This is a genomic window from Agromyces sp. S2-1-8, from assembly GCF_021129215.1.
Lineage (GTDB): Bacteria > Actinomycetota > Actinomycetes > Actinomycetales > Microbacteriaceae > Agromyces > Agromyces chromiiresistens.
Genome location: NZ_JAJOLP010000001.1, coordinates 57,294 through 114,964, shown reverse-complemented (window position 1 = coordinate 114,964; position 57,671 = coordinate 57,294). Strand labels below are relative to the sequence as shown.

Here is a 57,671-nt window from a genome sequence, read left to right as displayed (position 1 = left end):
GTCCGTGCCGCACTGCTGAGCATGTCGCCCGGCCACACGTCGGGACCGCACGACCGCGACCCGATCCCGTTCTGGGCGGCATCGAGGTACAGGTGGGACGCGCTCGGCGCGGGCAACTCGTACGGATGCCGCACCTGTGCCAGTTCCTGCGCGGTATGACGTGTGAGCGTGAACCCGGGCCAGCGGCCCTGCAGGTCCGGAGGCGTGTCGAGTCGCACGCGAGGCACGCCGTTCGCGGTGAGCGTCAACTCGCGCAGCCCGGCACGGTGTCCGGTTTCCTGCGGTCGCGCGTAGGGAACGCTCAGCGCATCGATGTCCGCGGCGAAGCGTCCGACGCGCACCGCGTGGTCGGTGTCGGGGTAGGACTCGCCCGGGCCGGTGCCGAACCAGCGTGCGCCGTCCACCTCGCGCGGGAGATCGAGGCGGACGCCGAGCCGCGGCCAGATGTAGGGCCAGTCGGAGGTCGGCTCGAAGTCGAACCTCACCCAGAGTTCCCCCCGGTGCAGCTGCCACGTCTCGGTCAGCGTGACGGCGTGCCGCGAGTTGGGTGGCGCCCATCGGCTACGCGTCCGCAGGCCCTCTGCGAAGACCTCCACAGACTCGACGCGGCCGACGAGCAGGTGCAAGTAGTCCCGTGTCCAGACGTCGGCGTGCGGGGGATCGACGGTCGCGTGCCGGTAGTCGACCGGGAGCATCGGGTCGTATCGAGTGGAGTCGACGGCGCCCGCGCCGCGATCATTGTCGGTCGGCGCCCGGAACAGTTCGCAGCGCACAGGCCCGGTGGTCAGCCCGGCCAGCGAGGTCAGGCGGCCGCCGGCGAAGGACGCGGGCCCGAGGGTCGCCCGGTGCGCGCCGGATGCCGGCGAGGTCACAGCCGGGGGCGGCGGCGCCTCCGCTCGGGCGTGGTCGTGCACGCGCTGGCGGGTGAGGTCGAACTGCGTGACGGCGACGATGTGTCCGGCTCCGGCCCAGGGAAGATCGGCGTCGTAGCGCGCATCGATCGTCACCCAGATCTCCTGCTCGTCGGCGAGCTGCGGCAGCGTGATGCGCAGCGACCGGCACTCGCCCGCAGCGAGCGGCGACTCGGATCCCGTGTCCAGCACCGGAACCTCTTCCCCAGGCGCACCGTCGATCTCCACACGGCCGGTGAACTGCACGGGCGCGATGTCGACGCCTGCGTGCCCGCGCACCCCGACTGTGACGTGGTCGTCGTGCACCTCTGGCGTGCCGAATTCGACCGGGGCGACGACGGCAGCGAACTCGAGCAGCCCGGGGCTCGGCGTGCCGTCGGAGAACACCAGCCCGTCCAGCACGAAGTTGCCGTCGTGCACGCGTTCGCCGAAATCGCCGCCGTAGGCGAAGTACTCCTCGCCGTCGGGGGTCGTCTGCCGGATGCCGTGATCACGCCACTCCCAGATGAACCCGCCGTGCAATCGGGGGTACCTCCGGCTGCCGTCGGCGTTGCGCGCACGTACCAGTTCTTCGTAGCGCGCGAGGCCGCCGGGGCCGTTGCCCATCGCGTGGCCGTACTCGGCCATCAGGAAGGGGCGTTTTCGCACCCTCGCCGCTTCGGCGAAGTCGGTGGCCCACGGGGTTGATCCGTCTTCGTCGCTGCAGATGCTGCGCACGTCGGCGACGGACGTGTACATCCGGGAGTAGATGTCGGTGTAGCGGCCTTGATAGTCGCCCTCGTAGTGCACCGGCCGCTCCGGGTCGCGTGCGCGTACCCAGTTGGCCGCAGCGGCGAGGTTCTCGCCGGTGTGAGACTCGTTGCCGAGCGACCAGATGATCACGCTCGGATGGTTCTTGTCACGCTCGACCGTGCGGCGCATCCGATCGACGACGGCGTCGCGCCATTGCGGGTCGCCGCTCGGATTCCGTTCCCATTGGACGGGTTCCGCCTTGCCGAACGCATGCGATTCGTAATCGTTCTCGAGTACGACCCAGAATCCGACCTCGTCGATGAGGTCGAGCACCCGCGGATGCGGCGGATAGTGCGACGTGCGGATCGCGTTCACGTTGTGCCGCTTCATCTGGTGCAACTCTTCGCGCACCCAGGCCTCGTCGAACACCCTGCCGTGGTCGGGGTGCGTCTCATGCCGGTTCACGCCGTTGAAGATCACCTGGGTGCCGTTGACCCTGATCTCGCCGTCGACGATCTGCACGGTGCGGAATCCCACGCGCAGCGTGATCGTCTCGGTCGCGCTGGCCACGGATGCCTCGTACAAGCGGGGGATCTCGGCTGACCAGGGTGCGACCGCCGCGATGCGCACGGGCCGCACGTCGTCGGCCGTCGGCCAGCTCACGTCGACGTCGAGCTCGGGAACCCGCAGCCGGATCGGGTACGCCGCGTCGGCGGCGACGACCTCTGGCAGAATCTCGCCACTCCCCGTCGTCGGGTCGAACGCCGTCCGCAGCCACACGTCGTCGATGCCGCCGATGGGTCGCGCCTGCAGGCTCACGTCCCGGAAGATGCCGGGAAGGTACCACTGGTCCTGGTCCTCGACGAACGTCTGGGCCGACCACTTATGCACACGAACGGCGATGGTGTTGAGCCCGGGATGCAGTGCGGAGGACACGTCGAACTCCTGCGCGAGCCGGGAGCCGACCCCGACACCGATCTCGCGCCCGTTCACCCACACCCGGTAGATCGACTCCACGCCGTCGAACCGGAGCACCACTGCCTCGAACCGGAGCGGGTCGAGCCAGTCGGCCGGCACGTCGAAGGTTCGGCGGTGGTCCCCGGTCGGATTCTCGTCGGGCACGAAGGGCGGATCGATCGGGATGCTCAACTGGCTGTTCGTGTACTCGGGCCATCCGAATGCGCCGTCGGCTGCGAGCACCCAGTGGCAGGGCAGCTCGATCGTGGTCCAGTCGGAGTCGTCGAACGTCGGAGCGGCGAACCCGTCGACCGCCTCGCCCGCCGGCAGGGCGTCCGGTGCGCCGACGGAACCCGGAGCCCCCGGCAGCAGTCGGAAGCGCCACGGTCCGTCGAGTGACAGGAACGGCGCGTCAGAGCGCAGCCACGATCGCGCGGGCCGGCGTGCACCGGATCCAGGGCCGATCGCGGTGATGTATCCGGCAGTGTCGTTCATCCGGCCTTCTCGGCGGTGTTCGCATGGGCGAAGGGATTCGTGAACAGGTTCTCCTCGATCCTGTTCAGCGCGAGACGCACCGCGCCGATTGCGGCGGCGCTCTCGCCGAGCGGTGAGACGACCACGCGCGGCTCGAACATGCACACTCGGGAGAGGCGGGAGCGGATAGCTTCCGCCGCGATGTCGCCGGCGACCACGCCCCCGCCGCCGACGACGACGACCTCGGGATCGACGGTGATGACGAGCCCTTCGATGCCCTCGGCGAATTCGTCCGCGAAGTCCACGACGGCCTGTTGCGCGTCGGCCTCACCCCGCTGCGCTGCTTCGAAGACCGTCAACGGATCGATCCCGAGCACCCGATCATCCGGAAGCGCATCGACGTCGACCCCAGTGAAGCTCACGAGCTTGCGGTATGCATGGATCAGCCGGCGACCGGATTCCGGTGGGATCTCCCCAGCGGCACCGTGATGGCCCAACGGTGAGACACCATCGATGAGATACGCGGATCCGAGGCGTCGTCCCACGTGCAGGTAGACGGCGCTGTCGCACCCTGCGGCCGCACCGACCCAGTACTCGCCGAGGACGGCGGCGCGCATGTCGTTCGCCACGTGCACGGGGACTGGAAGGAACTGCCCGAGCATCTCGGCGATGTTCTGCCCCATCATTTCGGGGATCGTCGAGCGGACGACCTGGCCGTCGGCGCGCGCGATGCCGACCGTCGAGGCGGTCGCGGCGAGGATCTGGTCGGAGTCGCGGCCGGCAAGGCGGAGTGCCTCCGTGATCGCCGTGCGGGCGGCGGCGCCACGCTCCTCCGCGGTAGCCCCGTCGGCAACGGGATAGTCGGCCCGTCCGATCACCGTGCCGGCCAGATCGGAGATGAGCGCCCGTACCCAGTGCGGCGCGAGATCGATCCCGGCCACGCAGCCGGCTTGGGAATCGAACCGGATCGTCCGAGCGGGCCGACCGGCCTGACGTCGTCCACCACGCGGGTTCGGTGGCGCCTCGACCAGCCAGCCCTGCCCGATCAGCGCGTCCACCACGTCTTCGGCGGTCGGCCGCGAAATTCCCGCCGCTTGCGCGATCTCGGTGACGGTGTACCGGTCTGCACCATCGCCCTCGCCGCTGCGGAGACCGGGGTCCGCCTGCGCGGAGTAGAGGAGGCGCAGCACTGCGACGACGTTCATCCTGCGCAACGCGGAGGAGTCCCCCGCGTACGCAGTGCCCGAGCCGACATCGTTGACCGACATAGTGAATCTCATTTCTGAATCGTCAGAGTGCTCGCAATCCCCAAACGCTAGCAGAAATATAGGGTTGACAGCACCCCTGCCTCCTGCAAAACTACCCGAGCCGGAGAGAATACGAAAACTACTTTGGTAAACCTGCTTCATTGCGTCGCACCCCACATCGCGCCGCACACCCCACCCCGAGAAAAGAGACACTCGTGCGTATACAACGACGTAAGACGCGGTACCTGGCCCTGGGTGCCGTCGCCGCGGCCGCCATCGCGCTCACCGGCTGCACCGCCGGCGGGTCCGCTTCCTCCGGCTCTGACGACAACGTCACCCTGACCTTCCTCGTCTCCGAATCCCCGAACCTGACCCCGGAGTACTGGGATGCCGCGATCGCCCGCGCCTCGAAGGAGGTCCCAGGCGTGACGATCAAGAAGGTCGTCGGCGAGAACACCCCGGCCTACGCGCAGCAGCTGTTCGCGTCGGGCCAGGCACCCGACATCTTCGCCGCAGGCATCGCGAACGGCCTTGCCCAGAAGGGTGAGCTCGCGGAGTACAGCCGCGAGGAACTGGAGGCAGCGGGAATCACCGACTTCACCTCGGGTACCATCGACGGCAAGTTCTACGGCATCCCGACCGCCGCGCAGGCCATCCCGCTCGTCTACTACAACAAGGACCTTTTCGAGCAGGCCGGCATCAGCGCCCCGCCGAAGACGTACGACGAACTCATCGAGGACGCAGCCGCGCTGAAGGCGGCCGGCATCGCCCCGTTCGAGATCGGCGGCGGCGGCAAGGACACCTGGGCGACGGCCTTCGCGCTCAACGCCGCCGTCTCCGCCGACGTGCTCATCGACGACCCGGAATGGTTCCTCAAGCGTGAGAAGGACGAGGTCAAGTTCACCGACCCCGAGTTCGTCGGCGCAGCCGAGAAGGTGTCGTCGATCATGAAGGACGGCCTCGCGGACCCCGACGGTATGACCCGGACCTACGCCGACCTCGAGCAGGCATTCATCGACGGCAAGGCGGCCATGTACCCGATGGGGTCGTGGTTCACTGCCGCAGCCGACGGCAAGAAGCTGGACAACATCGGCGTCTTCGGGTGGCCGAGCGATGCGGGCAAGCCGGCCTTTCCGGTCGTCACCGGTGCCGGAATGAACGTGAACGCGAACTCGGAGCACGTCGACCTCGCCAAGGAATGGGCGCTCGCCTTCGCGACCGACAAGGAGAACCTCGACGCCTCCGCCATCGTCGACGGCGGAATCGTCACCGTGAAGGACTACACGATCCCCGACGGCGTCGGTGCGCTCTACACCGAGATGGTGGCCGCGTACGACCTCGCCACCTCCGCTGAGGCGACAGTGCCGGCCTGGGGCAACATCACCGGCGACGGTGCGCTTCCTCCTGGGTTCAACGACAAGATGATCGCGGCGAACGTCGATCTGCTCACGGGCAAGACCACGCCCGAGCAGTTCGCGAAGTACCTCGACGAGCAGTACGCCGCCGCGCAGAAGTAACCGCGTCCCGCAAGGGGAAGGGGACGGCCTCCGTCCTAGGCCGTTCCCCTTCCCGACGAGATGCTCGAGAAGCGAAGACGCCTCCATGAACACGCAGACCAAGCGCCGGAAGATCCTGCGCAACCCGCTCCATTTCCTCCTGTTCGCGCTGCCCGGCGCCGCCCTCTACGCGGTGTTCGTGCTCTGGCCGCTCCTGGTCGCGTTCGGGTCGAGCCTCACGAACGAAGACGCCTACCGTGTCGACACCTTGTTCGTCGGACTCGAGAACTACATCCACCTCTTCTCCGACCCGGCGTACCTGCAGACCCTGAGGAACACCGTCATCCTCACGATCATCGCCGTGATCGTGCCGAACGCCGTCGGCCTCGGCATCGCGATCCTCCTCGATCGGAGCGGCTGGGCGTTCAACGCAATGCGCGCCGTCTTCTTCGTGCCGGTCATCCTCTCATCGGTCGTCGTCGCAGTCGTCTGGCAATTGCTGCTGAAGGATGACGGCCTGATCAACGCCGCCCTCCGACCGTTCGTGCCGGAGCCGCCGGGCTGGCTCTCCGACCCCGACCTCGCCCTGTACAGCGTGGGCGCCATCGTTGCGTGGCAGTCCGTCGGCGTGTGCGTCGTGCTGTACCTCGCCGGCCTGCAGAGCATTCCCAAGGAACTCCTCGAGGCAGCAGCCATCGACGGCGCCGGACCTGTGCGCCGATTCTGGGCCGTGACGTGGCCCCTGCTCGCCCCCTCCGTCACGATCATGACGGTGCTGTCGATGATCGGCGGCTTCAAGATCTACGACCAGGTGAAGGTCATGACCAACGGCGGGCCGGGCGTCGGCACGACGTCGACCCTCGCGTTCGACGTCGTGCAGACGAGCCTCGATGCGGGGGCCGTGGGGTACGGCGCGGCCAAGGCCGCGGTGATGTTCATCATCATCGCGATGATCTCGTTGTTCTCGATCCGAATGATGCGCAAACGGGAGGTCGACCTGTGATCACCGCAGAAACGACGGTCGACGCAACGTCGATGACCGCCACGGAGGCGATCGTCACCGCCGATGCCCCACGGGGTCAGCGATCCCGGCGCCGCTGGCGCGGCCTCGAAGCAAGCGGCGCCGGACCGGTCCGTACGATCATCGCCCTGGTCGTCACCGCCGTCTTCATCTACCCGATCTACCTTGTGCTGCTGAACGCCTTCAAGACGCAGGAGGACATCTACAAATACCCCGGGCTCCCGGTGCTGCCTCTCACCGTGCAGAACTTCATCGACGTCTTCACTCGCCCCGACGGGCTGTTCTGGACGGGCTTGGTCAACAGCATCCAGATCACCGTCATCGGCACGCTGATCTCCACCGTCCTGGCAGCGATGATGGCGCACTATATGGTGCGCTCCACGAGCTGGTTCGCGAAGGCGCTGTGGATCGCCATCCCGCTCGGGCTCATGATCCCCGCAGCGACCACCCTGATGCCGCTGCTGCGCATGCTGAAGGACTTCGGCATGATCGGCTCGATCTTCGGACTGATCATCGTGTACGTCGCGGGCAACCTGCCGTTCGGCGTGCTGGTGTTCACCGGGTTCATGCGGACCATCCCGAAAGAGATCGAGGAGGCCGCCGCCATCGACGGCGCCGGGCCGATCCGGACGTTCTGGGCGATCGTGTTCCCCCTGCTGCGGCCCGCCGCAGCGAGCGTGATCATCTTCCTGGCGGTCGGGCTCTGGAACGACTTCATCACCCCCTTGATCATCCTCGGGCCGGCCAGCGGCAGCACGGTCACTGTCGGCATGTACCGCCAGATCAGCGAGCACGTGTCGAACTACGGCGCGGTGTTCGCGTTCATGGTGCTCGCGACGATCCCGATCGTGATCCTCTTCGTTTTCTTGCAGAAGTACTTCGTGAAGGGACTGCTCAGTGGTGCAGCAAAGGGATGACACCCGCCTCGGAAAGGAGCGAGTCGTACGCCTCGCTGTCGTGGGAGCCGGTATGCGCGGGTACGCGTATGCGGCGGAGGCAGCCGAGCTTCCGGGTGTTGAAGTCGTCGCCGTCGCAGAGCGGAACCCGACGACGCTGGCCCGTTTCACCGGCCTCTTCACTGACGCGAGGGCCTTCGACGACTGGCGCGACCTTGTCGCCCTGCCCCGTCTGGCCGATGCGGTCATCGTCGCGCTCCCAGACGAGTTTCACCGGGATGCGAGCGTGGCCTTCGCCCAGGCCGGCTACGACATCCTCCTGGAGAAGCCGATCGCGACCAGCCCAGAGGACTGCGACGACATCGAGGAAGCGGCGAGGGTCAACGGCGTCAGCATCACGGTGTGTCACGTACTGCGCTACACCACGTACACGCAGAAGTTGAGGGAGCTCCTCGATTCCGGGGCCATCGGCGAGATCATGCAGATCGAGCATCTCGAGCCGATCGGCCACCTCCACTTCGCGCACTCTTTCGTGCGCGGGAACTGGGCCCGTTCCGCCACCAGCCACAGCCTGCTGCTGGCAAAATCGTGCCACGACATCGACTGGCTCTTGCACATCATGGGGCGGCCTGTGCAGCGGGTGACCTCTTTCGGCTCGCTCGGGTACTTCCGACCCGAGTCGCAGCCCGCCGGTGCAACCGACCGATGCATCACGTGCCCCGTAGCGTCGGCCTGCGCGTTCGACGCCGTGCGGTTCTATCGCAGCGGTCTAAACAATCCGGGTTCCGCAGAGGAGTACAACGCGCTCGTGATGGCCGGCGAAGTGACCCCGGAGGCGATCGACCGAGCCCTGGAGACGGGCCCATGGGGCCGCTGCGCCTACCTCTGCGACAACGACGTGGTCGACCATCAGACGGTTCAGATGGAGTTCTCCGACGGGAGGCTCGCGAGCTTCACCCTCTCCGCGTTCACCGAGGGCGCCAACCGCAAGACGCGCCTGTTCGGCACGGCTGGGCAGATCACCGGCGACGGGCGGATCATCAGCGTCTACGATTTCCGCACCCTGGAGACGACGGTGTACGACACCGACGGGCTCGGATTCGACGCCGCGACGGGGCACGGTGGCGGCGACCGAGGACTCATGTCCGAATTCGTCGCGGCATTGCGGGATGCCTCGCCCGAGCACCTCTCATCCAGCATCTCCGCGAGCATGGCCAGCCATCGTGTGGTGTTCGCGGCAGAGGAAGCCCGCCGCACCGGGACCGTGGTCTCTCTCCCGCGCGAAGCGGCCTGACACGATCCGCGATTCCCTCTCGCGACGCCGTCGCGCCTGCAGCAGCTTGGAAACATCACGCATGACCACTGAACCCGATTTCGAATGGATCTTCGTGGAGTCGGCTGTCGCTGCTCCTCGCTGGGCGAGGCTCGAGCGCGAGCTCATGGCCCGCCTCGAGGAGGCTGCCGCCGAGTTCATCGCCCGCTACACGCGTGAGGATGGCACGCTCATCTGGCGTGACGAATGGCCCGGTATGGACGGATCGGATGATCCGTACGAGGCATTCATGTATCTCGCCCTGTTCTACAGTCTCGGCGGCAGTGAGGAGGTGTACGAGTCGGCCCGCAGGATGTGGGATGCGATCACCTGGCAGTGGACGCAGTACGGACAGATCGAGCGCGAGTTCGACGGCTACTACGACTGGATGCACCACGGCGAGGCGAACCTCTTCCATTATTTCTTCGGTCTGGGCAAGCCCTCGTCGCTGGTCGATCGACAGCGCGCCGAGAACTTCGCACGGATGTACAACGGAGAGGATCCGTTGGCGCCGAACTTCGACCGGGAACTCGGAATCATCCGGGCACCGCAGACCGGCAGTCGCGGGCCGCGCCATGTGGTGACGGAGGAGGACCTCGGTACCCACCGCGGCGTGCTGGTCGATTACCTCCCGCCGTTCGAGGACATGACGACGGCGCCGTTCGACGGCGGCGCAGGCCGAGCCGACTGGCTCGATGACGAGGTCTTCGCCGAGGTCATCGAGCTCATGAACCAGCGCATCACGCGGGGCGATGTGCCGCTCAACCTCAATGCCACGGGACAATTCACCCACGCATTCCTCTACTCGGGCGCCGAGAAGCACCGCCAGTGGGTGGTGAAGTACCTCTCGGCTTGGGCTGCGCGTGCCGAGGCGAACGAGGGCGGCATCATGCCCGACAACGTGGGTCTCTCCGGCCGTGTGGGCGAGTACCTCGACGGCAAGTGGTGGGGCGGCCACTACGGCTGGCGCTGGCCGCACGGCTTCCTCACCATCATCGAGCCGCTCGTGAACGCCGGCACAAACGCCTTCTTGCTCACGGGCGACGATTCGCACTTGGATGCAGCCAGGAAGCAGCTCGACCTCAACTTCGGGCTCGGGAGGCAGGAGGATGGCGTGTGGCTGGTGCCGTCCAAGCACTTCGACAGCGGCTGGGCCGATTACCGCCCGTCGAGCCCGTTCCATGCGATCCACGTCTGGGCTCGCACCCTCTCCGACGCCGACCTCGAACGGGTCGAACGTGTGCCCAGGTCCGCGGACTGGGCCGAGGTCCACGTACCGCGCGCGCCGTTCTCGGCGAAGCACTACAACGTCAACACGCTCGCGTGGTACGAGTACGCGCGGGGACGTAACCCCGGCTATCCGGAGCGGGCCCTGGAGGCGAACGGCGAGCTGCTGGACCAGCAGCTGGCTCGCTTGCGCTCCGACGACGGAGACCCGCGCGCATGGGAGACGATCACCCACCTCAAGGGGTACCCCGACACGGTCTCACTGCAGGTCGATGGCTACGCCATCCACGCCTGGATGGAGTTCAACCCGGTGTACTTCGAGTCCCTCGTGCAGCTCATGTGGGGTGCGCCAATGCACGTCCCCCACGGCGGACTGCAGCACGCAACGGTGCGGTACTTCGACGCGGAGGAGCGGCGCCCCGGCCTCCCGGGCGAGGTCGCCGCTCTCGTACGCGAGATCGCGGCCGACTCGGTGATCGTCGAGCTCGTGAATCTGGGGGTGCGGGAGCGCACCGTCGTCCTGCAGGCGGGCGGGTTCGGCGAGCACCGCTTTACCTCCGTGGAGCAGATGAGGGATGCTGCCGCCGGCGCCGCCCGTGCGGTCGACTCGACCTGGGTCGGCGTGCGTCTGGCCGCGAGGGCGGGCGCGAAGCTCCGACTCGGCATGCGACGCTTCGTCAACGAGCCCAGTTATCAGACCCCGTGGTCGCGCAGGGAGGACTGGGCCCCGCTCATCAAGGGCCGCACGAGTGGTGCAGCGACCGATACGCGGGCCTCGGGCGAGATCGTGGCTTCGGCACCCGAAGAAGCAGGAGATCTCGCATGACGTGTAACGTGCTCGTCGTCCGCGGCGGCTGGGAAGGCCATCATCCCGTCGAGACGACCGACCTGTTCCTTCCGTTCCTGCAAGGGCAAGGGTTCGAGGTCACGATCGAGGACGACCCCGAGGTCTACGCCGATGCCGAGCGCATGGCCGCCGTGGACCTCGTGCTGCAGTCGGTCACGATGTCGCACGCCTCGGGCGAAGCCGTGACCGGGCTCCGCGACGCGGTGGCCGCCGGCGCCGGGTTCGCCGGGTGGCACGGCGGCATCGCCGACTCGTTCCGCGCGAGCTCGGACTACCTCCAACTCGTCGGCGGGCAGTTCGTCGCCCATCCGTCCAAGCATCCCGACGCACGCCGCGACGACGGGCGGGACGGCTTCCTCGAGCACACCATCGACCTCACCGACCTCGGCCGCGCGCACGAGATCATGGTCGGTCTCGACGACTTCGCACTCGACACCGAGCAGTACTGGGTGCTGCACGACGACCTGAACGACGTGCTGGCGACCACGACCCACCCCGTCCAGTCGCACCAGCCGTGGCATCGGCCGCTCACTTGCCCCGCCGTCTGGACGCGCTATTGGGGGAACGGTCGAGTCTTCGTGGCGACCCCGGGGCACGACGTCGAAGCGCTCCAGGACGCGAACGTCAAGACGATCATTGAGAGAGGGATGCTGTGGGCAGCACGAACCGGGTAGGGATCATCGGGCTCGGAACAATCTCGGGGACGTACTTGGACACGCTCTCCGGGCTGGACGATGTGGTCATCACCGCTGTGGCCGATCTTGACGCGGCACGGGCTGAAGCGGTGGCGGCGACGTTGCCCGCCGCCCGCGCGCTCACCGTCGACGAGCTGCTCGCCGCGCCCGACGTTGATGTGGTGCTGAATCTGACTGTCCCGGCGGCGCACGCCGAGATCGCCGAGGCGGCCGTCCGGCACGGCAAGGACGTGTTCGGCGAGAAGCCGCTCACCGCACGTCTCGACGACGGCGTACGGCTCATCGCAGCAGCCGAGGCGGCCGGCGTGCGGGTAGGGTGCGCGCCGGACACCGTCCTCGGCACCGGCATCCAGACCGCTCGGAAGCTCATCGACGACGGCCGAATCGGCCGTCCGCTGGCGGCGACCGCGGTGATGGCGACGCCCGGACACGAGCACTGGCATCCTAACCCCGACTTCTACTACGCCGAGGGCGGCGGTCCGCTGTTAGACATGGGGCCCTATTACGTGACCTCGCTCGTGCACCTGCTGGGACCAGTGCGCAGCGTCATCGGCGCTGGAAGCAGAATGCGTGATGAGCGAGTCATCCTCAGCGGCCCGCGAGCCGGCGAGAGAGTCCCCGTAGAGGTCGACTCGCACGTCTCCGGCGTACTCACACACGAATCCGGTGCACTGTCGACCATCACGATGAGCTTCGACAGCATCGCGACGACCGCGGCCCCGATCGAGGTGCACGGCGAGGCAGGCAGCCTTCGGGTGCCGGACCCGAACGGGTTCGACGGCATCTGCGCCGTGCGGCCGCTCGGCGGAGCGGACTGGCTCGAGTCCGAGCCGCTCGCAGGCATCGCCGGTGCGACCCGCGGCGCCGGGCTGGTCGACATGCTGCGTGCGGGGCGCCGCTCGCATCGAGCTGACGGCAGGCTTGCCCTGCATGTGCTCGAGGTGATGACGGCGCTGCTGGAGTCAGCGGAGACCGGTTGCCGCGTCGACATCGTCACCGCGGCCGACAGGCCGGTGCCGATCGAGCTCTGCGATGGGTTCGACAAGTTGGAAATCGAGGTGTCTCCAATTGCCCGTTCCTGACCGCACGTACGTCTCGTCGTACGACCAGAGCCCTGCCGTGAACCTCCCAGCGGGTGAGCTGATCGCCCGGGGCCGCGAGCCTTGGAAGCGAATCGCCGATGCCGCTCAGTCGCGTGGCGCACTGCCGACGGTCGTGATCGACACCTATCCGGGTGCAGACCTCGACGCGCTCATCGCACAGGCGCAGGAGGGGCTTCCCGACTTCGATGTCATCAATTGCGAGTCCGCAGCGATCGGTGGGGCTGAACTGACGGCGTGGATGCAGGACAACCTCACCGATGACCGCGTGTTCGGCGTCCTCTCGCACGCGACCATCGACGCCTTCTACGATGACGCTGCCATCGCGGCCCTGCGCCGCGCCATTCGCGAGCGCGAGCGCGGCGTGGTGCTCATCGGGTGGGGTGCCGCGATGGTGCAACCCGCCGCCGATGTGCTCGTTCTCGGCGAACTCGCTCGATGGGAGATCCAGCTCCGGTATCGAGCAGGCATGGCGAACTGGCATGCGGCGAACGGCGACGAGGACACCCTCCGGAAGATCAAGCGCGGGTACTTCGTCGAATGGCGAGTCGCTGACCGGCATAAGCGACCACTGCTCGAGACGGCGGACTTCGTGCTCGATCTCAACCGCTCGAACGAGCCGGCACTGATCAGCGGACAGGGCTTGCGTGGTGCCCTGACTTCGGTGACCACCCGCCCATTCCGTGTCGTGCCCTACTTCGATCCGGGAGTGTGGGGCGGACAGTGGATGAAACGTGTCTGCGGCCTCCCCGACGGCACGCCGAACTACGCGTGGTCGTTCGACGGCGTGCCCGAGGAGAACAGCCTGCTGCTGACCGATGGCGCATCCACCTTCGAGATTCCCTCGATCGATCTGGTTTTCCTGCACCCGAAAGAACTGCTCGGCGAACGCACGCACGCACGATTCGGCGCCGAGTTCCCGATCCGATTCGACTTCCTCGACACGATGGAGGGCGGCAACCTCTCGCTGCAGGTGCACCCGCTCACCGACTACATCCGCGACAAGTTCGGCATGTCGTACACGCAGGACGAAAGCTACTATCTTCTGGACGCTTCCGACGACGCCGTCGTCTATCTCGGCTTGAAGACCGGAATCGATCGGGGACGGATGACCCAGGACCTGGTCGCAGCACAAGCCGGTGAAATCTCGTTCCCGGCCGATCGCTACGTGAACGAGTGGCCGGCCCGTAAGCACGATCATTTCGCGATCCCCGCCGGAACCGTGCATTGCTCAGGGAGCAACTCGATGGTGCTCGAGATCTCCGCCACCCCGTACATCTTCACATTCAAGATGTGGGACTGGGATCGAGTCGGGCTGGACGGCGTTCCTCGTCCGATTCACATCGAGCACGCCCTCGAGAACATCCAATGGGACCGCGACACCGAATGGACGAAGCGGAACCTCGTCGGGCAGGTTCAGCAGATCGCGTCCGGCACGGGGTGGGTCGAGGAACGCACCGGATTGCATGAGCTCGAGTTCATCGAGGTGCGTCGACACTGGTTCACGGGCACGACCCCGCACAACACGAACGGAACAGTGAACGTCCTGAATCTCGTCGAAGGGGTCGAAGCGATCGTCGAGTCGCCCGTCGGCGCATTCACGCCGTTCGTCGTGCACTACGCGGAGACGTTTATCGTGCCGGCCAGGGTAGGGGAGTACACGATCCGCCCCTTCGGCCGTGGCGAAGGAAAGCGCCATGGCACCGTCAAGGCATTCGTCCGAGGCACTGAGCGCAACCTCTGCACGCCGGGGCAATCCGAACCGGGGCCGAAGGCATGACGCTGCAGCCCGTCCTCGAGATCGGCGGCACTCATGTCACAGCGGCCGTGGTCGAAGGCGGCGTATGGGAGGTCCGCCGGCAACGCCGCTTTCCACTCGACTCGCACGCGCCTGCCACCGTGATCCTCGACACACTGGCCAACGCTGCACGCTCGGTGTACGAGGGAACCGCGGCGCACTGGGGGGTGGCGATTCCCGGACCCTTCGACAACACGATCGGGGTAGGGAGTTTCACCGGTGTGGGCAAGTTCGAATCGCTCGCGGGTCTGCATCTGGCAACGGAACTCGCATCGAGGATGCCGGAGGTCGCGGACGCGTTCGTCTTTGTGAACGACGCGGACGCGTTCGCGATGGGAGAGTGGATTCTCCTCGACCCAGCTGTCGACCGAGCGGTGTTCCTGACCCTCGGCACCGGCGTAGGATCGAGCTTTCTCGACCAGGGGAAGCCGGCCGCGGGCGCGGCGGGGATCCCGCCCCACGGGCACGTCCACCACTTGGAGTGGAACGGCCTGCCCATCGAGGAGACGGTCTCGCGTCGTGCGCTGATCCGTGGATTCGAGTCGGTGACCGGGATTCGCCTTGACGTACACGAAATCGCCAGTCGCGCGCGGGAAGGCGATCGCCCGTCGAAGGCCGTCTTCGATCGGGCGTTCACCGCACTCGGCGAATGCATCGCCCCCTCCGTGACAACGTTCGATGCCGACGTGATAATTGTGGGTGGGTCGATCGCCAGCTCCTGGGAGCTTGTGCACAACCCGCTCGGTCGAGGACTCGACGCCGGAGGCCTTAACGCGGCCGACCGATTCCTGTGGCGAGCGAGATCGCCGCACGTTTCACCGCTTGTTGGCGCGGCGCGAGCGGCACGACTTCTTCAGGCGGTTCATCCAGAGTGAACTGTGGCTCCCACACGGATCCTCGAAGACTGAGCTGGGATAGGGGGCGTCAGGCGCGCCACGATATAGGACTGGGAGTCGGGAAGCCCGGCCCTTCAACGGATGCGAACTCGTTCGTTGTGCCTTACCGCCCGGCAGGCGGATGCCCCGAATGTTCGACGCTCAGCATAGAGAAGGAGCCCTCGGGCGCTGGAGTGCATCAGCGAGGCACCGGGGCGGGTGGCGCTTGCGCTCCGTCGGGCCGTCCGCGCTCACTCGTGCGGATCGCGGGTGGCAGCGATTGCGTCGTCTATCGCGGCATCCGAAGAAGACCGGGCCGATGGTAGCGAGGGCGGGACTCGAACCCGCCACACCACGGAGGCGGCGGGGTCTTACTCGAGCTTCTCCCCGCGATCCGCGTTCTCTCAAGAAATCCCGGGCTAGCCCAAGAAAATCCGAGATCTCGGAAGTGCCGGGCCTTTCGCATCTCCGCTGCGCCTCACCGCCACGTGCGTCGGCAGCGCGCCGCTCACAGCTAGGCTGACGTGGTGCAACTCGGCCTGGTCTTCGCGCTCGCATGGGCGGTGCTCGCCCTCGTCGCCGGCATCGCGCTCGTCACCCGGCGGAGGTGGCTCGCCGAGACGATCACGGCGGAGCGCCGGTCGCGCCCGGGGCGCGCGGCGGCGCGCGCCCCGAGCCGGGCCCTGTTCGTGGTCATCGGCCTGCTCTTCATCGTGATGGGGCTCTTCATCATCGGCTGGTGGGTCGCGACCTCGCTGTGACCCGAGTGCCGTGAAGGCCCGGCGTACGTCGCAGGGCCCTCGCGCATCCCGGCCCCTATGCAGGGGAGAGAACGTGCCCGGGACTAGACCGTGCCCGCGGGCGGCCAGACGCCGATGATGATCGCCATCACGACGACGGTGACGAGTTCGTGCGCGATGTTCATCGTGGTGAGCGCGGCGGGGCGCCCCTCGAAGGCGTCGTGCGTGATGAAGCGAGCGGCCGTGAAGCCGGCCCAGAGCGCGATCGCCGTCACGACGGCCGACAGCAGGAATCCGCCGCCGTAGAAGTGCCAGGCGATCGCCGTGCTGCCCGCGAGCACCCAGGCCGTGATGAAGCTCACGAGCACGGTGACGACGATCGGCCCGACGGCGCTCGCCCCCGGTCGGTCGATGTCGACGTCGGCGAGCTTCGCCCACTTCATGCCGAAGACCTTCGGGGCGTACCAGATCGAACCGATGACCATGCTCGAGAGGGTGGCGAGCAGGACGGTCCAGTAGTTGATCTCGGGAACCATGAGAACACCCTTCCGTGGGCGAGAGGCGGCGAGGACCGCCTCGCTGTGGCACGGCATGCGGGCTCGCATCCGTTATGCCGCATTCTGCTCCTGCCGGAAGTCGACGGGCGGTATTTCCGCATCTCCGTCGCGGCATCACGCCGACGGACGAGGGCGGGGCGCCCGGTCAGCACGACGGGCGCCCCACCCGGTCTCATCCGGCGACGTGCACCGTGACCTCGCCGCCGGCGGTCACGCCGGCCGAGTTCTCGAGCTCGACCGTGTAGCGGTGCTCGCCCGGCGAGGCATCCTCGATCTCGAACGCGACGACGCGCTCGGCATCGGCGCCGCGGTAGGCCCGGTCGATCACGCGGCCGCTCTCGAGCAGCCGCACGACCGTGGTCGGCCGGCCCTTGCCGGTCTTCACCTTGATCTCGTAGTCGCCGTCGGCGTCGGGTCCCTTGCGCGGGCCGGTGAGCGCCGTCACCTCCGCGCTCGGGGGCGCGGAAGTCGCGCCGTCGGCCCCGGCCTCCTTCCACATCGCGCCGTTGAGCGGCGTCACCGTGAGCGATTCGAGCGCGGCGTCGCCGCCGTCGGCGAAGAGCCCGATGCGGTCGGCGCCGGCGTTCGGGAACACCTGGTCGGTGATGGTCGTGCGCCCGTCGGCCGTGAACACCTCGACCGAGGCGCGGTCGACCCAGACGGTGAGCGCGATGCGCCCGTCGGCGAGCGGCACGGCGACGTCGTCGACCGACGCGAAGGCGGGGTGGAAGCCGGTGACGCCCGAGTCGCGACGGTCGACGAAGAGCCGACCCGACCGAGCGTCGTAGCCGATTCGCGTCGCCGACTCGTCGTCGCCGAGCACGGTCAGCCCAGTGGCATCGGCCGAGCCGGGGTCGATGACCGCGTCGATGCGCACCCGGTCGCCCGAGATCGGCAGGGTCTCGGTTCCCGAGGCGATCGCCCGGCCGCCGGCGGCTGCCGCCGGATCGATGAAGGCGCGATCGGGCTGCTCGAGCTCGGCGAACTCGGGCACCACCTGCTGCGTCAGCCGCGGACCCTTCGGCGTCGTGACGAGCGCGACCTCGCGCGGCAGCGTCATGGCGCTGCGCCACGAGCCCGTCGGGATGTCCTGCGCGTAGTCCCAGTCGTTCATCCAGCCGAGCATCACGCGGCGGCCGTCGGGCGCGTTGTTGAACGACACCGTGGCGTAGTAGTCGCGCCCCCAGTCGAGCCAGTCGTAGCCCTCGATGCGCGGCGTCGCCGCGGCATCGGCGAACATCACCTGGTCGACGAGCACGTGACCCCAGCCCGACCGGTTGTTGTCGACGATCCGAATGGATGCCTCGCGGCCGGCGAACTCCGACACGTCCCAGCTGCGCCAGTCGAGGCCCTCGCTGTTCGTGCCGGTCGCCGAGCGCACGACCTCGCCGTCGACGATCAGGTTGACGGTGGTCTCATCCGAGCGCACGACCGCCGGTTCGGCACCCAGCACGAAGTGGTCGGCGGTCAGGTGGCCCCAGCCGCCGGTGGCGGCGTCGTGCACGCGCAGCCTGGCCTCGCGGCCGGCGTACTCCGAGACATCCCAGCTTCGCCAGTTCAGGGCGCCCGCCTCGGGACCGGTTGCGGACCGCACGACCTCGCCGTCGACGAGGAGCTGCACGTCGAGCGAGCCGTCGGTGCGCTTGCCGCCGCCGACGAGGAAGCTCAGGTGGTCTTCTCCGGGCTCGATCGTGAAGGCCGGCGAGGTGAGGTCGCCGGTGTTGTCGTCGCCCTTCGGGCCGCCCTCCCAAGTGTTGATGCGCTTCTGGCCGAGGGAGTACTCACCGCCCGCGGTCGAGGGGTTGCGTGCCGGATCGGTCGCGAAGTCGCCCGTCACGCTCCAGCCGCTGTCGGCGAGGGTCGTGCCGTCGGGCAGCTCGAAGTCGAAGAGGGTGCGACCCGCCGGCGGCTCGTTGCCGAGCTGTGCGCCCTCGACGTGGGGGTGGTTGCCGCCGCCGACGAGCAGGTTGACGACGTCGTGCTCGACGGTGAAGGTCGGCGAGTCGATGGTGCCGACCGGCCAGTCGCCGTCGTTGAAGCCGTTGACGAGGCCGGCGCCGATGAAGCCCGACACCGGGTTCTGGCCGGGCAGGCTGCCGGCCGCGGGTGCGTCGCCCCACGGGCCGTTCTTCCAGTTGCCCGGCTCGTTCCTCACCGTCCAGCCGTCGTACGTGCCGTCGTCGAAACCCGCGAAGACGGTGCCGTCGGGCAACTGGTCGGCGCTCACGGTGCTCTCCGACGTGAACGTCGTGCCGTCGAAGTCGCCGACGAAGTACTGGCCGCCCGAGCCGCCGTTCGGCGCGCCGGGGTTGAGGTTCACGACGAGCACCCACTTGGTGTTCGCCGGGTCGCCGTCGACCGCGAGCGGGAACAGGTCGGGGCACTCCCAGATGCCGCCGGTCGCGTTCGCCGGGCCGAAGGTGCTGAGCTCCGTCCACGACTTCAGGTCGTCGCTGCGCGAGAGGATGACCTGGTAGCTCGTCGCCTCGACCGCGGCCATCACCCAGTACGACTCGCCGGTCCCGGGGTTCGTGTAGCGGAACACCTTCGGGTCGCGGAAGTTCGCCGAGTCGCGGTCGTAGACCGGGTTGCCCTCGTACTTCGTCCACGTCTGCCCGTGGTCGAGCGAGTAGGCGAGCGACTGCGCCTGCTTGCCCGCGTGCGTCGGGTGGGCGCCGGTGTAGGCGCTCGTGTAGATCGCGACGAGGGCCGGGTCGTCGGCGGTGCCGAAGCCCGTCGTGTTGCCCTCGTCGACGACGACCGACCCCGAGAAGATGTCCTCGATCGCGGTGCCCGACTCGTCGAAGGTCTGGGGGATCGCGAGCGGCTGCTCCTCCCAGTGCACGAGGTCGGTGCTCGTGGCGTGGCCCCAGCTCATGTTGCCCCAGCGGGTGCCGTTCGGGTTGTGCTGGAAGAACAGGTGCCAGGTGCCGTTCTCGTACACCATGCCGTTGGGGTCGTTCATCCAGTTGCGTTCGGGCGAGAAGTGCAGGTACGGCCGGTACTGCTCGCTCGCCGGGTCGGGTGCGTCATCGGCCATCGCCGGTGCCGCTGCGGCGAGCGTGCAGCCCGCCGCGGTCACGGCCGCGACTGCGGCCAAACGGAGTCTTGATACCGTCGTCATCGATCGATTCGCCCTTCATTGCGCGGAACTCGTCACCCAAGGTGACATCGTTGTCAGGTTCGACGCCGGCGATGCTACGCAGTGTCCGCCGGACAATGCAAGGGCCGTTTCGCCGGGTGTCCCGCGGGCAGGATGCCGAGCGCGGCGCTGCGCGTCAGCTGCCGAGCGCGTCGGCCGGCCCGACCAGGTGCGGCACCCGCAGCAGGGCGCCCTCATGGCGCACGGTCGCGGCCGCGATCGTCATCGCGGCGTCGAGGGCGACCGACCAGGATGCCTCGTCGACGGGCATCCCGCCATGGCCGATGTGGTGCGCGACGGCCGACAGGGTCGCGTCGCCCGCCCCCATCGTGTCGATCACCGGGCCGGGCAGCGAGGCGATGCCGGCGTGCACGTGCACGCCTCCGTGATGCACCGACGCGCCCTCGCGCCCGGCGGTGGCCAGCACGGCGAGGGGGCGGGTGCGCGAGGCATCCGGGGCGTCGACGGACGCGGCACCGCGCAGGCGCGCGACGAACGCGTCGAGCCCGTCGCCGAGCAGCAGTGCGGCGTCTTCGTCGCCGACCTTCACGAGCAGGGCACGTGCGGCGACGCGCTCGAACCCGGCGAGGAACGCGGCGCGGTCGCGCAGCATGCCCTCGCGCGGGTTGCCGTCGACGACGAGCCGGCGCTCGGGCTCATCGATCGCTTCGACGAGGGCGTCGAGCTGCCGCGCGTCGTCGAAGGGGAAGCAGCTCACGACGACGAGGTCGGCCCCGGCGATCGCCGAACGCGCCCGGTCGTCGAAGTCGAGTCGTCGTCGCCGCGCGGCCTCGTTGAACTCGTAGCGCGGCTCGCCGTCGCGGCGGTCGGAGATCGCGCGCGACGTGCCGAGGGGCGACGGGGTCGCGACGAGCCGCACGCCGTAGTCGGCGAGGTACGCGCGGATGCGTCGCCCCGGCTCGTCGTCGCCGACCATCGCGACGAGCGTGACGTCGTCGCCGAGGAGCGACAGGCCCACCGCGACGTTCAGTGCGGCGCCGCCGACGAACTCCCGCGCGCCGAGCAGGTCGCGCAGCTCGTCGATGAGCGCGTCGCCGATGACGGTCACCCGCGTGGCGCGAGGCCGCGCACCGCCCGGCGTCGTCGCGCCCGTCACCGCTCGGCCTTCGGAGGCAGCTCGCCCGATCCGCGCACGATGAGCGTCGTGGGCACGACCGTGCGGAGCGCGGGCGCCTCGTCGCCGTCGAGGCGTGCGAAGACGCGCTCGGCGGCGAGGCGGCCGATCTCCTGGGGATGCTGCGCCACGACGGTGATGCCGGGATCGAGCAGGTCGCCGAGCGGTACGTCGTCGAATCCGACGAGCGCGGTGTCGTGGTGTCGACCGAGTTCGCGCAGTGCCCGGATCACGCCGATCGTCACGAGGTTCTGCGAGCTGAAGATCGCGGTCGGCGGCTGGTCGCCCGCGAACAGGGCGAGGGTGGCCTCGCGGGCGGTCGCCTCGTCGTGCAGGCCTTCGACGACGGGGATGTCGCGTGTCGCGACGCCGGCCCGGCCGAGCTCCTCGAGGAATCCGCGGCGGCGCTCTCGCGCGGTCTGGATTCCGGCCCGGTCGCCGAGGTAGGCGAGGCGGCGATGGCCGTGCTCGAGCAGGTGGCGGGTGGCGAGCGCCGCACCGTCGGCGTTGTCGCTGACGACGGAGTCGGAGGTGAGGCCTGCGGGCTCGCGGTCGACGAAGACGACGGGAGTGCCGCGGCGCAGCTCGGGCGCGAGGTACGCCTGGCTCTCGGAGACCGTCGTGAGGATGAGGCCGTCGACCCGGCGACGGAGGAACGCCGCGACCGCTTCCTGCTCGCGGGCGGGGTCGTCGTCGAGGCTCGAGGCGAAGACGGCCACGCCCCGGTCGGCCGCCGCGTCTTCGACGGCGCGATGCACGGCGCCGGCGAAGGGGTTGTCGACGCTGCCGACGAGGAGCCCGAGGGTGCGGGTGCGGCCATCGGCGCGACGGAGGTTGCCGGCGTGCAGGTCGGGCTGGTAGTCGAGCTTGCGGGCGGCGGCGTTGACCTTCTCGATCGTTGCGGCCGAGACGTTGGGCTCGCCGTTGATGACGCGCGAGACGGTCTTCACGCCGACGCCCGCGAGCGCGGCGACGTGTCGCATGGTGGGTCGCGATCGGGTGCCGCCCGCTGCGGGCTCCGACTCTGACAACGGTGTCACGTTTCGGTCTCCAATGTGCTCGTTGGACTTGACTATACACATGGTGATCGACTAGACCTACCTTTGACATCGTTGTCAGGAGGACAACGGGTCCCCCACACCAGAGGAGATTCATCGATGAATCACGCAGCAACCGGCGGGCTCCGCCGTCGACTGATCGCCGGCGTCTCGATCACCGCCGCAGCCGCCTTGGCCCTCACGGGCTGCGCGTCGGGCAACGGCTCGAGCGCGTCGGGCAGCGACGAGGAGATCGGCGTCTCGCTCATCGTGAAGACGACGACCAACCCGTTCTTCGTCGCGATGCAGGACGGCGCGAAGACCGCCGCCGACAAGCTCGGCGTCGACCTCACGCTCGCCGCGGGCAAGGAGGACGGCGACGAGGACACCCAGATCCAGGCGATCGAGAACGCCATCTCGAAGGGCGACGCCGGCATCCTGATCACCCCGAACGGCCCCGGCGTCGAGGACGCGCTCGTGAAGGCCCGCGACGCCGGCCTCTACGTCATCGCCCTCGACACCCCGCCCGCCGACCCCGAGGCCGCCGACATCACCTTCGCGACCGACAACTTCCTCGCCGGCCAGGAGATCGGCGAGTGGACCGCCGCGAAGCTCGACGGCGAGAAGGCGACGATCGCCATGATCGACCTCTTCGACGACAAGGTCGTGTCGGTCGACTGGGCTCGCGACCAGGGCTTCCTCGACGGCATGGGCATCGACCTCGCCGACGACCAGACGAACGGCGACGAGGAGAAGACCGGCGACTACTCGGGCGGCGAGTACGAGATCGTCGGCAACGAGGCATCCCAGGGTGCCGAAGACGGCGGCCGCACCGCCGCCGAAACGCTGCTGTCGAAGAACCCCGACATCAACGTCGTCTACACGATCAACGAGCCCGCGGCGTACGGCGCGTACCAGGCGTTCAAGGCGGCCGGTGCGACCGACGACCTCATCGTCGTCTCGGTCGACGGCGGCTGCGCGGGCGTGGAGAACGTCGCCGACGGCGTGATCGGCGCGACGAGCCAGCAGTACCCGGTGAAGATGGCCGACCTCGGCGTGCAGGCGATCTTCGACCTCGTGAAGACCGGCGAGAAGCCCGAGACCAGCGACGGCCTCGACTTCTTCAACACCGGCGTGGCCCTCGTCACCGACGACCCCCAGGACGGCGTCGAGTCGATCGACACCGCCGAAGCCGGCGAGATCTGCTGGGGCTGATCGCACCAGCCACCTGAACCCGGTGCGGGTCGGGTGACGGATGCTGCGGCATCCCGCCCCTCCCCGGCCCGCACCGACCGCCCGGGCGACGCCGCTCCGCGGCATCCCGCCCCTCGTACCACCGCACCGACCGACACGACGGAGTCTCAACGTGAGTCAGCACACCACCGAACCGGCGCCCGCGGCGCCGGCCCAGCCCACCAGCGGGCCGCCGACCTCGGCGCTCGACCTGGCCGAGGAGTTCCTCGACCGCTCAACGCCGCTCAGCCGCATCCGCAACGTCCTGCACCGCTACCCGGCGATCAGCCCCGCGATCGTGCTCGTCATCGCGGTCATCGTCTTCGGTCTGCTGAACGACCGGTTCCTGAACCCGGCGAACCTCTCGCTCATCACCCAGCAGGTCGCCGTCGTCGGCACCCTCGCCGTCGCGCAGACGCTCGTCATCCTGACCGCCGGCATCGACCTCTCGGTCGGCGCCGCCATGGTGCTGAGCTCGATGGTGATCGCGCAGACGAGCGTGAACCAGGGCATCCCCGCCGTGCTCGCGCTGCTGCTGGGGCTCGTCGTCGGGCTCGCCGCCGGCGCGCTCAACGGCGTGCTCGTCACGCGGCTCAAGCTGCCGCCCTTCATCGTCACCCTCGGCACGCTCAGCATCTTCGTCGCGCTCACCCTGCTCTACTCGGGCGGTGCGACGGTGCGCGGCGGCGAGATGCCCGAACTCCTCACCTGGACGGGTTCGACGTTCGACATCGGCGGGGTCAACTTCACGGTCGGTGTGCTGCTCATGCTGCTGCTCTACGTGGCGATCGCACTGATCCTGTCGAAGACCGCGTGGGGGCGGCACGTCTACGCGGTCGGCGACGACCCCGAGGCCGCCCGGCTCGCCGGCATCAGCGTCAGCCGCGTGCTCATGAGCGTCTACCTCGCGGCCGGCGCGATCCTCGCGCTCGCCGCGTGGATCCAGATCGGCCGCACCAACGCCGCCTCGCCGAACGCGGGCGCCGAGCTCAACCTCGACTCGATCACCGCCGTCGTCATCGGCGGCACGAGCCTCTTCGGCGGCCGCGGCACCGTGTGGGGCACCCTGCTCGGCGCACTCATCGTCGGCGTGTTCCGCAACGGGCTCTCGCTCGCCGGGCTCGACGTGCTCTGGCAGACGTTCGCCGTCGGCGTGCTCATCATCGTGGCCGTCTCGGTCGACCAGTGGATTCGGAAGGTACGCAAATGACCACCGCAACGCCCGCAGGGGCCGCAACGGAAACCCGCACCCCCGTGCTGCAGGCACGCCGGCTCGTGAAGACCTTCGGCCGGGTCGTCGGCCTCGACGGCGTCAGCCTCGAGCTCTACCCGGGCGAGGTGCTCGCCGTGATCGGCGACAACGGCGCGGGCAAGTCGACGCTCATCAAGTGCCTCACCGGCGCCTACGTTCCCGACGAGGGCGAGCTGTTCCTCGACGGGCAGCCGGTGCACTTCAAGCGCCCGCAGGACGCGCGGGCGGCCGGCATCGAGACCGTGTACCAGAACCTCGCCGTCTCGCCAGCGCTCGACGTCGCGTCGAACCTGTTCCTCGGCCGCGAGGTGCGCAAGAAGGGCATCCTCGGCTCGGTGTTCCGCGTCGTCGACCAGAAGGGCATGCGCAAGCAGGCGCGCGAGCAGCTCACCTCGCTCGGCATCTCGACCCTGCAGGACGTCACGGTGCCGGTCGAGAACCTGTCGGGCGGCCAGCGCCAGGCCGTCGCGGTCGCCCGCGCCGCAGCCTTCGGGTCGAAGGTCGTCGTGCTCGACGAGCCGACCGCCGCGCTCGGCGTGCGCGAGTCGAACCAGGTGCTCGAGCTCGTGAAGCGGCTGCGCGACCAGGGCATCCCCGTGATCCTCATCTCGCACAACATGCCGCACGTGTTCGAGGTGGCCGACCGCATCCACATCCAGCGGCTCGGCAAGCGCGCCGCGACGATCACGCCCGAGTCGCACTCGATGACCGACGCGGTCGCGATCATGACGGGCGCGTCGCAGGGATGACGCGACCCGGGCGACCCGCCGGACCGGTGCGTCTCGTCGCCGAGTTCACCGCCCTGCCGGGGCGCGAGGAGGAGGTCGAGCGCCTCCTCCTCGCGCTCACCGAGGACGTGCGCCGTGAACCGGGATGCCTCGACTTCACCCCGCTCAGGGTCGTGGGCGCGCCCGTGCCCGCGCCAGGGGCCGACGCCGTGGTCGCCGGCCCCGCACCGGCGGGTCGCCGCTTCATCGTCGCCGAGGCGTACCGCGACGCCGCGGCCTTCGCCGCGCACCTCGCCGCACCGTACGGGGCCGTGTTCAACACCGCGCTGGGACCGCTCATCGAGGAGGACGGGTCGCAACTCACCTTCGTGCAGCCGCTCCCGTGAGGGGGTCGCGCTTCCAGTAGCGTTTCGGGGGATCCCTTCCGCGCAGAGGAGCACCATGCCCATCCCCGCCGACGACCCCCGGCTCGTGACCCCGCACACGGCCGCGGCCACGCGATACGACGACGTGCCCTTCCGGCGCGCGGGCGCGAGCGGCGTGCGGCTGCCGCGCATCTCGCTCGGGCTCTGGCAGAACTTCGGGCGCGACCGCTCGATCGAGAGCCAGCGGCAGATCCTGCTGCACGCGTTCGATCGCGGCATCGTGCACGTCGACCTCGCGAACAACTACGGGCCGCCGTACGGCGCCGCCGAGTCGACGTTCGGGAGCGTGCTCGAGACCGATCTCGGCCGCTACCGCGACGAGCTCTTCGTCACGACGAAGGCGGGCTACGACATGTGGCCGGGCCCGTTCGGCGACGGCGGATCGCGCAAGTACCTCGTCCGCTCGCTCGAGCAGAGCCTCGCCCGCATGCGCACCGACCACGTCGACGTCTTCTACTCGCACCGCGTCGATCCCGAGACGCCCATCGAGGAGACCATGCAGGCGCTCGTCGACATCGTGCGCAGCGGCAAGGCGCTCTACGTCGGCATCTCGAACTACCCGGCACCGCTCGCGCGCCGCGCCCACGAGCTGCTCGCAGGAGAAGGCGTGCGGCTGCTGCTCCACCAGCCGCGGTACTCGCTGTTCGATCGCACGCCCGAGGCCGAGCTCTTCCCGCTGCTGACCGAGCTCCGGGTCGGCAGCGCCGTGTTCTCGCCCCTCGCGCAGGGACTGCTGACCGCGAAGTACCTCGACGGCGGCATCCCCGCCGATTCGCGGGCGGCGAACAGCCGGTTCCTCGACGGGTCGGCCATCACCGACGACTACCTGCGCCGCATCCGCGGCATCGACGGCGTCGCGAAGCAGGCGGGCCTGTCGATCCCGCAGCTCGCGGTCGCCTGGGTGCTGCGCAACCCCGCCGTGACCACCGCCATCATCGGCGCGTCGCGCCCGGGGCAGATCGACGAGGCGGTCACCGCCAGCAGGGCCGAGCTCTCGGCCGACGTGCTCGCCGCGCTCGAGGAGTTCGCGGCGCCGTCGGGCGGCCCGCTCGCGGACTGAAGCCGATCGTTCCTCGCCGCGCCCATCGACGGCTCGGCGTGCGAGGGACCACGGCTCTCGGCGCTTCGGCGGAATTCAGCTGTGCCGGTTCCGCCTCATCGTGAGGCGGAACCGGCATCGCCCGAACGGACGACGGTCGTCACGCACCCGCGCTCGGATCGCCGCCGTACTCCGCCGACCACGAGGGCGAGCATCGCAACGCCGAGTTCGATCGCCGCGAGCGTGAGCGCGAGGGCATGCACCGCCGCCGTCGCGCCGCCGATCGGGGCATCCGCATCGCCGGAGCCGCCGACGAGGGCCGCCGCATGGTGCCCGCCCGCGCCTCCCACGCCCGTGAGGTGGACGACGAGCATCGCGAGCGCGGCCACCGCCATCAGGCTCCACTCGCCCGTCGAGGGCAGCGCCGTGCCTCCGCGGTGCAGCATGCAGGCGGCGCACGCCGCCGCGAGCGCGAGCATGGCGAGCGAGCGCCAGTCGGGGGCGCCGACGGCGAGCCACACGTGCAGGCCGACGCAGAGCGCGGCGACCGCGGCCATCGCGGCGCGCACGGCCAGCGCCGCCGACGCGCGGCGCGGCGGCCGTGACGACCCGTGCGCGCGCGTGGCCGCGCCGCGCCGGTCGGCGGTGGCGGTGATGGTCGTCATGGGTGGCTCACGTCGTCGAGGGCTCGGTGCCCGGCTGGATGAGTGCCAGCCTCCCACCGGGGTCGGCCGGGGTCTTGCCCGTCGCCGCCCGGAGCTTGCCGATCCCTGCACGACGCCCGACGACGACCGCGGCGACCCGCATCACGCCCACTGGAACCACGTCGTCTTCCAGTCGGTGTAGTTGTCGAGGGCGTGGCGCGACAGGTCGCGGCCGAAGCCCGACTGCCGGAAGCCGCCGAACGGCGTCGTCAGCCCGAGCGCGTCGACGGTGTTGACCGAGACGGTGCCGGCGACGAGCCGCTCCGAGAGGCGGTGCGCGCGGGCGAGGTCGGTCGTCCACAGCGAGGCGGCGAGCCCGTAGTCGGTGGCGTTCGCGAGCCGCACGGCCTCGTCCTCGCCGTCGAACGGCAGCACCGCCACGAGCGGGCCGAACACCTCGACGCGATGCAGGTCGTGGTCGGCGGCGAGGCCGGTCACGATCGCAGGCCGCAGGTAGGCGTCGGAGCCGGTGATCGTCACGCGCTCACCGCCGCTGACGAGCGTGCCGTCGCCGGCCGCGAGCGCGATCGCCGCGCCGACGTCGTCGGCGTGCGCCCGGCTGATGAGGCTGCCGTTGCCGTCGGCGCCCGCGAGCGGGTCGCTCGGCTCGTACGCACGGGATGCCTCGGCCAGGAGCTGCACGAACTCGTCGTGGGCGCTCCGCTCGACGAGGATGCGCGAGTTCGCCGAGCACACCTGTCCCTGGTTGTAGAACGCACCGAAGGCCGCCTTCGCGGCGGCGAGTCCGAGGTCGGCGTCGGCGAAGACGAGGTTCGAGCTCTTGCCGCCCGCCTCGAGCGCGACGCGCTTCATGTTCGAGGTGCCGGCATCGACCATGAGCTGCTTGGCGACGGCGGTCGATCCCGTGAACGCGAGCACGTCGATACCGGGATGGCGCGCGATGCGCCCGCCGACGGTCGAGCCGCGACCCGGGACGACGTTGAGCACGCCCGCGGGGATGCCCGCCTCGAGCGCGAGGTCGGCGAGCCGCAGCGCGGTCAGGGAGGTCTCGGTCGCGGGCTTCAGCACCACGCTGTTGCCCGACGCGAGGGCCGGCGCGAGCTTCCACGCGGCGATCTCGAGCGGGTAGTTCCACGGCACGATCGCACCGACGACGCCGAGCGGAACCCGGTGCACGAGTGCCGTCGAGCCGGGCGGGGTCGACGGGATCTCGTCGAACCGCTTGTCGGCGAGCTCGCCGTACCAGCGGAACGTCGCGGCGGCGCCCGGTACGTCGACGACGCGGGTCTGCGCGATCGGCTTGCCCGAGTCGAGCGTCTCGAGCAGGGCGAGCTCGTCGAGGTGCTCCATCATGAGGTCGGCGAGGCGCACCAGCACGCGCCCGCGCTCGGCCGCGTCGAGGCGGCTCCAGCGGCCGTCGTCGAACGCCTGCCTGGCACGGTCGGCGGCGAGGTCGACATCGCGCTCGGTGCCCGCGGCGAGGTCTGCGAGGTGGGTGAGCGAGCCCGGGCTGATCACCGGGATCGTGGCGCCCTCCGAGGCATCCACCCGCCGGCCGTCGATGACCGCGCGGCCGTCGATCGCGAGTTCGCGGCTGCGCGCCGCCCAGTCGATGGTGGTCATGATGCGTGCTCCCGGGGGTTCGAGGCGGGGTCGTCCGAGGTGACGACGTCGATCGCCGTCCAGGCCATCAGGACGGCGGCGTCGGTGAGGGCGCGTTCGGCGGCAGCGCCGACGCAGGCCGCCGCGAACTCCTTCTGGTGGTTGGTGTGCGGCAGCGAGCCGACGCCGATGTACGGGTGGATCGCGGGCACGAGCTGCGACACGTTGCCCATGTCGGTCGAGGCGCGGTTCATGCGTCCGGCCACGAGCGGGTCGGCGAAGACGCGGCCGCGCTCGAGCGCGTTCGCCCGGTAGGCCGCGAGCGCCCGCTCGTCGGTGCGGAACTCGGCGTAGGGCTTCGACTCGGGCGTGATCGTGAGGCTCGCGCCCGAGGCGAGCGCTCCCGCCTCGAAGCAGCGGCGAACGCGCTCCTCCAGCACCTCGAGCTCGGCGAGCGAGCTCGCGCGCGCGTACCAGCGGCCCTCGGTGCGCTCGGGGATCGCGTTCGGCGCGAAGCCGCCGAGGGTCTGGATGCCGTGCACCCGCGTGTCGGCGGGCAGCTGCTGGCGCAACAGGCCGATCGCGACCTGCGCGACGAGGAACGCGTCGTTCGCGTTGACGCCGTCGTCGGGGTAGGCCGCCGCGTGCGCCGAGACGCCGTCGTAGGCGACGTGGCTGTGCGAGACGGCGAACGGCCGCGCCTCGGCGACATCGACGGGCCCCGGGTGCACCATCATCGCGAGGTCGAGGTCGCCGAACGCGCCCGCCTCGATGAGCTCGATCTTGCCGCCGCCGCCCTCCTCGGCCGGGGTGCCGTAGACCCGCACCGTGATGCCCAGCTCGTCGGCGACCCGCGCGAGCGCGAGCCCGGCGCCGACCGCGCTCGCCGCGATGAGGTTGTGCCCGCACGCGTGCCCGAGCCCGGGCAGCGCGTCGTACTCGGCCATGATGCCGATCGTCACCGGCCCGCTGCCCGCCTCGGCGAGCAGGGCGGTGTCGTAGCCGAGGTAGGCCGGCGTGACGTCGAACCCCGCGGCCGCGAGCGCGTCGCCGACCCAGCCGGCGGCGCGGTGCTCCTGCCAGGCCGTCTCGGGGTGCGCGTGCAGCGTCTCGGAGAGGGCGACGAGCGAGGCGGAGGCCTCGGCGACCGCCGCATCCGCGGCTCGCCTCATCGCGACGCTCGCGTTCATCGTGGCGGCGGCGCTCGCCGCTGCGACCGACTCACTCATCGCCGGGCACCCCGTACGACGGCGCGGCCGACGGGTCGAGCGCGCGCGTGACGTAGTCGTCGCGCTGCGGCAGCCAGACCTCGACGAGTCGTCCGAGCTCGCCGATCGGGTCGTCGTCGACCCAGTCGACCCGCAGGTCGGTGACCCGCCAGCCGTTGCCGCGCACGACCGAGAGCCCGGCGGAGTGCACGGGCCCGGCCTCGCCGCCCGCGTCGATCGCGGCGCGCAGCGCCGCGAGGAGGCGCATCTCGAGATCGCCCTCGGTCTGTTCGAACCGCACCACCATCGCCGCGGGGATGTCGGCCGACGCCAGCATGTTGCCGCCGGCGGCGACGCCGTCGCCCCGTGCACCGCCCTGGGCGTCGGCGAACACGCCCAGCGCACGCTGCCCCGAGTGCACGGCGGTGCGGCCCTCGGCGTCGACGACGAGGAGCTGGCGGAACTCGAGGTGCTCGCGGCCGTCGGCGACGGCGGCGAGCGCCTCGGCGGCCGAGTCGCCCGCGGCGAGCCGCTCGAGCACGGCAGGTCCGAGCCTCGGGTCGGTGACGTTCTGCGAGTTGACGCCGCCGACGCCGTCGGCGAGGTGCACGCAGCGGGCGGCGACCGCGGGCGACGACGAGCAGATGGCGGAGCCGATGGCGCCCGAGGCATCCCGGGCGACGATCGAGAAGGTCATGCGCCGGCTCCTTCGGTGCGGGTGCTGATGACCGCGGTCGCATCGATCTCGACGAGCCACTCGGGGCGCGCGAGCGCGCTCACCACGAGTCCGGTCGAGACCGGGAAGACGCCCTTCAGCCAGCGCCCCATGACCCGGTAGACGGGCTCGCGGTAGCGGGGGTCGATCAGGTAGACGACGACCTTCACGATGTCGTCGAGCGACGACCCGGCCTCCTCGAGGAGCATCGCGATGTTGGCCATGGCCTGCTCGGCCTGCGCCTCGACGTCGCCGATGCCGACCGACTCGCGCGTCTCGAGATCCTGCCCGATCTGGCCGCGGAGGTAGACGACCCCGCCGGCGACGACGGCCTGGCAGAGGTCGTTGTCGAGGTTCTGCTCGGGGTACGTGACCTTCGTGTTGAAGGGCCGGATGCGAGTGTGCGTGGTCAACGGAGGGCTCCTGTCGTGGTGAGGGCGGCGACGTCGGGGGCGGATGCCTCGGCTGCGCCCGCGGTCGTCACCGAGGCCGCCTCGTCGTAGGCGCGGTAGCTCTGCTGGATGCCGATCTGGTCGGCCACGTACTTGGCGTCGTGCCACACGCCCCAGATGAAGCTCGACCCGCGGCGCGACTGCCACGGCAGGCCGAGGAAGTACACGCCGGGCTCGACCGAGACGCCGCGCTGGTGGCGGGGCCGGCCGCGCTCGTCGAACGCGTCGACCTCGAGCCAGCCGTAGTCGGCCGCGAACCCGGTCGCCCACACGATCGAGGTGACGCCCGCGGCGGCGAGATCGAGCTCGAGCACCGGGTCGGTGACGCACGCCGGGTCGGGGCCGAGGCGGCGCGCCTCGGGCTCCTCGGGGAGGTCGAGGCCGTTGCGCTCGACGTAGGCGTCGGCCTCGTCGAGGAGCGCCAGGTAGTCGGCGTCGCCGCCCGCGATGTTCGCGGCGAGGTCGGGGGCGAAGTGCATGACGCCGTCGTCGTACGCGCTCGCACGGCCGACGAGGGTGATGCCGTCGGCGGCGAGGCGGCGGAAGTCGACGGTGTGGCCGCCGCGCGCCCCGCTCACGGCGATCGTCACGTGCTCCGCGCCGGCGGCGGGAGCCGAGGCATCCCACTTGCCCAGGACCCCCAGCCACCAGCAGAAGTCGCGGTCGCGGTAGGCGCGGGGCGGGCGGGCGTGGGGGCCGACGGCGAGGTGCACCTGCCGTCCGGCGGCGCGCAGTTCGTCGGCGATCTGCACGCCCGACGAGCCGGCCCCGATCACGAGCACGCCGCCGTCGGGCAGCTGCTGCGGGTTGCGGTACGAGCTCGAGTGGAGCTGGTGCACGCGCGCGCCGTCCGGAACGATCGCCGGGATGACGGGCTTCTGGAAGGGACCGGTCGCGGCCACGACGAAGCGGGCGACGTACGAGCCGTCGGTGGTGTCGACGTCGAAGCCGGGCTCGCCGTCGCGCCGACGCACCGAGACGACCTCGACACCGGTGCGCACCGGGGCGGCGATGAACTGCGCGTACTCCACGAAGTACTCGGCGACCCGGTCCTTCGACGCGAACGCGTCGGGGGAGAGGCCGGCGAACTCGAGGCCGGGGAACCGGTCGTGCCAGGCGGGACCGTTCGCGACGAGCGAGTCCCAGCGCCCGGTGCGCCACCGTTCGGCGATCCGGTCGCGCTCCAGCACGACGTGCGTGACGCCGCGTGCGCTCAGGTGCTCGCTCATCGCGATGCCCGCTTGGCCTGCGCCGACGACGACCACGTCGACCTCGTGACTCGACATGCCGAAACTCCATTCCGACCGGCGTCTTCACCGGTGGAATCAGGCTAGGAAACGCCATTGCATCTGTAAACCAGACAATGCTGAGGCAGTGCATCAGATCGATTGATACACTCGTCGCATGGCACGACTCGGCCGATCGGACCTGACCCTGGTGCAGCTGCGGTACTTCGTCGCGGCCGCGACCAAGCGGTCGATGACCGAGGCATCCGTCGACCTGCATGTCGCCCAGTCGGCCGTCTCGACCGCGATCGCGCAGCTCGAACGCACCCTCGGCGTGCAGTTGTTCGTGCGGCAGCGCAGCAAGGGCCTCGCGCTCACCGAAGCCGGCGAGCAGCTGCTGCGCGACGCGCACTCGCTGCTCGCCCAGGTCGACGAGATGGCCGACGCCGTGCGCGGCCATCACCACGACGTGCGCGGCACCCTGCGGCTCGCGTGCTTCGTGACGCTCGCGCCGTTCGTGCTGCCGACGCTCATCTCGCGCGTCGAGGCGGAGCACCCCCGCCTGCGCATCGAGGTCTTCGAGGCCGACGCCGACGGCACCGTCGCGATGCTGCTCAACGGCTCGGTCGAGGCGGCCATCGCCTACGACTTCGGGCAGCTCCACGACCTGTCGTTCGACCACCTCTTCTCGGCGCCGCCCCACGTGATCCTGCCGGCCGACCACCCGCTCGCGGCGAGCGAGCGCATCGAGCTCTCGGCGCTCGCCGGGCAGGACCTCGTACTGCTCGACATGCCGCACTCGCGCGAGTACTTCCTCGGCATGCTCGCCGCGGCGGGTGTCGAGCCGCAGATCCGCTACAGCTCGCGCAGCTACGAGACCGTGCGTTCGCTCGTGGCGCGCGGACAGGGCTACTCGATCCTCAACCAGGTGCCGCGATCGCCCCAGACCTACGACGGCGGCGAACTCCGGGCCGTGGCGATCGCCGACGACGTGGCGCCGCTCGACGTGTGCCTCGTGCGCGTCGCCGGAGTGCGGCCGACGGCGCGGGCGCGGGTCGTCGCGACCCTCGCGCGCGAGCTGTTCGGGGCGCCGCGGGGTTAGGGGCCGGGCGGGTGACGGGTGCACGCGTGCCCGCCGCCGGGCGCGCGTGGCGGCATCCGGGCCTTGTGCAGGATATTTCGACAGGCAGGCCCGTTCATGGGGCGGCCGGGCTCGGCTGGGGCGACAGCATCCGTGGCCTTGAGCAGGATATTTCGGCGGGTAGGCCCGTATGCCAGGGGTGCGTGTCGGATTCTCCTGTTTTCACGCGACGGCGCGGCGGCCGGCAGGGGAGTGCACACCCCGCCGACCCGCCGATCGCAGCCGTCAGCCGTCGGCCGTCGGCCGTCAGCCGTCAGCCGTCAGCAGTGACAGGCGTCGCCGTCGGCGCCGCAGTGGCCCGTGGCCGGCTGCGACGGCGGCACGTCGAGCGCCGGGTTCTGGTCGAAGAAGCCCGTCGGCTTCAGCGTGAAGCCCGTGTAGTCGACCGGCATGATCGGCCAGTCCTCGACCCGCGGGTAGTGGGTCAGGCCGAAGCTGTGCCAGACGACCAGGTCGTGCCCGTCGAGGTCGCGGTCGGCCGCGACGTACTCGGGCAGGCCCGGCGAGCCGATGCTCTGGTTCACGAAGTCGCCCGCGGGGTAGCGCTCGTCCTCGGCGAAGCGCGTGACCCACAGGTGCTCGGTCGCGAACGCCGCGCGGCGGCTGATCGACGAGTCGTCGGCCGCGGCGAGCGTCGGCTGCCCCTCGGGGAAGAGCGTGTACGCGACGGGCTCGCCGACGACGTTCGTCTTCTCGGTGTTGACGATCTCCCAGACCCGGCCGACCGAGCCGTCGGCCCTGCGCCGCCCCTCCGACTCGCTCGCGAGCACGCGCCGCGAGCGGGTGAAGGCGTTGCCGTGCGGGTTGCCCTCGCCCTTCGGCACGCGCTGCAGGTCGAGCTCGTGCACGGCGTTGGCGTCGCCGTCGACGGCCATGTCGAGCCGGGCGCAGAACAGGTGCTGGTGGTACGGCGCGGCCAGCCCGGGCGCGATCTCCGACGCGTAGGGGTAGCCCTTGCCGGGATACCGCGCGGTGAAGACGATGCCCGTCGCCTTGGCCTCGAACTCGATGGTGCCGTCGAGGTAGAAGTACCAGTAGAAGCCGTAGTCGTAGTTGCCGACGGTGGTGAAGAAGCTCACGACGAGCCGGCGCTGGCGCCTCGTCGACTTGTGCCCGGCCCAGCCGTCGGTGTGCTTCCACAGCAGGCCGAAGTCCTCCTCGTGGATGCAGATCGCCTGCGGGATCTCGCGCGGGTTGCCGAAGTCGTCGGCGACGACCGGCGTCAGGTACGTGATCTCGCCGAGGCAGTCGCAGCCGAGCTCGAGCGAGTTCGCGTCGCGGCCGACGAGGTACTCGCCAGTGTCGAAGTAGTTCTGCCACGAGCGGTAGGGCGCCGGGTCGCCGTAGGGCACGACCATCTCGGCGATCGAGGCGCGGTCGATGATCGAGCGCCGGCGACCGCGGTCGTCGAAGCCGATGCGGCTGAGCACGAGGCCCTCGCGCGCGTCGAAGCCGACGTGCAGGTCCCACTTCTGCCAGCTCAGCACGTTGCCGTCGAGCGAGAAGCTCGGCCCCTCGGGCTGACTGATGACGAGCGGCTTGAGGTCGGTGCGCAGCGGTCCCGTGAGCTCGGGGTCCTCGAAGTTGCCGTTGTCGAGCGGGATCTCGGCCGGCCCGTCGTCGATGATGCGCACGACGCGGCGCTCGATCATGTCGACGAAGGCGACGAGCTGGTCGACCGGGTGGCCCCAGGCGTAGTCGCCCGGCTCGCGCTCGACGAATGCGAGCCCTCGCAGCAGGCGCTTGCCCTCCTCGCCGGGGTAGTCGAAGATGCCCGCCGAGAGGGGAGCGACCCGCACCCGGTCGGGGGTGAGCCCGCGTGAGGCGAGGGCGGCGATCCAGCCCTCGTCGGCGGCCAGGATCTCCTCGATCGCGTCGAACTCCTCGAGCAGCACCGGCGCCTGGCCGGCGACGGCCGGGTCGACCGCGACCGAGGCCGTGATCGCGCCGGCGGTGAGGTCGAGCACGAGGTCGGTGGTCTCGCCCGTCGCGGTGTCGAGCAGGATGGCGCGGGCCTCGCGGTGCGGGACGGTACCACCGGGCTCGAGCCCGGCCGCGACGGCGCGCTTCGCGGGTTCCTTGAGCGAGAGGTAGGCGACGCGGACCGTGTCACGGAGCCGGCCCTCGGCGACGAGCAGGTCGCGCGCGGCGACGATCTCGTCGGCGCCGAGCGGATCGAGCGGGTGCACCCGCCGGATGGTCGGGGTGGCGAGGTCGGTCACTGGGCTCTCCGTCTCTGCGTGGATGAGTGCGGTCGGGTTCATGAGGCGGTCCCCTCGAGGACGTCGAGTTCGTCGATCACGTCGAGGTCGGTCGCTCGGTCGCGGCTGCGCTGCCAGAAGTAGCCGACGACCGCGAGCAGTGCGATGACGACGAGGGTGCCGATCGTGAAGGTCTCGAAGACCAGCTGGTCGACGCCCCAGACGTCGATGAAGTCGTACTCGAGTCCGAACAGGGGTTCGAGCGTACCCGGGAAGACGGCGACCCACGAACCCAGCAGCACCCATGCGTAGATGAGGGCGAACGACACCCACAGGCCGGCCTTGCCCCCGGGCACCCGGAAGGGGCGCTCGACGTCGGCGTACTTGCGCCGCAGCACGATGATCGTCGGGAAGATGACGAGATACGAGAGCAGCAGCGTCGAGATCGCGACGATGAGCACGATCGTGAAGATCGTCGCGGCGCTGCCCTCGAGCAGCACGGTCGCCGCGAGGCAGAAGACGGTGGCGACGATGCCGCTCAGCAGGTTCATGCGCACCGGGGTGCCGAGGCGCTCGGAGAACTTGCCGAAGTAGCGGAAGAAGGCGCCGTCGCCACCGGCCGCCGCCTGCACCCGGTCGGAGGCGATCATCCAGGCGCTGGCCTGCGTGAACGCGATGAACACGAACAGGAGGCCGGCGACCATCATGATGGGCTCCGAGGCGCCGCCGTAGACCTTGAACACCTCGCGGAGCGCCTCGAGGAAGCCGCCGGCGCCCTCGATCCTGTCGGCCGGCACGACCGCGAGCAGCGCGAAGATCGGCACGAGGTAGCAGAGCATCGAGATGGTGCCCGAGGCCGCGATCGCCCGCGGGACGTCGCGCTGCGGGTTGCGCATCTCCTCGGCCGCGCCGTTGGGGGCCTCGAAGCCCACGACGGCGAAGAGGATGACGGGCGTTACCGCGAGGAAGCCCGCCGTCGTCGGCGAGAAGTCGCCGGCGGCGAAGCCGTTGATGCCGTAGCGCAGGCCGTAGAGCACGACCGTGATGACGAAGATCGCGAGCAGGCCCACCTTGACGATCGCGCCGGCGGCGAGGATGTGCTTGCCGTACTGGAGCCCGATCACCGCGGTGGCGATCGCGAGCCAGATGAACGCGATCTTGAACACGTAGTCGCCGACGCTGCCCGGCGGCAGCGGCGAGATGTAGGCGTCCCACGTCGCGGCCGAGATGAAGACGAGCGAGCCGCCCATCCAGAGCGGGTTGGTGATCCAGTAGAACATCGTCGCCACGGCCGCGGTGAGCTTGCCGAAGGCGAGGCGCACCCAGACGAACGGGCCGCCCTCCTCGTGGAACGCGCTGCCGAGCTCGGCGATCACGAGCGCGTACGGGAACAGGAACGTGATGCCGATCACGAGCGTCCAGGTGAACGCCTCGGCACCGGCGCCCGCGATCAGGGCGATCGTGTCGATCGCGATGATCGCGCTGATCGACATCAGCACGATGTCGGCGCGGCCCAGCGTCTTGCGGAAGTGCTGGGTCCTGAGGTTCGAGGTCTCAAGCTGTGCGCTCATCGAGGACTCCTCTGTCCGTCTCATGGCCTGGGGGATCGCGGGCCGACCGATGCTCCGTTGCACCGATGGGGCTGACCGCGTGACGAGTCAAGCGCAGCCGTGTCGATCGCGCCAATACATGTCTTCGCTCCACCAGATCAGTTCAATTGATGCCAGGTGTTTTGCACGATCGTATAGCTTCATGCGGGGCATCAAATGCAATCATCGCTTGACAGCGGAACCTAAAACGATACGGTTGTTCAGTCTTCACACCACAACGTCGTGCCATGGAAGGTCCCCCGATGACGAACGCACCCACCGAGACATCCGAGAACGCCGGCCTCGCCAAGGGCAGGCTCGGCACCTTCGACATCGTCTTCTTCGTCGTGTCGGCCGCCGCGCCGCTCACCGTCGCGGTCAGCTCGGCGCCGCTGGCGTTCCTCGTCGGCGGTGTCGGCGCGCCCGGCGCGATGCTCGCGAGCGGCGTCGTGCTGATCCTGTTCGCGATCGGGTTCACCGCGATGTCGCGGTTCGTGCGCAACACGGGCGCGTTCTACGCGTACGCGGCCGCCGGCCTCGGCAAGCCCGTGGGCATCGGCGTCGCCTTCACGACGATCGTCGCCTACGCGTTCCTCTGCATCTGCTTCTACGCACTGCTCGGCTTCTACGCGAACCTCACCTTCGCGAACCTCTTCGGGTTCGACCTGCCGTGGGGCGTCTGGTCGGTCGTCTCGGTGCTCGTGATCGGCTACCTCGGCTACCGCCGCATCGACGTCGGCGCCAAGGTGCTCGCCGTGCTGCTGAGCGCCGAGATCGCGATCCTGCTCGTCATCGCGGTCGCGATCATCGTGCAGAACGGCGGCACGATCGGCGAGGCGACGGCGGCCTCGTTCGACCCCCAGAACGTGTTCTTCGCGGCCGGCGCGAGCGCGCTGTTCGTCTTCGGATTCGGCGCGTTCCTCGGCTTCGAGGGCACCGTCATCTACGCGGAGGAGGCGAAGGACCCCGACCGCACCGTGCCGCGGGCGACGTACATCGCGATCGCGTTCCTCGGCATCTTCTACGCGTTCACGTTCTGGGCGCTCACGGTCGCCTTCGGCGCCGACGGCGTCATCGCGCTCGCGAACTCCGAGAACTTCGAGGAGATGCAGTTCATCGCCGGCGAGAACGCGCTCGGCGCGTGGGCCGGCGTCGTGCTCGAGGTGCTGATCGTCACGAGCTTCTTCGCATGCACGCTCGCCTTCCACAACGCCTGCTCGAGGTACCTGTTCTCGCTCGGGCGCGAGCGCCTCCTGCCCACCCCGCTCGCCCGCACCCACCCGCGCATGCAGTCGCCGCACGTCGCGAGCATCACGCTCACGGCGATCTGCCTCATCGCGGTGCTCGTGGGCGCCCTCTCGGGCGCCGATCCCTTCCTCGGGCTCGGCCTGTGGACCTACGCCATCGGCGTCGCGGGCCTCATCTTCGCCCAAGGCGTCGCCGCCGTCTCGGTGATCGGCTTCTTCTGGAAGGACCGCCGCGGCCACGGGGTGTGGCGGGTGCTCGTGGCGCCCGTGCTCGGCGCCGTCGGCCTGCTCGTCGCGTTCGTCGTGATCATCACCAACTTCGACCTCGTCTCGGGCTTCACCGACCCCGTCGTGAACTGGGCGCTCATCGGGTGCGTGCCGGCCGTCTTCGTCATCGGCATCGTGGTCGGCCTCGTCATGAAGCGCCGCTCGCCCGAGCGCTATGCCGCCCTCACCCGGTCGGTTACCGTCGTAGCACCGGAGCGCACCGTCGAACCGGAGAACGCGGAGGTCCGGTAGTGGCGGCAGAGAAGGTGCAGCAGCGCAAGCGGGACCTGCTCCGCGCGGCGAGCCAGGTCATCAGCGAGCGCGGCATCGCCGGTGCGAGCGTGCGGTCGGTGGCCGAGCGGGCCGAGGTGAGCTCGGGGAGCGTGCTCTACCACTTCGACAGCTTCGACCACCTCGTCGAGACCGCCGTGCGCGGGGCGATCGACGAGTTCATCGAGCGCCGTCACGCGCTCGTGGACGGCATCACCGATCCGGTCGAGCGACTGCGCGCGACCATCGAGGCCGGCATCCCCGAGGTCATCAGCGACGACCTGCGCATCACGTACGAGGCGTCCGCCACCCTGCGCGACCACCCGCAGTACCGGCTGCACATGGCGGTGCTGCTCGAGCGCCAGGTCGCGCTCTACCGCACGAACATCGAGGTCGGGGTCGCGCTCGGCGCGTTCCGCCCGCGGATGCCCGCCGACATGATCGCGTCGAACCTCGTCGCCCTCGAGGACGCCTACGACCTCTACCTGCTGAACCCCGACAACTGGGAGCGGGGCCGCTACCTCGAGTGCACGGTGCGGTACGCGGAGCTCGCGCTCGACTGCGACCTCGGCGGGGATGCCGCCGGCGGAGCCGGCGATGCCGACCGCGACGCCGATGCGGCTGCCGCCGACCACGACGAGACACCGAAGGATCCGCTGTGACCGACCTGCCCTCCGCGCCCCGCGCCCGCGACCTCGGCATCCCGTTCGACGGCGAGCCGGGGCGCTGGAACGCGATCACCGACGTGCCCGGCCTCGAGGTCGGGTACGCGACGATCGTCGCCGACGACCCGGTCGTCGCGCGCACCGGGGTGACCGCGATACTGCCGCGCGGCAAGGGCGCACCCGGGGTTCCGTGCGCCGCCGGCGTCGCCGTGCTCAACGGCAACGGCGAGCTGACCGGCCGCAGCTGGATCGAGGAGGCCGGTCAGTTCCAGACGCCGGTCGCGATCACCAACTCGCACGCCGTCGGCGCCGTGCACCGGGGCATCGACCGGTGGCTGGCCGAGCACGACCCCGTCACCGCCGCGCAGTGGATGCTGCCCGTCGTCGGCGAGACCTGGGACGGCTACCTGAACTCGATCAACGCCGACACGGTGACCCCCGGGCATGCGATCGAGGCGCTGGATGCCTCGGCCACGGGCCCGATCGAGGAGGGGAGCGTCGGCGGCGGCACCGGCATGAACTGCTACGGCTTCAAGGGCGGCACCGGCACCGCATCGCGCATCGTGCGGTCGGGCGGGCGCAGCTGGACCGTCGGCGTGCTGCTGCAGGCGAACTTCGGCTCGCGCAGGGAGCTGCGGGTCGCCGGCCGGCCGCTCGGCCGCGACTCCAAGGCCCCGAACCCGCTGGAGTCGACCGACTGGTTCGAGCGCGACACCGGCACGGCCGGCGCGTCCGTGCCCGCTCGCGCCGTGGCCGGCGCCGGCAGCGTGATCGTCGTCGTCGCGACCGACGCGCCGATGCTGCCCGACCAGTGCCGTGCGCTCGCGCGCCGGGTGCCGCTCGGACTCGCCCGGACGGGCACGACCGGCAGCCACTTCTCGGGCGACATCTTCCTCGCGTTCTCGACCGCGAACGAGGGGGCGCTCGCGTCGCGCATGGGCCACGGCGAGGTCCGGGTCGAGCAGCTCGAGCACGTCGCGTGGGGCAGCATCGACCCGTTCTACGAGGCCGTCGTCGAGGCGACCGAGGAGGCCGTGCTCAACGCGCTCGTCGCCGCCCGCGACACCGTCGGGCGCGAGGGGCACGTCTCCTACGCGCTGCCTCACGACGAGGTCAGGGCGGCGTTCGGCGGGGCCTGAGGGGTTGCGCGGCGGCGCCGGCCCGGGGAGCGCGCGAACTCAGCCGCCGTGCCGGCTCGCCCGCGGCTCGTACCGCACGGGCTCGAACGCGCGCGCGACGAGCGCGCGCAGCGACTCGAGGTCGCCGGAGGCGAACCCCTGGGCCCGCGCCTGCACGAGCACGTTGCCGATCGCGGTCGCCTCGACCGGACCGGCGAGCACGGGAATGCCGGCACGGTCGGCGGTCCGCCGGCAGAGCAGCTCGTTGAGCGCGCCGCCGCCGACGACGTGGATCGTCGACACGTCGACGCCCGACAGGATCGACGCCTCGCGCACCGCGTCGGCGAAGGCCTGGGCGAGGCTCTCGATGATCGACCGGGCGAACTCGGCACGGGTCCGCGGGGCGGCGACGCCGTACTCGGCGCACCACCGGGCGATGCGACCGGGCAGGTCGCCGGGCGCCAGGAAGCGGGGGTCGTTCGCGTCGAACAGCGTCACCGGGCGATCGACGGCGGCCGCGGCATCCAGGAGCTCCGGGAGCACGATGCGCGAGCCGTCGCGCTCCCACCAGCGCACCGACTCGCTGAGCAGCCACAGGCCCATGACGTTGTGCAGGAACCGCACCCGCCCGTCGACGCCGCCCTCGTTCGTGAAGTTCGCGGCCCGGGCCGCTTCGCTCGTGACCGGTGCCTCGAGCTCGACGCCGACGAGCCCCCAGGTGCCGCACGAGATGTACGCGGCCGATTCGGCCCGCATCGGCACGGCGACCACGGCCGAGGCCGTGTCGTGCGAACCGACCGCGACGACGTCGAGCCCGTCGGGCGCTCCGAGCTCGGCGGCGACGGCCGGGCGCAGCGGCCCGACGACCGTGCCCGGCGGCACGAGCGGGGGCAGCAGGGATGCCTCGAGCCCGAGCCGCTCGAGGAGCTCGGTGTCCCATTCGGCGGTCGCGAGTCCGACGAGCCCCGTGGTCGAGGCGTTCGTGCGCTCGGCGACCTTCGCGCCGGTGAGCTGGAAGCCGATGAGATCGGGGACCAGCAGGAGCGTGTCGGCGAGCCCGAGGCATCCGGACTCGCGTTCGGCGGTGAGCTGGTAGAGGGTGTTGAACGGCAGGAACTGCAGGCCGTTGCGCCGGTAGAGCTCCGCGGGCGGCACCGCCGCGTGCACGGCGGCGACGGCCCGCTCGTTGCGTTCGTCGCGGTAGTGGAACGGCTCGCCGAGCATCCGGTCGCCGCGCAGCAGGCCGTAGTCGACCGCCCACGAGTCGACGCCGATCGACGAGATGCCGGGCTCGAGGCGGAACGCCTCGGCGAGGCCGTGCGTCAGGTCGCGGTAGAGCCCCGTGACATCCCAGTGCAGGCCCGAGGCGAGGCGCACGGGGCCGTTCGGGAAGCGGGCGACCTGCTCGAGGTCGAGCCGCCCGGCCGACTGGTCGACGTGGCCGACCACGACCCGGCCGCTCGTCGCGCCCAGGTCGACCGCGGCGACCGAGCCCGGGGTCGTCATCGCCGTGCTCCGCCGGTCATCGCAGGAACGCGGCGGCGACGCCGGAGTCGACGGGGATGTGGAGCCCGGTGGTGCGACTCAGCTCGGGGCCCGTGAGCACGTAGACGGCGTCGGCGACGTTCTCGGGCACGACCTCGCGCTTGAGGATGGTGCGGTTCGCGTAGAACTGGCCGAGGTCCTCCTCCTCGACCCCGTAGGTCGCGGCGCGGTTCGCGCCCCAGCCCGAGGCGAAGATGCCGGAACCGCGCACGACGCCGTCGGGGTTGATGCCGTTGACGCGCACGCCGTGCTCGCCGAGCTCGACCGCGAGCAGGCGCACCTGGTGGGCCTGGTCGGCCTTCGTCGCCGAGTAGGCGATGTTGTTGGGGCCGGCGAAGACGGAGTTCTTCGAGGAGATGTAGATGACGTCGCCGCCGAGCTTCTGGTCGATGAGCACGCGCGCCGCGGCCTTCGAGACCAGGAACGAGCCCTTGGCCATGACGTCGTGCTGCAGGTTCCAGTCGGCCTCGGTGGTCTCGAGGAGCGGCTTGGAGAGCGAGAGGCCGGCGTTGTTCACGACGAGGTCGACGCCGCCGAACGCGAGCACCGCCTCGTCGAGCGCGGCCTGCACGGCGGCGGCGTCGGCGACGTTCGCCGCGACGCCGATCGCGACGTCGGCCGTGCCGAGCTCCGCGGCGGCGGCCTGCGCCTTCTCGGGGTCGAGGTCGGCGACGACGACGCACGCGCCTTCGGCCGCGAGCCGGGTGGCGATGGCCTTGCCGATGCCCGACGCAGCGCCCGTGACGAACGCGATGCGGCCCTGGTGGGTCTTGGGCTTCGGCATCCGCTGGAGCTTGGCCTCCTCGAGCGCCCAGTACTCGATGCGGAACTTCTCGGCGTCGGAGATGGGGGAGTAGGTCGACACCGACTCGGCCCCGCGCATCACGTTGATCGCGTTGACGTAGAACTCGCCGGCCACGCGGGCGGTCTGCTTGTTCGCCCCGTACGAGAACATGCCGACGCCGGGCACCAGCACGATGAGCGGGTCGGCGCCGCGGATCGCGGGGGAGTCGGCCGTCGCATGGGCGTCGTAGTACGCCTGGTAGTCGGCGCGGTACTCGGCGTGCAGCTCGTGCAGGCGGGCGATCTGCTCGTCGGCCGCCGCGGTCGCGGGCAGGTCGAGCAGCAGCGGCTTGACCTTCGTGCGCAGGAAGTGGTCGGGGCAGCTCGTGCCGAGCGCCGCGAGGGCGGGCGCCTTCTCCGACGCGAGGAAGTCGAGCACGACGTCGGCATCGGTGAAGTGGCCCACCATCGGCTTGTCGTGCGACGCGATGCCGCGGATCGTGGGCGCGAGGGCGGCCGCCCGCTCGCGTCGCTCGACCTCGGGCAGCGCCTCGAAGCCGGGGCGCACGCCGCCGAACGGCTGCGGGTCGCCGTGCTCGGCGAGGTAGGCCGCGGCGGTGTCGATGATCCAGAGCGAGTTCGCCTCGGCCTCGTCGGAGGTGTCGCCCCACGCCGTGATGCCGTGCCCGCCGAGGATGCAGCCGACCGCCTGCGGATTCGCGGCCTTGATCGCGGCGATGTCGAGGCCGAGCTGGAACCCGGGGCGTCGCCACGGCACCCACACGACCTTGTCGCCGAAGACCGTCGCGGTCAGCTCCTCGCCGTCGGCCGCGGTCGCGATCGCGATTCCCGAGTCGGGGTGCAGGTGGTCGACGTGCGCCGCGTCGACGAGGCCGTGCATCGCGGTGTCGATCGAGGGGGCGGCACCGCCCTTGCCGTGCAGGCAGTAGTCGAACGCGGCGACCATCTCGTCCTCGCGGTCGACGCCCGGGTAGACGCCCTGCAACGCCTGCAGCCGATCGAGGCGCAGCACCGCGAGGCCCTGCTCGGTGAGCGTGCCGAGGTCGCCGCCCGAGCCCTTGACCCACAGCAGCTCGACGGGCTCGCCGGTGACCGGGTCGGTCTCGGTGCCCTTCGCCGACGTGTTGCCGCCGGCGTAGTTCGTGTTCTTCGGGTCGGCCCCGAGTCGGTTCGACCGCGCGATGAGCTCGGCGGCTGCGGGGTTCGTCATGGTGGTTCCTTCGAGATCTGTGGGGTTCGGTGGTCGGGCGGGCCGCGACGCCGTCGGTTCGTGGGCCTGCCGAGGCATCCCGGATGCCTCGTGGCGGGCCTACGCGCCCCAGCCGGCCTGCACGCCGCCGACGCGGTCGGCCGCGATCTGCTGCAGGTAGCCCGACTCGGCGAACGCCCGCATGGGGTCGGCGGGCAGGCCCCGCGACTCGCGCCACTCGGCGAGGGCGGGACGCACGTCGGTGTAGAAGGCGTCCATGAAGACGCGGTTGGCCTCGAGCACGTCGCCCGAGACCTGCGCAGCGCGCAGCGCCTCGGCGTCGACGAGCAGGGCGCGCGCCGTCATCTCCTGCACGTTGAGCACCGAGCGGATCTGGCCCGGCACCTTGTCTTCGACGTTGTGGCACTGGTCGAGCATGAACGCGACGTCGGGGTGGTTGAAGCCGCCGCCGCGGATCACCTCGAAGATGATGCGGAACAGCTGGAACGGGTCGGCGGCGCCCACGATGAGGTCGTCGTCGGCGTAGAAGCGCGAGTTGAAGTCGAACGACCCGAGCTTGCCGAGGCGCAGCAGCTGCATGACGATGAACTCGATGTTCGTGCCGGGGGCGTGGTGGCCGGTGTCGAGGCAGACCATGGCCTGCTCGCCGAGCGCGGCGACCTGCGCGTAGCTCGTGCCCCAGTCGGGGACATCGGTGTGGTAGAACGCCGGCTCGAAGAACTTGTACTCGAGCACGAGGCGCTGCTGGTCGCCGAGCCGGGCGTAGATCTCCTGCAGCGACTCGTGCAGGCGGTCCTGCCGGCCGCGCAGGTCGGCCTGGCCCGGGTAGTTCGAGCCCTCGGCGAGCCAGATCTTGAGGTCGCGGCTGCCGGTCGCGTGCATGATGTCGATGCACTCGAAGTGGTGGTCGATCGCCTTTCGGCGCACCGCCGGGTCTTCATGGGTGAGGGCGCCGAACTTGTAGTCGTCGTCCTGGAAGGTGTTCGAGTTGATCGTGCCGAGTTCGACGCCGTGGTCTTCGGCGTGCCGCTTCAGCGCCTCGTAGTCGTCGACGCGGTCCCACGGGATGTGCAGCGCCACGGTCGGTGCGAGCGCCGTGTAGCGGTGCACCTGCGCGGCATCCGCGATCTTCTCGAACGGGTCGCGCGGCGTGCCGGGCGTCGTGAACACCTTGAAGCGCGTGCCGGAGTTGCCGAAGGCCCAGCTCGGCAGCTCGATGGCCTGCGCGGCGAGCTGCCCCGTGATGTCGTCGGTGAGGATGCTCACTGTGGTCCTGCTTTCGTGAGAAGGGCGGTCGGATGCCGCGTCAGCGGGTCGTCGGGCTCGCGGGGTCGGCGCCGGTATCGGCGTCGAGCCGTGCGAGCTGGTCTTCGAGGTGGAACACCTCGGGGAGTCGGGGGGCGCCCTGGTCGGGGCGGGTGCCGTCGAGGGCGACGAAGAAGGGAGCCATCTCCGCCTCCCATGCGGCGGTGCGCGGGTCGGCCGCGAGGGCCGCCTGGGATGCCTCGTCGTCATCGGTCTCGTAGGTGCCGATGAGCAGGCCGTCGTCGCGCAGGTACAGCGAGTAGTTGCGCCGGCCCGAGGCCTCGATGGCGCGGAGCATCTCGGGGTCGACCGCGGCGTGCCGCTCGCGGTACTCGTCGAGGCGTGCGGGGTCGACCTGCAGCTGGAAGCAGATGCGCTCGGGGCGCGATTCGGAAGCCATGTCGAGCGCTCCTCTCTTCGATCTGGTCCGGTCTGTGCCGGGGAGGGTGCGGGCCGTGCCGACCGGTACGGCCCGCACCCTCGTTCAACGGTGTTCCGACGGCTCAGAAGTCGAAGTCGCCGATGTTCTCGGCGTCGAACACGTAGGGGTCGCCGAGCAGCACGACGCCGTCGGCGCCGACCTCGTAGTCGCCGAGCTTGCCGGCCTCGAACGAGTCGCCCTCTTCACCCGTGATCTCGCCCTCGATGAGCGCCTTCGACGCGTACGCGGCGAGGTAGCCGAGGTCGGCCGGGTTCCACAGCGCGAACGAGGTGACGGTGCCGTCCTCGACGTACTCGCGCATCTGGTTCGGGGTGCCGAGGCCGGTCAGCGCGACCTTGCCCTTGTACTCCGAGGTGGAGAGGTAACGGGCCGCCGCGGCGATGCCGACCGTCGTGGGCGAGATGATGCCCTTGAGGTTCGGGTGCGTCTGCAGCAGTGCCGCGGTCTTGTCGAACGAGGTCTGGTCGTCGTCGTCGCCGTAGACGGTGTCGACGAGCTTCACGTTCGGGTGGTTCGCGGCGAGCTCCTCCTTCATGAGCTCGATCCACGCGTTCTGGTTCGTCGCGTTCGCCGACGCCGACAGGATCGCGATCTCGCCCTCGTCGCCGATCTGCTCGGTGATCTCGTCGACCTGCACCTTGGCGATGCCCTCGGCGGTGGCCTGGTTGATGAACAGGTCGCGGCACTCGGCGTTCGTGTCGGAGTCGAAGGTGACGACCTTGATGCCGGCGTCGCGGGCCTCGTTCAGCGCGTCGCAGATGGCCTCGGGGTCGTTCGCCGACACGGCGATCGCGCCGACGCCCTGCTGGGTGAGCGTGTTGATGTAGCTCACCTGCGCGTCGGGCGTCGCCTCGGCGGGGCCGACCTCGGCGAACGTGCCGTCGAACTCGGTGATGGCCTCCTTGGCGCCCGCCGACGAGGTGTCGAAGTACGGGTTGCCGAGGTTCTTCGGCAGGAACGTGATCGCGAGGTTCGCGGAATCGCCGCCGTCGGTCGAGCCGCCGCCGTCGGTGCCGCTGTCGACGGCGCAGCCGGTGAGCACCAGTGCGGCGGCCGCGACGACCGCGGTCAGCGCACCGGCGCGGGTCTTCTTCTGAAACATCGTTGTTCTTCCCTTCATCGGATGAGGTCGACGAGTGATCGCCTCGACGGTTCGCGCGGCCCGGTCACCCTGCTGTGGAGGCCTCGATGCGCGGTGTTCCCCCTGGTGCCTTCCGGCGCTTGCGCAGCCAGGCCAGGAAGCTGGTGGCCACCACCGAGAGCACGAGCAGCGCTCCGGTGATGATGTTGATGACGTCGCTCGTGACGTTGGCGAGCCGCAGCGCACTCGAGAGCACGCCGATGAGCAGCACGCCGGCGATGACGCCGTGGATGGCGCCGCGACCGCCGAAGACCGAGACCCCGCCGAGCACGACGGCGGCGATGACCTGCAGTTCGAGGCCCGTCGCGTTGTCGCCGCGGGCGCTGCCGAAGCGCAGCGTGTAGAAGACGCCCGCGAGCGCCGAGATCGTGCCGGCGAGCACGAACAGCACGAACTTCGTGCGCTCGACGTGCACGCCCGAGAACCGGGCCGCCGCCTTCGACAGGCCGATCGCGTAGATGCCGCGGCCGAACGGCGTGAAGTGCAGCAGCACGATGAACACGACGAGCAGCACGAGGAACACGAACAGCACGACCGGAACGTTGCTGCCGCCGACGCGCGCCTTCGCGAGGTCGGTCCAGAAGTCGGGGAAGTCGGTGATCGCGGTCGTGCCGAGCAGGCCCACGGCGAGTCCGCGGAAGAGGGCGAGCGTGCCGATCGTGACCGCGAGCGACGGCAGGCCGACGACGGTCACGAGGAAGCCGTTGACCGCGCCGCACACCGCGCCGGCCACGAGCGCGACGACGGCGGCGACCTCGAACGGCAGTCCGCCCGCGGTGAGCACACCGGTGAGCACGCTCGAGAGGCCGACGATGCTCGCGACCGAGAGGTCGATCTCGCCCGTGATCATGACGAGCGTCATCGGCAGTGCGATGAGCAGGATCGGCATCACGTCGAGCAGCAGGTAGGTGACGGTGATCGGCTGCCCGAATCCGCGCACGGTGGCCGCGGCGACGACCGAGACGAGGACGACGAGCGCGATGATCGCCATCTCGCGGGTGAGCAGCACGCGCTGCCAGAGGGGACGGTCGTAGTCGCGGTAGCTGCGCGCGATCGCGGCGGCCGCGGTGGTCGTGGCGGTCATCGGTCGTCCTCCCTCGCCTCGAGGAGCTTGCGTCTCTGTCGAACGGCGAGCACGCGGTCGAGCACGATGGCGCCGATGATGAGCGCGCCGACGACGGCGCGCTGCCAGAAGTCGGGGATGCCGAGGATCGGCAGGGCCCGGTTGATGGTGAGCAGCAGCCAGGCGCCGATCGCGGCGCCCCACACCGAGCCGACGCCGCCCGTGATGGCGACGCCGCCGATGACGGCCGCGCCGACCGCGTCGAGCTCCCAGCCCGAACCCGCCTGCGAGTTGATCGTGCCGTAGCGGGCGGCGTAGAGCACGCCGGCGAGACCGGCGAGGGCGCCCGAGACGACGAACGCGATGAGCAGGCGGCGGGTCACGCGCAGGCCGTAGAGCTCGGCCGCGGCGGGGTCGGAGCCGATCGCGTAGAACTCGCGGCCGCCGCGGGTGTTCTTCATGATCCAGCCGGTGACGGCGAGCACGACGACGGCGATGATCGTGAGGATCGGGATCCAGAGGATCTGCCCGGTGCCGAGCGCGAGGAAGTCCTTCGGCAGGTCCGACGCGTTGATGCGGTCGCTGCCCGTCCACAGCACGTTGATGCCGCGGTAGGCGTAGAGCGTGCCCAGCGTGATGACCATGGCGGGCACCTTCGCGAACGCGACGAGCGCGCCGTTGACGAGGCCGAGGAGGCCCCCGAACACGACCGCGATCACGAAGACCGCGACGATCGGGATGCCCTGGAGGTCGATGAAGAGCCGGCCCGTGAGGTAGGCGGAGAGGCCGAGGATCGAGCCGACCGAGAGGTCGACGTTGCGGGTGATGATGACGATCGCCTGGCCGATCGCGACGAGCACGAGGATCGACGGGGTCAGCAGCAGGTCGCGCCAGCCGTCGGCGCTGAACAGGAAGTTGGGATTCGCGACCGTCGCCGCGAGGACGACGAGCGCGAGGGCGAGCAGGATGCCGAACTCGCGCACGGCGCCGATGGCGTGCAACCGCTTCGTGACGGCGGTCTTCTCGATGGTGGCGGTCACTGGTGGGCTCCCTGGGCGTGGGTCGCGGCGAACATGACGTTCTCGCTCGTCGCGTCGTCGCGGTCGATCTCGGCGGTGATGCGGCCCTCGCGCATGACGAGCACGCGGTCGGCCATGCCGAGCACCTCGGGCAGCTCGGACGAGATCATGAGGATGCCCATGCCGCGGCCCGCGAGCTCGGAGAGCAGCCGGTGCACCTCGGACTTCGTGCCGATGTCGATGCCGCGGGTCGGTTCGTCGATGATGAGCACCCTCGGCTCGGTCGCGAGCCACTTGCCGAGCACGACCTTCTGCTGGTTGCCGCCCGAGAGCGTGCCGGCCACGGTCGACAGCGCGTTCGTCTTGACCTCGAGCCGGCTCGCCCACTCCTTCGCGGCACGGTTCTCCATGCCGGAGGTGATGAGGCCGGCCTTCGCGATCGTCTCGCGGATGGCGAGCGTGACGTTGCGGGCGACGGATGACTCGAGCACGAGCCCCTGCTTGCGGCGGTCTTCGGGAACGAGTGCGAGACCGGCCCGCATCGCGGCATCCGGCCGGTTCTTCGGAATCGCCCGCCCGCCCAGCCGCACCGTGCCCTCGTCGTAGGCGTCGACGCCGAAGACCGCGCGCGCCACCTCGCTGCGGCCGGCGCCGACGAGGCCGGCGAGGCCGACGATCTCGCCCGCGCGGACCGTGAACGAGATGTCGTGGAACAACGGGCTCGACAGCCCCTCGACCTCGAGCAGCGGCTCGCGGATCTCGGCCGGGAGCTTGGGGAAGAGGTCGGTCACGTCGCGGCCGACCATCTGGCGGACCAGCCCGTCGACCGTGGTCTCGCCGATGGGCGTCGTCGCGATGTAGGCGCCGTCGCGCATGACCGTGACGGTGTCGCAGAGCGCGAACACCTCGTCGAAGCGGTGCGAGATGAAGAGGAGCGCGCGGCCCTCGTCGCGCAGGCTGCGGGCGATCTGGAAGAGTCGGTCGACCTCGACGCCCGAGAGCGCGGCGGTCGGCTCGTCCATGATGAGCACGCGCGCGTCGAGCGAGACCGCCTTCGCGATCTCGATGACCTGCTGGTCGGCGATCGAGAGGCCCTCGGCCGGCCGGTCGGGGTCGATGCCGACGCCGAGCCGGGCGAACAGCTGCTCGACCTCGGCGCGCATGGCCTTGCGGTCGATGCGGCCGAACCGGCCGACGGGCTGGCGGCCCATGAAGACGTTCTCGGTGACCGTGAGGTCGGGGAAGAGCGTCGGCTCCTGGTAGATGACCGCGATGCCCGCGGCCTTCGACTGGGCGGTCGAGCCGAAGTCGACCGACTCGCCGTTGAGGCGGAAGTCGCCGGCGTCGCGGCGGTAGAGCCCGGCGACGATCTTCACGAGCGTCGACTTGCCGGCGCCGTTCTCGCCGATGAGCGCGTGGATCGAGCCGCGCTCGAGCCGCAGGCTTCCGGAGCGCAGCGCGACGACGGCGCCGAACGACTTCGCGACGTTCTCGAGTTCGAGCATGGGCGGGGTCGCCGCGGGGGCGGGCGGGGTGTCCGCCGTCATGCGCGGGGTGTCCGACACGGGGGCCTCCTCGTCGAGGTGGGAGCGGGGGGATCGCTCTGCAGTGAATCTGCTATGAATCGATTCAAAATCGATGCATGGTTACTGTAAGGTCAGGTCGCACGAGTGGTCAAGTCACGATATTGAAACGAATCAATATCGCGCGCCGCTCACGGTCCGGATTCGATGTCATGATCGAATCGGTTCAACGCCGAGCGACCCGACGGGGCCGGTGCGAAACGAGGAGGAACGGCCATGGCAGTCAGTGTTCGCGACGTCGCGGCCGCCGCGTCGGTCTCGGTCGGCACCGTCTCGAACGTGCTCAACCGCCCCGACAAGGTGGCCCCCGCGACCGTCGAGCGGGTGCTCGCCGCGATCGAGGAGCTCGGCTTCGTGCGCAACGACGCCGCCCGCCAGCTGCGAGCCGGACGCAGCCGGTCGATCGGCTTCGTCGTGCTCGACGTGCGCAACCCGTTCTTCACGGAGGTCGCCCGCGGCGCCGAGACCCGCGCCGCCGACGCCGGACTAACGGTGCTGCTCGGCACGAGCGACGAGGACATCGAACGCGAACGCGTCTACGTCGACCTCTTCGAGGAGCAGCGCGTGCACGGCGTGCTCATCTCGCCGCTCGCCGACGACCTGCCGAGGCTGCAGCGTCTCCGCGACCGCGGCACCCCGGTCGTGCTCGTCGACCGGCAGGCCCACGACCGCAGCTTCTCGTCGGTCGCGGTCGACGACATCGCCGGTGGCCGGCTCGCCGCCGAGCACCTGCTCGGGCTCGGCCGGCGGCGCATCGCGTTCGTCGGCGGACCCGAGAGCATCCGCCAGGTCGCCGACCGCCTCGAGGGCGCCCGGCGAGCCGTCGCCGAGGTGCCGGATGCCTCGCTCGAGGTCGTGCCCACCGAGAACCTCACCGTGCTGCAGGGGCGTGCCGCGGGCGAGGTGCTGCGCGCGCGCCCCGCGGCCGAGCGGCCCGACGCCGTGTTCGCCGCGAACGACCTGCTCGCGATGGGCGTGCTGCAGGCCCTCGTGATGCGCGGCGACGCGAAGGTGCCCGGCGACATCGCGCTCATCGGCTACGACGACATCGACTTCGCGGCCGCCGCGGTCGTGCCGCTCTCGTCGATCCGGCAGCCCGCCGCCCTCATCGGGCACACCGCCGTCGACCTGCTGCTGCGCGAGGCCGACGCCGACGACGACTTCACGCCCGAGCAGGTGGTGTTCCAGCCCGAACTCGTGGTGCGGGCCTCGACCGCCGGGTGAGGGCAGGGCGCGCCGCGGCGCGCCGGGGCAGCAGTTCGCGCACCGTGACGACGACGAGCTGCGCGTCGGTGCTCTTCACCGGCTGCGGCTACGGCGCCGACTCGCGCACGACGAGCCGGTACGGCGCCTGCTCGACGCGGGGCGGCGCGTGCGGGTCGTCGACGAGGCGCAGCACCGAGGCGACTGCGAGGCGGGCGATCTCGGCGAGGTCGGGCGCGATGCTCGTCAGGGCCGGGGCGGCGTACGCCGACTCTGGGGAGTCGTCCCAGCCGACGACGGCGACCTGCCCCGGCACGTCGACCTCCGCCTCGCGGAACGCACGCAGTGCGCCGATCGCGAGCAGGTCGTTCGCGCAGACGAGCCCGTCGAGGCCGGCGAGCCCCTCGGGCTCCGCGAGCAGCGCCCGCACGCGCGCGTAGCCCTCCTCCCGCGAGTAGTCGCCGTCGGGCGAGGCCGGGTCCCACGGCGAGACCTCGAGCACGTGCCGCGGGTCGGCTTCGAGCTCGGCCGTGCGAAGCGCCTCTCGGAACCCCTCGAGCCGCAGGTCGGCCGCGGCGGCTCCTGACGAGGCATCCGGAACCGTGCCGAGGAAGCCGAGCGCACGGCGACCCGACACGATCAGGTGTGAGGTGGCATCGCGCGACGAGACCACGCTGTCGACGACGACCCGGTCGACGCGGGCGCCGCGGATGCGCTCGCCGAGGACGACGAGCGGAGTGCTGCCGCGCGCGGCCTCGAGCTGCGCGTCGCTCAGCGACATCGGACTCAGCACGATGCCGTCGGTGAGCATCGTGCCGAAGCCGCGCGCCGCCCGCAGCTCGCGCTCGGGATCGCCGTGCGTCTCGTCGACGACGACGTCGTAGCCGACCCGCTCGGCCGCGCCCACGACGGCGTGCGCGAGCTGCGCGAAGTACGGCAGCGAGAGGAACGGCACCGAGAGGGTGAGCAGGTTGCTGCGGCCCATCCGCAGCTGGCGCGCCGCGAGCTGCGGGCGGTAGCCTACCTCGGCGATCGCGGCCTCGACCCGTCGCTTCGTCGAGTCGCTCACGGGGGCGCCGCCGTTGATGACGTTGGAGACCGTGCGGTACGAGACGCCGGCGATGGCCGCGACATCCTTCAGGGTCGGCCCAGCTGAGCGGCGGCCGCCGACGGCCTTCGGATCGCGTTCGCTCACCAGCGGTTCCGTACGTCCTCGGCCCAGCCGAGCAGCCCGTCGACGGCGATGCGCTCGCCGCCCGCATCGACCCAGCCCGAGTAGTGACCGAAGCACTGGTGCCCGTGCGAGCCGAACACGACGAGCTCGGTCGCGCTCACCCGGTCCCAGAACGGCTCGAACCACAGGTCGGCGTGCTCGCCGCGGATGTGCCACGGCGCGAGCCAGTCGTGGATGTCGTAGTCCCAGTCGAGCTCCTCGCTGATCTTGTGCAGACGGCCGTCGACGACGACGGCGTTCTCGGCCGAGCCGGTGCCGTCGGTCCACTTGCCGCCGAGCTGCAGGCCGATCGTGCGGCCGTCGACCTCGCCGGACGCGGCGCCCCAGTTCCAGACCATGCGGTACGGCCAGCGGCCGCGGCCGTGGTCGAGCACCGCCCAGCTCTCGCCCTCGGGCAGGGCGATGCGGTCGACGGGCCGATCGCCCTCGCCGCCGAGCTCGAGCCAGCCGGTCGCGGGTCGCGCGACATCCTTCACCGTGTACTGGAACCGGCGGTCGGACCACGGCACGACCACGCCGAGGCACTCGTGCCCAGTCGGCCGGTGCGCGTCGATCTCGAAGCGCACGCCCTGGGCCGAGCCGCGCAGCAGCGTTCCCGAGCCGTCGGCGCGCTCCTCGATGTCGATCTCGATCGCCTTCGTGCGCGCTCGCGCCGGCCCGCCGCCGAGCGATGCGGGCAGCGTCGCGCTCGAGCCGAGCGGTGCGATCGCCGCGCGGTCGACGGTCGACCCGTCGCGTCGGTCGTGCACGAGGACGGCGTGCACCGCGGCGTAGTCGATCGACGAGACGGTGAGGGCGATGATGTGGGTCGGCGTCGTGACGGCCCAGTACTCCCACCGCTTGTTGCGGCCCCAGACACGGCGGCCGTCGATGCCCGACGTGTCGTGCAGCGGGGTGCGGGTCCAGCCGACGGCATCGCGGTTCAGCCGGCCGTCGGGCCCGCAGAGGGCGACGGGTGTCGTGAGTTCGCGCTCGACGATGGTGCGGGGCATGGGGTTCCGATCTCGGGTTCGGTGCGGTGGTGGGGGGCGTGGCGGGGCGGCGTGTCTCGAATCCTCACCTGAGGCTCGCCCCACGCGGGGCGAGCCTCACAGGGGCGACGCCGTGCCGTGTCGTCATGCGGGTTCTGCCTCATGCGGGGCGGGACGCACCTGAGGTTCTCGGGGTGCCGAGGCCCGGCGGGCGGGTTCGGCGACCTCCGGCGTCGTCGCCGCGGCGAACTCCGCGAACAGCTCGCCGAGCACGTCGCGCACCCGGTCGGCGTCGACCTTCACCACGGTGCGGTCGGCGGTGAGCAGCCCGTTGAGCTCGTCTTCGACGTCGGAGAGCTGCGTGTACACGATGCCCGAGAGCCCGGCCGCGATCGCCGGCAGCACCTCGCGCCGGTGCAGCTCGACGAAGCCGTCGGTCAGGGCGTCGACCGAGCGGTAGCGGCGGTAGCCGAACTCCCTCGGCGAGAACTCGTGACCGGGCAGGCGCAGGCTGTAGCCGCCGTACTCCGACACGACGACCGCGCGGCCGTCGCGCCCCCAGTCGCGTCCGGGCTTCAGCCGCCGGAAGTACACGTGAAGGCTCAGGAGGTCGCCGCCCCCCTGGTCGTGCCAGCCGCTCGCGTGATCGACGACCCGCGACGGGTCGATCTCACGCACCCGCTCCACGGCGTCGAGCGCATCGAACTGCCCCCAGCCCTCGTTGAACGGCACCCACACGACGACGCTCGGCGCGTTCTTCAGCAGTCGCACGGTCGACTCGAGCTCGGCGGTGAACTCGGCCCGCCCCGAGGCATCCTGTCGGCCGAACCGCCGATGCCTGCTGTCGTCGAGCCGCACCGGGAGCTTGACCGGCGCCGTGATCACCGCCGGGTTGTAGCGCCGGCCGCCGTTCACCATGTCCTGCCAGACGAGCAGGCCGAGGCGGTCGCAGTGGTGGTACCACCGCAGCGGCTCGATCTTGATGTGCTTGCGCACGGCGTTGAAGCCGAGCGCCTTCATCGACGTCAGGTCGTGCACCATCGCCTCGTCGGACGGCGGCGTGTAGAGCCCGTCGGGCCAGTAGCCCTGGTCGAGGACGGCCGCGTGGAACACCGGCTCGCCGTTCAGCACGAGCCGTGGCCGCCCGAACGCATCGGGGGCGACGCCGACCGAGCGCATGCCGACGTAGCTCCGCACCAGGTCGTCGCCGAGTCGTACCTCGACGTCGTAGAGGTAGGGGTCGTCGGGGCTCCAGCGCCGCGCCTGCGGCACCGCCAGGGTGAGGGTCGCGCCGGCCGCGCCCTCGGCGCGCGCGACCTCGAGGCCGTCGGCGAGCAGCACGACCGTCGCGACGGGCGGCCCGGCCGGGCCGGTCGCCGGTTCGGTCGCGCCGCCCGTCGGCGGTTCGTGCGGGGTGGATGCCTCGACGACGACCTCGACCGTCTCGTCGTCGAGCCTCGGGCGCAGGTCGAGGCCCGCGACGTGCAGCGCCGGCACCGACTCGATCCAGACGCTCTGCCAGATGCCCGACTGCGCCGTGTACCAGATGCCGCCGCGCTTCAGCGACTGCTTGCCGCGCGAGTGGTACGACGTGTCGCTCGGGTCGACCACGTCGACCACGAGCTCGTGCTCCTCGCCGGCGGCGAGTGCGTCGGTGACGTCGAGCGAGAACGGCAGGTAACCGCCCGCGTGCGCACCGACGAGCACGTCGTCGACGAAGACGCGGCAGCGCTGGTCGACCGCTCCGAAGTGCAGGACGACGCGGTCGACGAGGAACCCCTCGGGCAGGCGCACCGTGCGGCGGTACCAGAGGTGCTCCCCGGGCTGCAGCTGCCGGCCGACGCCCGAGAGCTCGGCCTCGGGGGAGAAGGGCACGAGGATGGCTCCGGCCCACGCCCGCGGTCGGCGATCGTCGACCGTGAAGGCGTGCTCCCACCAGCCGTTGAGGCTGAGGTGGCTGTCGCGCGCGAGCTGCGGGCGGGGGTACTCGGGGAGGACCGCGGCGGGATCGATCGCGTCGGCCCAGGGCGTGCGGCGACTCATCCGGCGTCCTCCGGAGCGGGAGGGAGCGGAGCTGTCGTCCCGGAACCCGACCGCCGCAGCATCCGCCGCCGCAGCACCGCGAGCACGGGCACGACGAGCAGCACGGCCGCCGCGACCGGGAAGATCTCGGGTCCGGGCACGGGTTGCTCCCGGCCGAGCTCGACGTACGTGTGGGCCGTTCCCGAGATGATCGCAGCCCCGATCGCCGGGCCGATCACCATCGGCAGCATCACGGCCATGATCATGCGAGCACCCTGCACGCCACCCGCGCGGTCGGCGGGGGTGCAGTCGCGCGTCATGGCCGAGACCGCCGCGATCGAGCTCATCATGCCGGCCATCATGAGCGTCGCCGCGACGACGACCCAGGTGAAGTCGCGGGCGAACGACATCGCGACGAGCCCGACCGCGAACACGGCGACCGCGGGCAGCAGGTAGCGCTCCTTGCCGACCCGGTCCATGATGCGACCGCCGACCACGCTCAGCGCCGACGCGAGGATGAGCACGACGCCCAGCACGATCGCCGAGTCGTCGAGCTGCAGCGAGTAGCGCAGGTAGATGAGCACGAAGGGGATGAACACCTGCGAGCTCACGCCGATGACGCACCAGATCGCCAGGGTGATGAACAGCGCCGGCTCGCGGCGCACGGTCGAGGGGCGAAGCCCGTCGACGACCGATCGCCAGACCCCGGACGGCCGCGGCGCGACGCCCCGGTCGCGCACGAGGAACCACGCCGCCGCGCCGGTCGCCGCGGTCGCGCCCCCGACGATCGCGAAGAAGGCGGGCCATTGCCCGGCCTGCGTCATCGGATCGAGCAGGCCGAACACGATCAGCATCGCGACGAGCGGCATCGTCGCGAGCCAGCCGTC

47 protein-coding genes and 1 tRNA gene (2 of these 48 cut by a window edge) are annotated in these 57,671 nt (G+C 70.4%); 20 read left to right on the top strand and 28 right to left on the bottom strand.

The features are described 5' to 3' along the window. Both LR269_RS00490 and LR269_RS00485 read right to left on the bottom strand, forming a co-directional pair. Positions 1–3,095, bottom strand: partial view of a glycoside hydrolase family 2 TIM barrel-domain containing protein gene (locus LR269_RS00490; RefSeq protein WP_231428757.1) — the 5' portion only. It extends 31 nt beyond the left edge of the window; the window shows 3,095 of its 3,126 coding nt (coding positions 1–3,095); its start codon is at positions 3,093–3,095; its stop codon lies beyond the left edge, outside the window. Next, complete coding sequence (locus LR269_RS00485) at positions 3,092–4,342, bottom strand: ROK family protein (protein ID WP_231428756.1); 1,251 nt, start codon at positions 4,340–4,342, stop codon at positions 3,092–3,094. The genes LR269_RS00490 and LR269_RS00485 overlap by 4 nt, the downstream gene beginning before the upstream one ends. A 194-nt stretch (positions 4,343–4,536) precedes the next feature. Between LR269_RS00485 and LR269_RS00480 the strand changes: the two genes are divergently transcribed. From LR269_RS00480 to LR269_RS00440, 9 genes are all read left to right on the top strand, one after another. Next, a complete protein-coding gene (locus tag LR269_RS00480; protein WP_231428755.1) occupies positions 4,537–5,838 on the top strand; it encodes an ABC transporter substrate-binding protein in 1,302 nt (433 codons plus the stop codon). A gap of 85 nt (positions 5,839–5,923) precedes the next feature. Next, entirely contained in the window at positions 5,924–6,820 is an 897-nt protein-coding gene (locus LR269_RS00475; RefSeq protein WP_231428754.1) for a carbohydrate ABC transporter permease, read from the top strand. Beyond that, complete coding sequence (locus LR269_RS00470) at positions 6,817–7,755, top strand: carbohydrate ABC transporter permease (RefSeq protein WP_231428753.1); 939 nt, start codon at positions 6,817–6,819, stop codon at positions 7,753–7,755. Before LR269_RS00475 ends, LR269_RS00470 begins: the two co-directional genes overlap by 4 nt. Further along, a complete protein-coding gene (locus LR269_RS00465; protein ID WP_308191585.1) occupies positions 7,736–9,028 on the top strand; it encodes a Gfo/Idh/MocA family oxidoreductase in 1,293 nt (430 codons plus the stop codon). The genes LR269_RS00470 and LR269_RS00465 overlap by 20 nt, the downstream gene beginning before the upstream one ends. Positions 9,029–9,089: 61 nt before the next feature. Then, positions 9,090–11,099: a hypothetical protein gene (locus LR269_RS00460; RefSeq protein ID WP_231428751.1), complete on the top strand. Its 2,010-nt coding sequence runs from the start codon at positions 9,090–9,092 to the stop codon at positions 11,097–11,099. Continuing rightward, positions 11,096–11,794 carry a ThuA domain-containing protein gene (locus LR269_RS00455; RefSeq protein WP_231428750.1) on the top strand — a complete coding sequence of 233 codons (699 nt, stop codon included), beginning with the start codon at positions 11,096–11,098 and terminating at the stop codon, positions 11,792–11,794. The genes LR269_RS00460 and LR269_RS00455 overlap by 4 nt, the downstream gene beginning before the upstream one ends. Beyond that, positions 11,773–12,897, top strand: coding sequence for a Gfo/Idh/MocA family protein (locus LR269_RS00450; protein WP_374201055.1), 1,125 nt, complete (start codon positions 11,773–11,775; stop codon positions 12,895–12,897). Before LR269_RS00455 ends, LR269_RS00450 begins: the two co-directional genes overlap by 22 nt. Before the next feature lie 37 nt (positions 12,898–12,934). Further along, complete coding sequence (locus LR269_RS00445) at positions 12,935–14,695, top strand: class I mannose-6-phosphate isomerase (protein WP_231428748.1); 1,761 nt, start codon at positions 12,935–12,937, stop codon at positions 14,693–14,695. Continuing rightward, positions 14,692–15,588, top strand: coding sequence for an ROK family protein (locus LR269_RS00440; RefSeq protein ID WP_231428747.1), 897 nt, complete (start codon positions 14,692–14,694; stop codon positions 15,586–15,588). Before LR269_RS00445 ends, LR269_RS00440 begins: the two co-directional genes overlap by 4 nt. Before the next feature lie 320 nt (positions 15,589–15,908). Here the strand turns inward: LR269_RS00440 and LR269_RS00435 are convergent. After that, positions 15,909–15,980 (bottom strand) — tRNA-OTHER (locus LR269_RS00435). Positions 15,981–16,115: 135 nt separating this feature from the next. Here LR269_RS00435 and LR269_RS00430 point away from each other — a divergent pair. Then, the gene (locus LR269_RS00430) at positions 16,116–16,349 is read left to right on the top strand and encodes a hypothetical protein (RefSeq protein ID WP_231428746.1); all 234 of its coding nucleotides are present in this window, start codon (positions 16,116–16,118) and stop codon (positions 16,347–16,349) included. An 83-nt stretch (positions 16,350–16,432) separates the two neighbouring features. Here LR269_RS00430 and LR269_RS00425 read toward each other — a convergent pair whose 3' ends face one another. From LR269_RS00425 to LR269_RS00410, 4 genes are all read right to left on the bottom strand, one after another. Further along, complete coding sequence (locus tag LR269_RS00425) at positions 16,433–16,864, bottom strand: DUF1761 domain-containing protein (RefSeq protein WP_231428745.1); 432 nt, start codon at positions 16,862–16,864, stop codon at positions 16,433–16,435. Positions 16,865–17,057: 193 nt separating this feature from the next. After that, positions 17,058–19,925 (bottom strand): glycoside hydrolase family 32 protein, encoded by a 2,868-nt coding sequence (locus LR269_RS00420; protein ID WP_231432185.1) that lies wholly within the window; start codon positions 19,923–19,925, stop codon positions 17,058–17,060. 238 nt (positions 19,926–20,163) lie between these two features. Beyond that, positions 20,164–21,144 (bottom strand): PfkB family carbohydrate kinase, encoded by a 981-nt coding sequence (locus LR269_RS00415; RefSeq protein ID WP_231428744.1) that lies wholly within the window; start codon positions 21,142–21,144, stop codon positions 20,164–20,166. Beyond that, the gene (locus LR269_RS00410; protein WP_231428743.1) at positions 21,141–22,145 is read right to left on the bottom strand and encodes a LacI family DNA-binding transcriptional regulator; all 1,005 of its coding nucleotides are present in this window, start codon (positions 22,143–22,145) and stop codon (positions 21,141–21,143) included. The genes LR269_RS00415 and LR269_RS00410 overlap by 4 nt, the downstream gene beginning before the upstream one ends. 174 nt (positions 22,146–22,319) lie before the next feature. Here LR269_RS00410 and LR269_RS00405 point away from each other — a divergent pair, with 174 nt between their 5' ends. From LR269_RS00405 to LR269_RS00385, 5 genes are all read left to right on the top strand, one after another. Then, complete coding sequence (locus LR269_RS00405; RefSeq protein WP_231428742.1) at positions 22,320–23,414, top strand: substrate-binding domain-containing protein; 1,095 nt, start codon at positions 22,320–22,322, stop codon at positions 23,412–23,414. A gap of 151 nt (positions 23,415–23,565) precedes the next feature. Further along, a complete protein-coding gene (locus tag LR269_RS00400) occupies positions 23,566–24,642 on the top strand; it encodes an ABC transporter permease (protein ID WP_231428741.1) in 1,077 nt (358 codons plus the stop codon). Further along, positions 24,639–25,433, top strand: a complete 795-nt coding sequence (locus LR269_RS00395) for an ATP-binding cassette domain-containing protein (RefSeq protein ID WP_231428740.1) — start codon at positions 24,639–24,641, stop codon at positions 25,431–25,433. The genes LR269_RS00400 and LR269_RS00395 overlap by 4 nt, the downstream gene beginning before the upstream one ends. After that, positions 25,430–25,798 carry a putative quinol monooxygenase gene (locus LR269_RS00390; RefSeq protein ID WP_231428739.1) on the top strand — a complete coding sequence of 123 codons (369 nt, stop codon included), beginning with the start codon at positions 25,430–25,432 and terminating at the stop codon, positions 25,796–25,798. The genes LR269_RS00395 and LR269_RS00390 overlap by 4 nt, the downstream gene beginning before the upstream one ends. A gap of 55 nt (positions 25,799–25,853) precedes the next feature. Beyond that, on the top strand, positions 25,854–26,897 hold the full coding sequence (locus LR269_RS00385; RefSeq protein ID WP_231428738.1) for an aldo/keto reductase: 1,044 nt from the start codon (positions 25,854–25,856) through the stop codon (positions 26,895–26,897). Positions 26,898–26,992: 95 nt separating this feature from the next. Here the strand turns inward: LR269_RS00385 and LR269_RS00380 are convergent, their stop codons facing one another. Genes LR269_RS00380 through LR269_RS00355 form a run of 7 tightly spaced genes read right to left on the bottom strand, consistent with a single transcriptional unit; the run spans position 26,993 to position 32,804 of the window. After that, positions 26,993–27,541 carry a hypothetical protein gene (locus LR269_RS00380; RefSeq protein ID WP_231428737.1) on the bottom strand — a complete coding sequence of 183 codons (549 nt, stop codon included), beginning with the start codon at positions 27,539–27,541 and terminating at the stop codon, positions 26,993–26,995. A 7-nt stretch (positions 27,542–27,548) separates the two neighbouring features. Further along, the gene (locus tag LR269_RS18655) at positions 27,549–27,683 is read right to left on the bottom strand and encodes a hypothetical protein (protein ID WP_255679799.1); all 135 of its coding nucleotides are present in this window, start codon (positions 27,681–27,683) and stop codon (positions 27,549–27,551) included. Next, positions 27,683–29,164, bottom strand: coding sequence for an aldehyde dehydrogenase family protein (locus LR269_RS00375; RefSeq protein WP_231428736.1), 1,482 nt, complete (start codon positions 29,162–29,164; stop codon positions 27,683–27,685). Before LR269_RS00375 ends, LR269_RS18655 begins: the two co-directional genes overlap by 1 nt. Further along, the gene (locus LR269_RS00370) at positions 29,161–30,372 is read right to left on the bottom strand and encodes a M20 family metallopeptidase (protein WP_374201054.1); all 1,212 of its coding nucleotides are present in this window, start codon (positions 30,370–30,372) and stop codon (positions 29,161–29,163) included. Before LR269_RS00370 ends, LR269_RS00375 begins: the two co-directional genes overlap by 4 nt. Next, positions 30,365–31,048 (bottom strand): DUF1028 domain-containing protein, encoded by a 684-nt coding sequence (locus tag LR269_RS00365; RefSeq protein WP_231428735.1) that lies wholly within the window; start codon positions 31,046–31,048, stop codon positions 30,365–30,367. Before LR269_RS00365 ends, LR269_RS00370 begins: the two co-directional genes overlap by 8 nt. Then, positions 31,045–31,479, bottom strand: a complete 435-nt coding sequence (locus LR269_RS00360; RefSeq protein WP_231428734.1) for a RidA family protein — start codon at positions 31,477–31,479, stop codon at positions 31,045–31,047. The genes LR269_RS00365 and LR269_RS00360 overlap by 4 nt, the downstream gene beginning before the upstream one ends. Beyond that, positions 31,476–32,804, bottom strand: coding sequence for an NAD(P)/FAD-dependent oxidoreductase (locus tag LR269_RS00355; protein WP_231428733.1), 1,329 nt, complete (start codon positions 32,802–32,804; stop codon positions 31,476–31,478). The genes LR269_RS00360 and LR269_RS00355 overlap by 4 nt, the downstream gene beginning before the upstream one ends. Positions 32,805–32,922: 118 nt before the next feature. Here LR269_RS00355 and LR269_RS00350 point away from each other — a divergent pair, with 118 nt between their 5' ends. Beyond that, a complete protein-coding gene (locus LR269_RS00350; protein ID WP_231428732.1) occupies positions 32,923–33,846 on the top strand; it encodes a LysR substrate-binding domain-containing protein in 924 nt (307 codons plus the stop codon). 299 nt (positions 33,847–34,145) lie between these two features. Here the strand turns inward: LR269_RS00350 and LR269_RS00345 are convergent, their stop codons facing one another. Continuing rightward, positions 34,146–36,149, bottom strand: a complete 2,004-nt coding sequence (locus LR269_RS00345; protein ID WP_374201053.1) for a primary-amine oxidase — start codon at positions 36,147–36,149, stop codon at positions 34,146–34,148. Beyond that, positions 36,146–37,657 carry an APC family permease gene (locus LR269_RS00340; protein ID WP_231428730.1) on the bottom strand — a complete coding sequence of 504 codons (1,512 nt, stop codon included), beginning with the start codon at positions 37,655–37,657 and terminating at the stop codon, positions 36,146–36,148. Before LR269_RS00340 ends, LR269_RS00345 begins: the two co-directional genes overlap by 4 nt. A 281-nt stretch (positions 37,658–37,938) precedes the next feature. Between LR269_RS00340 and LR269_RS00335 the strand changes: the two genes are divergently transcribed. Genes LR269_RS00335 through LR269_RS00325 form a run of 3 tightly spaced genes read left to right on the top strand, consistent with a single transcriptional unit; the run spans position 37,939 to position 41,263 of the window. Next, positions 37,939–39,441 carry an APC family permease gene (locus LR269_RS00335; protein ID WP_231428729.1) on the top strand — a complete coding sequence of 501 codons (1,503 nt, stop codon included), beginning with the start codon at positions 37,939–37,941 and terminating at the stop codon, positions 39,439–39,441. Then, the gene (locus LR269_RS00330; RefSeq protein WP_231428728.1) at positions 39,441–40,121 is read left to right on the top strand and encodes a TetR/AcrR family transcriptional regulator; all 681 of its coding nucleotides are present in this window, start codon (positions 39,441–39,443) and stop codon (positions 40,119–40,121) included. Before LR269_RS00335 ends, LR269_RS00330 begins: the two co-directional genes overlap by 1 nt. Continuing rightward, on the top strand, positions 40,118–41,263 hold the full coding sequence (locus LR269_RS00325; RefSeq protein WP_231428727.1) for a P1 family peptidase: 1,146 nt from the start codon (positions 40,118–40,120) through the stop codon (positions 41,261–41,263). Before LR269_RS00330 ends, LR269_RS00325 begins: the two co-directional genes overlap by 4 nt. A 39-nt stretch (positions 41,264–41,302) precedes the next feature. Here the strand turns inward: LR269_RS00325 and LR269_RS00320 are convergent, their stop codons facing one another. From LR269_RS00320 to LR269_RS00285, 8 genes are all read right to left on the bottom strand, one after another. Continuing rightward, entirely contained in the window at positions 41,303–42,748 is a 1,446-nt protein-coding gene (locus tag LR269_RS00320; RefSeq protein WP_231428726.1) for a rhamnulokinase family protein, read from the bottom strand. Between the two features lie 16 nt (positions 42,749–42,764). Continuing rightward, a complete protein-coding gene (locus LR269_RS00315) occupies positions 42,765–44,801 on the bottom strand; it encodes a bifunctional aldolase/short-chain dehydrogenase (RefSeq protein WP_231428725.1) in 2,037 nt (678 codons plus the stop codon). A 99-nt stretch (positions 44,802–44,900) separates the two neighbouring features. After that, positions 44,901–46,067: an L-rhamnose isomerase gene (rhaI, locus tag LR269_RS00310; protein ID WP_231428724.1), complete on the bottom strand. Its 1,167-nt coding sequence runs from the start codon at positions 46,065–46,067 to the stop codon at positions 44,901–44,903. A 40-nt stretch (positions 46,068–46,107) separates the two neighbouring features. Next, the gene (locus LR269_RS00305; RefSeq protein WP_231428723.1) at positions 46,108–46,506 is read right to left on the bottom strand and encodes an L-rhamnose mutarotase; all 399 of its coding nucleotides are present in this window, start codon (positions 46,504–46,506) and stop codon (positions 46,108–46,110) included. Between the two features lie 103 nt (positions 46,507–46,609). Then, the gene (gene rhaS, locus LR269_RS00300) at positions 46,610–47,650 is read right to left on the bottom strand and encodes a rhamnose ABC transporter substrate-binding protein (protein WP_231428722.1); all 1,041 of its coding nucleotides are present in this window, start codon (positions 47,648–47,650) and stop codon (positions 46,610–46,612) included. A 64-nt stretch (positions 47,651–47,714) separates the two neighbouring features. Next, on the bottom strand, positions 47,715–48,773 hold the full coding sequence (locus LR269_RS00295) for an ABC transporter permease (protein WP_231428721.1): 1,059 nt from the start codon (positions 48,771–48,773) through the stop codon (positions 47,715–47,717). Then, positions 48,770–49,792: an ABC transporter permease gene (locus tag LR269_RS00290; RefSeq protein WP_231428720.1), complete on the bottom strand. Its 1,023-nt coding sequence runs from the start codon at positions 49,790–49,792 to the stop codon at positions 48,770–48,772. Before LR269_RS00290 ends, LR269_RS00295 begins: the two co-directional genes overlap by 4 nt. Continuing rightward, positions 49,789–51,318, bottom strand: coding sequence for a sugar ABC transporter ATP-binding protein (locus LR269_RS00285; RefSeq protein ID WP_231432183.1), 1,530 nt, complete (start codon positions 51,316–51,318; stop codon positions 49,789–49,791). Before LR269_RS00285 ends, LR269_RS00290 begins: the two co-directional genes overlap by 4 nt. A 252-nt stretch (positions 51,319–51,570) precedes the next feature. Here LR269_RS00285 and LR269_RS00280 point away from each other — a divergent pair, with 252 nt between their 5' ends. Beyond that, complete coding sequence (locus LR269_RS00280) at positions 51,571–52,578, top strand: LacI family DNA-binding transcriptional regulator (protein WP_231428719.1); 1,008 nt, start codon at positions 51,571–51,573, stop codon at positions 52,576–52,578. Positions 52,579–52,666: 88 nt separating this feature from the next. Here LR269_RS00280 and LR269_RS00275 read toward each other — a convergent pair whose 3' ends face one another. The 4 genes from LR269_RS00275 to LR269_RS00260 all read right to left on the bottom strand — a co-directional run. Then, the gene (locus LR269_RS00275; protein ID WP_231428718.1) at positions 52,667–53,752 is read right to left on the bottom strand and encodes a LacI family DNA-binding transcriptional regulator; all 1,086 of its coding nucleotides are present in this window, start codon (positions 53,750–53,752) and stop codon (positions 52,667–52,669) included. After that, positions 53,749–54,783 (bottom strand): DUF2804 domain-containing protein, encoded by a 1,035-nt coding sequence (locus tag LR269_RS00270; protein ID WP_231428717.1) that lies wholly within the window; start codon positions 54,781–54,783, stop codon positions 53,749–53,751. Before LR269_RS00270 ends, LR269_RS00275 begins: the two co-directional genes overlap by 4 nt. Positions 54,784–54,906: 123 nt before the next feature. Further along, on the bottom strand, positions 54,907–56,805 hold the full coding sequence (locus tag LR269_RS00265; protein WP_231428716.1) for a glycoside hydrolase family 2 protein: 1,899 nt from the start codon (positions 56,803–56,805) through the stop codon (positions 54,907–54,909). After that, positions 56,802–57,671 carry the 3' portion of an MFS transporter gene (locus LR269_RS00260; RefSeq protein WP_231428715.1) on the bottom strand. 492 nt of this gene lie beyond the right edge of the window, so 870 of the gene's 1,362 nt are visible here — the last part of the coding sequence; its start codon lies beyond the right edge, outside the window — the gene reads right to left on this strand; its stop codon occupies positions 56,802–56,804. The genes LR269_RS00265 and LR269_RS00260 overlap by 4 nt, the downstream gene beginning before the upstream one ends.

Excerpts from the sequence above, each read along its gene's own strand:
- LR269_RS00485 (WP_231428756.1), bottom strand. The coding sequence starts at position 4,342 with ATGTCGGTCAACGATGTCGGCTCGGGCACTGCGTACGCGGGGGACTCC.
- LR269_RS00475 (WP_231428754.1), top strand. The coding sequence starts at position 5,924 with ATGAACACGCAGACCAAGCGCCGGAAGATCCTGCGCAACCCGCTCCAT.
- LR269_RS00460 (WP_231428751.1), top strand. The coding sequence starts at position 9,090 with ATGACCACTGAACCCGATTTCGAATGGATCTTCGTGGAGTCGGCTGTC.
- LR269_RS00455 (WP_231428750.1), top strand. The coding sequence starts at position 11,096 with ATGACGTGTAACGTGCTCGTCGTCCGCGGCGGCTGGGAAGGCCATCAT.
- LR269_RS00440 (WP_231428747.1), top strand. The coding sequence starts at position 14,692 with ATGACGCTGCAGCCCGTCCTCGAGATCGGCGGCACTCATGTCACAGCG.
- LR269_RS00425 (WP_231428745.1), bottom strand. The coding sequence starts at position 16,864 with ATGGTTCCCGAGATCAACTACTGGACCGTCCTGCTCGCCACCCTCTCG.
- LR269_RS00420 (WP_231432185.1), bottom strand. The coding sequence starts at position 19,925 with ATGGCCGATGACGCACCCGACCCGGCGAGCGAGCAGTACCGGCCGTAC.
- LR269_RS00410 (WP_231428743.1), bottom strand. The coding sequence starts at position 22,145 with ATGCGACACGTCGCCGCGCTCGCGGGCGTCGGCGTGAAGACCGTCTCG.
- LR269_RS00405 (WP_231428742.1), top strand. The coding sequence starts at position 22,320 with ATGAATCACGCAGCAACCGGCGGGCTCCGCCGTCGACTGATCGCCGGC.
- LR269_RS00395 (WP_231428740.1), top strand. The coding sequence starts at position 24,639 with ATGACCACCGCAACGCCCGCAGGGGCCGCAACGGAAACCCGCACCCCC.
- LR269_RS00390 (WP_231428739.1), top strand. The coding sequence starts at position 25,430 with ATGACGCGACCCGGGCGACCCGCCGGACCGGTGCGTCTCGTCGCCGAG.
- LR269_RS00385 (WP_231428738.1), top strand. The coding sequence starts at position 25,854 with ATGCCCATCCCCGCCGACGACCCCCGGCTCGTGACCCCGCACACGGCC.
- LR269_RS00380 (WP_231428737.1), bottom strand. The coding sequence starts at position 27,541 with ATGACGACCATCACCGCCACCGCCGACCGGCGCGGCGCGGCCACGCGC.
- LR269_RS18655 (WP_255679799.1), bottom strand. The coding sequence starts at position 27,683 with ATGCGGGTCGCCGCGGTCGTCGTCGGGCGTCGTGCAGGGATCGGCAAG.
- LR269_RS00375 (WP_231428736.1), bottom strand. The coding sequence starts at position 29,164 with ATGACCACCATCGACTGGGCGGCGCGCAGCCGCGAACTCGCGATCGAC.
- LR269_RS00370 (WP_374201054.1), bottom strand. The coding sequence starts at position 30,372 with ATGAGTGAGTCGGTCGCAGCGGCGAGCGCCGCCGCCACGATGAACGCG.
- LR269_RS00365 (WP_231428735.1), bottom strand. The coding sequence starts at position 31,048 with ATGACCTTCTCGATCGTCGCCCGGGATGCCTCGGGCGCCATCGGCTCC.
- LR269_RS00355 (WP_231428733.1), bottom strand. The coding sequence starts at position 32,804 with ATGTCGAGTCACGAGGTCGACGTGGTCGTCGTCGGCGCAGGCCAAGCG.
- LR269_RS00350 (WP_231428732.1), top strand. The coding sequence starts at position 32,923 with ATGGCACGACTCGGCCGATCGGACCTGACCCTGGTGCAGCTGCGGTAC.
- LR269_RS00345 (WP_374201053.1), bottom strand. The coding sequence starts at position 36,149 with ATGAACCCGACCGCACTCATCCACGCAGAGACGGAGAGCCCAGTGACC.
- LR269_RS00340 (WP_231428730.1), bottom strand. The coding sequence starts at position 37,657 with ATGAGCGCACAGCTTGAGACCTCGAACCTCAGGACCCAGCACTTCCGC.
- LR269_RS00335 (WP_231428729.1), top strand. The coding sequence starts at position 37,939 with ATGACGAACGCACCCACCGAGACATCCGAGAACGCCGGCCTCGCCAAG.
- LR269_RS00320 (WP_231428726.1), bottom strand. The coding sequence starts at position 42,748 with ATGACGACCCCGGGCTCGGTCGCCGCGGTCGACCTGGGCGCGACGAGC.
- LR269_RS00315 (WP_231428725.1), bottom strand. The coding sequence starts at position 44,801 with ATGACGAACCCCGCAGCCGCCGAGCTCATCGCGCGGTCGAACCGACTC.
- LR269_RS00305 (WP_231428723.1), bottom strand. The coding sequence starts at position 46,506 with ATGGCTTCCGAATCGCGCCCCGAGCGCATCTGCTTCCAGCTGCAGGTC.
- rhaS (WP_231428722.1), bottom strand. The coding sequence starts at position 47,650 with ATGTTTCAGAAGAAGACCCGCGCCGGTGCGCTGACCGCGGTCGTCGCG.
- LR269_RS00295 (WP_231428721.1), bottom strand. The coding sequence starts at position 48,773 with ATGACCGCCACGACCACCGCGGCCGCCGCGATCGCGCGCAGCTACCGC.
- LR269_RS00285 (WP_231432183.1), bottom strand. The coding sequence starts at position 51,318 with ATGACGGCGGACACCCCGCCCGCCCCCGCGGCGACCCCGCCCATGCTC.
- LR269_RS00280 (WP_231428719.1), top strand. The coding sequence starts at position 51,571 with ATGGCAGTCAGTGTTCGCGACGTCGCGGCCGCCGCGTCGGTCTCGGTC.
- LR269_RS00270 (WP_231428717.1), bottom strand. The coding sequence starts at position 54,783 with ATGCCCCGCACCATCGTCGAGCGCGAACTCACGACACCCGTCGCCCTC.
- LR269_RS00265 (WP_231428716.1), bottom strand. The coding sequence starts at position 56,805 with ATGAGTCGCCGCACGCCCTGGGCCGACGCGATCGATCCCGCCGCGGTC.